48 protein-coding genes, 1 pseudogene and 1 riboswitch (2 of these 50 running past the window's edge) are annotated in these 57,671 nt (G+C 43.3%); of the genes and pseudogenes, 6 read left to right on the top strand and 43 right to left on the bottom strand.

Annotated elements, in window-relative coordinates; translation table 11 throughout:
* From glgA to AB3329_RS04260, 17 genes are all read right to left on the bottom strand, one after another.
* Positions 1 to 1,224, bottom strand: partial view of a glycogen synthase GlgA gene (glgA, locus tag AB3329_RS04340; RefSeq protein WP_368394515.1) — the 5' portion only. 204 nt of this gene lie to the left of the window's left edge; only the first 1,224 of its 1,428 coding nucleotides appear in the window; its start codon is at positions 1,222 to 1,224; its stop codon lies beyond the left edge, outside the window.
* On the bottom strand, positions 1,221 to 2,357 hold the full coding sequence (gene glgD, locus AB3329_RS04335) for a glucose-1-phosphate adenylyltransferase subunit GlgD (RefSeq protein ID WP_368394514.1): 1,137 nt from the start codon (positions 2,355 to 2,357) through the stop codon (positions 1,221 to 1,223). The genes glgA and glgD overlap by 4 nt, the downstream gene beginning before the upstream one ends.
* Positions 2,347 to 3,486: a glucose-1-phosphate adenylyltransferase gene (locus tag AB3329_RS04330; protein ID WP_067062890.1), complete on the bottom strand. Its 1,140-nt coding sequence runs from the start codon at positions 3,484 to 3,486 to the stop codon at positions 2,347 to 2,349. Before AB3329_RS04330 ends, glgD begins: the two co-directional genes overlap by 11 nt.
* A gap of 192 nt (positions 3,487 to 3,678) precedes the next feature.
* On the bottom strand, positions 3,679 to 5,571 hold the full coding sequence (glgB, locus tag AB3329_RS04325; protein WP_368394513.1) for a 1,4-alpha-glucan branching protein GlgB: 1,893 nt from the start codon (positions 5,569 to 5,571) through the stop codon (positions 3,679 to 3,681).
* Positions 5,572 to 5,659: 88 nt separating this feature from the next.
* Positions 5,660 to 7,960, bottom strand: coding sequence for a type I pullulanase (pulA, locus tag AB3329_RS04320; protein ID WP_368394512.1), 2,301 nt, complete (start codon positions 7,958 to 7,960; stop codon positions 5,660 to 5,662).
* Positions 7,961 to 7,966: 6 nt separating this feature from the next.
* Positions 7,967 to 8,989: a diacylglycerol kinase family lipid kinase gene (locus tag AB3329_RS04315; protein ID WP_368394511.1), complete on the bottom strand. Its 1,023-nt coding sequence runs from the start codon at positions 8,987 to 8,989 to the stop codon at positions 7,967 to 7,969.
* Between the two features lie 13 nt (positions 8,990 to 9,002).
* Positions 9,003 to 10,961 (bottom strand): NAD-dependent DNA ligase LigA, encoded by a 1,959-nt coding sequence (gene ligA / locus AB3329_RS04310; RefSeq protein ID WP_368394510.1) that lies wholly within the window; start codon positions 10,959 to 10,961, stop codon positions 9,003 to 9,005.
* A 50-nt stretch (positions 10,962 to 11,011) separates the two neighbouring features.
* Positions 11,012 to 11,812, bottom strand: a complete 801-nt coding sequence (locus AB3329_RS04305) for a Cof-type HAD-IIB family hydrolase (protein ID WP_368394509.1) — start codon at positions 11,810 to 11,812, stop codon at positions 11,012 to 11,014.
* A gap of 208 nt (positions 11,813 to 12,020) precedes the next feature.
* Positions 12,021 to 12,527 (bottom strand): QueT transporter family protein, encoded by a 507-nt coding sequence (locus AB3329_RS04300; protein ID WP_368394508.1) that lies wholly within the window; start codon positions 12,525 to 12,527, stop codon positions 12,021 to 12,023.
* Positions 12,525 to 12,754: riboswitch (PreQ1 riboswitch) on the bottom strand. (Overlaps the previous gene by 3 nt.)
* Positions 12,755 to 12,932: 178 nt before the next feature.
* Positions 12,933 to 15,482 carry an SA1320 family protein gene (locus AB3329_RS04295; RefSeq protein ID WP_368394507.1) on the bottom strand — a complete coding sequence of 850 codons (2,550 nt, stop codon included), beginning with the start codon at positions 15,480 to 15,482 and terminating at the stop codon, positions 12,933 to 12,935.
* A 9-nt stretch (positions 15,483 to 15,491) separates the two neighbouring features.
* Complete coding sequence (locus AB3329_RS04290; RefSeq protein ID WP_368394506.1) at positions 15,492 to 16,166, bottom strand: hypothetical protein; 675 nt, start codon at positions 16,164 to 16,166, stop codon at positions 15,492 to 15,494.
* Between the two features lie 205 nt (positions 16,167 to 16,371).
* On the bottom strand, positions 16,372 to 17,313 hold the full coding sequence (locus tag AB3329_RS04285) for a YihY/virulence factor BrkB family protein (RefSeq protein ID WP_368394505.1): 942 nt from the start codon (positions 17,311 to 17,313) through the stop codon (positions 16,372 to 16,374).
* A gap of 1 nt (position 17,314) precedes the next feature.
* Complete coding sequence (locus AB3329_RS04280) at positions 17,315 to 18,175, bottom strand: methionyl aminopeptidase (RefSeq protein ID WP_368394504.1); 861 nt, start codon at positions 18,173 to 18,175, stop codon at positions 17,315 to 17,317.
* A gap of 22 nt (positions 18,176 to 18,197) precedes the next feature.
* A complete protein-coding gene (gene spxR, locus AB3329_RS04275) occupies positions 18,198 to 19,484 on the bottom strand; it encodes a CBS-HotDog domain-containing transcription factor SpxR (protein ID WP_368394503.1) in 1,287 nt (428 codons plus the stop codon).
* Positions 19,477 to 20,031: a GNAT family N-acetyltransferase gene (locus AB3329_RS04270; RefSeq protein WP_368394502.1), complete on the bottom strand. Its 555-nt coding sequence runs from the start codon at positions 20,029 to 20,031 to the stop codon at positions 19,477 to 19,479. The genes spxR and AB3329_RS04270 overlap by 8 nt, the downstream gene beginning before the upstream one ends.
* Before the next feature lie 582 nt (positions 20,032 to 20,613).
* Positions 20,614 to 21,873: a UDP-N-acetylglucosamine 1-carboxyvinyltransferase gene (murA, locus tag AB3329_RS04265; protein WP_368394501.1), complete on the bottom strand. Its 1,260-nt coding sequence runs from the start codon at positions 21,871 to 21,873 to the stop codon at positions 20,614 to 20,616.
* A gap of 240 nt (positions 21,874 to 22,113) precedes the next feature.
* The gene (locus tag AB3329_RS04260) at positions 22,114 to 22,944 is read right to left on the bottom strand and encodes a PrsW family glutamic-type intramembrane protease (protein ID WP_368394500.1); all 831 of its coding nucleotides are present in this window, start codon (positions 22,942 to 22,944) and stop codon (positions 22,114 to 22,116) included.
* Between the two features lie 602 nt (positions 22,945 to 23,546).
* Between AB3329_RS04260 and AB3329_RS04255 the strand changes: the two genes are divergently transcribed.
* The gene (locus AB3329_RS04255) at positions 23,547 to 24,347 is read left to right on the top strand and encodes a CPBP family intramembrane glutamic endopeptidase (protein WP_368394499.1); all 801 of its coding nucleotides are present in this window, start codon (positions 23,547 to 23,549) and stop codon (positions 24,345 to 24,347) included.
* A 135-nt stretch (positions 24,348 to 24,482) separates the two neighbouring features.
* Here the strand turns inward: AB3329_RS04255 and metK are convergent, their stop codons facing one another.
* The gene (gene metK, locus AB3329_RS04250) at positions 24,483 to 25,673 is read right to left on the bottom strand and encodes a methionine adenosyltransferase (RefSeq protein WP_368394498.1); all 1,191 of its coding nucleotides are present in this window, start codon (positions 25,671 to 25,673) and stop codon (positions 24,483 to 24,485) included.
* Positions 25,674 to 26,144: 471 nt separating this feature from the next.
* Between metK and birA the strand changes: the two genes are divergently transcribed.
* On the top strand, positions 26,145 to 27,083 hold the full coding sequence (gene birA / locus AB3329_RS04245; protein WP_368394497.1) for a bifunctional biotin--[acetyl-CoA-carboxylase] ligase/biotin operon repressor BirA: 939 nt from the start codon (positions 26,145 to 26,147) through the stop codon (positions 27,081 to 27,083).
* Here birA and AB3329_RS04240 read toward each other — a convergent pair.
* From AB3329_RS04240 to AB3329_RS04230, 3 genes are all read right to left on the bottom strand, one after another.
* On the bottom strand, positions 27,064 to 27,258 hold the full coding sequence (locus tag AB3329_RS04240; RefSeq protein WP_368394496.1) for a DUF3272 family protein: 195 nt from the start codon (positions 27,256 to 27,258) through the stop codon (positions 27,064 to 27,066). The genes birA and AB3329_RS04240 overlap by 20 nt on opposite strands.
* Before the next feature lie 204 nt (positions 27,259 to 27,462).
* Positions 27,463 to 29,133: a DNA polymerase III subunit gamma/tau gene (gene dnaX / locus AB3329_RS04235; RefSeq protein WP_368394495.1), complete on the bottom strand. Its 1,671-nt coding sequence runs from the start codon at positions 29,131 to 29,133 to the stop codon at positions 27,463 to 27,465.
* Positions 29,133 to 29,633: a GAF domain-containing protein gene (locus AB3329_RS04230; RefSeq protein ID WP_368394536.1), complete on the bottom strand. Its 501-nt coding sequence runs from the start codon at positions 29,631 to 29,633 to the stop codon at positions 29,133 to 29,135. The genes dnaX and AB3329_RS04230 overlap by 1 nt, the downstream gene beginning before the upstream one ends.
* A 1,169-nt stretch (positions 29,634 to 30,802) precedes the next feature.
* On the opposite strand from AB3329_RS04230, the gene AB3329_RS04225 reads away from it, so the two are divergent.
* Positions 30,803 to 31,783 carry a hypothetical protein gene (locus AB3329_RS04225; RefSeq protein ID WP_368394494.1) on the top strand — a complete coding sequence of 327 codons (981 nt, stop codon included), beginning with the start codon at positions 30,803 to 30,805 and terminating at the stop codon, positions 31,781 to 31,783.
* Positions 31,784 to 31,957: 174 nt separating this feature from the next.
* On the opposite strand, the gene AB3329_RS04220 is transcribed toward AB3329_RS04225, so the two are convergent.
* The 8 genes and pseudogenes from AB3329_RS04220 to udk all read right to left on the bottom strand — a co-directional run bounded on the left by AB3329_RS04220 (position 31,958) and on the right by udk (position 40,175).
* The gene (locus tag AB3329_RS04220) at positions 31,958 to 32,575 is read right to left on the bottom strand and encodes a Type 1 glutamine amidotransferase-like domain-containing protein (protein WP_368394493.1); all 618 of its coding nucleotides are present in this window, start codon (positions 32,573 to 32,575) and stop codon (positions 31,958 to 31,960) included.
* A 101-nt stretch (positions 32,576 to 32,676) separates the two neighbouring features.
* A complete protein-coding gene (locus AB3329_RS04215) occupies positions 32,677 to 33,462 on the bottom strand; it encodes an L-threonylcarbamoyladenylate synthase (RefSeq protein WP_368394492.1) in 786 nt (261 codons plus the stop codon).
* A 166-nt stretch (positions 33,463 to 33,628) separates the two neighbouring features.
* Entirely contained in the window at positions 33,629 to 34,219 is a 591-nt protein-coding gene (gene leuD, locus AB3329_RS04210) for a 3-isopropylmalate dehydratase small subunit (RefSeq protein WP_368394491.1), read from the bottom strand.
* Positions 34,220 to 34,317: 98 nt separating this feature from the next.
* Positions 34,318 to 35,712 (bottom strand): 3-isopropylmalate dehydratase large subunit, encoded by a 1,395-nt coding sequence (gene leuC, locus AB3329_RS04205; RefSeq protein WP_368394490.1) that lies wholly within the window; start codon positions 35,710 to 35,712, stop codon positions 34,318 to 34,320.
* Positions 35,713 to 35,837: 125 nt separating this feature from the next.
* The gene (gene leuB / locus AB3329_RS04200; protein WP_368394489.1) at positions 35,838 to 36,878 is read right to left on the bottom strand and encodes a 3-isopropylmalate dehydrogenase; all 1,041 of its coding nucleotides are present in this window, start codon (positions 36,876 to 36,878) and stop codon (positions 35,838 to 35,840) included.
* Between the two features lie 262 nt (positions 36,879 to 37,140).
* Entirely contained in the window at positions 37,141 to 38,700 is a 1,560-nt protein-coding gene (locus AB3329_RS04195) for a 2-isopropylmalate synthase (RefSeq protein ID WP_368394488.1), read from the bottom strand.
* Positions 38,701 to 39,025: 325 nt separating this feature from the next.
* Positions 39,026 to 39,473 (bottom strand): annotated as a pseudogene (locus AB3329_RS04190) (GNAT family N-acetyltransferase).
* A gap of 75 nt (positions 39,474 to 39,548) precedes the next feature.
* Complete coding sequence (gene udk / locus AB3329_RS04185) at positions 39,549 to 40,175, bottom strand: uridine kinase (protein WP_368394487.1); 627 nt, start codon at positions 40,173 to 40,175, stop codon at positions 39,549 to 39,551.
* Positions 40,176 to 40,334: 159 nt separating this feature from the next.
* Between udk and AB3329_RS04180 the strand changes: the two genes are divergently transcribed.
* The gene (locus tag AB3329_RS04180) at positions 40,335 to 41,420 is read left to right on the top strand and encodes a DEAD/DEAH box helicase (RefSeq protein WP_368394486.1); all 1,086 of its coding nucleotides are present in this window, start codon (positions 40,335 to 40,337) and stop codon (positions 41,418 to 41,420) included.
* Positions 41,421 to 41,534: 114 nt separating this feature from the next.
* Here the strand turns inward: AB3329_RS04180 and AB3329_RS04175 are convergent, their stop codons facing one another.
* The 4 genes from AB3329_RS04175 to AB3329_RS04160 form a co-directional block, all read right to left on the bottom strand.
* Complete coding sequence (locus AB3329_RS04175; RefSeq protein ID WP_368394485.1) at positions 41,535 to 43,193, bottom strand: phosphoenolpyruvate carboxykinase (ATP); 1,659 nt, start codon at positions 43,191 to 43,193, stop codon at positions 41,535 to 41,537.
* Positions 43,194 to 43,588: 395 nt separating this feature from the next.
* Entirely contained in the window at positions 43,589 to 45,019 is a 1,431-nt protein-coding gene (locus AB3329_RS04170; RefSeq protein ID WP_368394484.1) for an NADP-dependent glyceraldehyde-3-phosphate dehydrogenase, read from the bottom strand.
* Between the two features lie 194 nt (positions 45,020 to 45,213).
* Positions 45,214 to 46,947, bottom strand: a complete 1,734-nt coding sequence (gene ptsP / locus AB3329_RS04165) for a phosphoenolpyruvate--protein phosphotransferase (RefSeq protein WP_368394483.1) — start codon at positions 46,945 to 46,947, stop codon at positions 45,214 to 45,216.
* A 2-nt stretch (positions 46,948 to 46,949) separates the two neighbouring features.
* Positions 46,950 to 47,213 carry a phosphocarrier protein HPr gene (locus tag AB3329_RS04160; RefSeq protein WP_003064009.1) on the bottom strand — a complete coding sequence of 88 codons (264 nt, stop codon included), beginning with the start codon at positions 47,211 to 47,213 and terminating at the stop codon, positions 46,950 to 46,952.
* Positions 47,214 to 47,535: 322 nt separating this feature from the next.
* On the opposite strand from AB3329_RS04160, the gene AB3329_RS04155 reads away from it, so the two are divergent.
* Together AB3329_RS04155 and citG are read left to right on the top strand one after the other, a co-directional pair.
* Positions 47,536 to 48,231: a GntR family transcriptional regulator gene (locus AB3329_RS04155; RefSeq protein ID WP_368394482.1), complete on the top strand. Its 696-nt coding sequence runs from the start codon at positions 47,536 to 47,538 to the stop codon at positions 48,229 to 48,231.
* Positions 48,224 to 49,090, top strand: a complete 867-nt coding sequence (citG, locus tag AB3329_RS04150) for a triphosphoribosyl-dephospho-CoA synthase CitG (RefSeq protein WP_368394481.1) — start codon at positions 48,224 to 48,226, stop codon at positions 49,088 to 49,090. The genes AB3329_RS04155 and citG overlap by 8 nt, the downstream gene beginning before the upstream one ends.
* A 124-nt stretch (positions 49,091 to 49,214) precedes the next feature.
* Here citG and citX read toward each other — a convergent pair whose 3' ends face one another.
* The 10 genes from citX to AB3329_RS04100 all read right to left on the bottom strand — a co-directional run.
* Positions 49,215 to 49,757, bottom strand: coding sequence for a citrate lyase holo-[acyl-carrier protein] synthase (gene citX, locus AB3329_RS04145; protein WP_368394480.1), 543 nt, complete (start codon positions 49,755 to 49,757; stop codon positions 49,215 to 49,217).
* A 492-nt stretch (positions 49,758 to 50,249) separates the two neighbouring features.
* Complete coding sequence (locus AB3329_RS04140) at positions 50,250 to 51,536, bottom strand: 2-hydroxycarboxylate transporter family protein (RefSeq protein WP_368394479.1); 1,287 nt, start codon at positions 51,534 to 51,536, stop codon at positions 50,250 to 50,252.
* Between the two features lie 20 nt (positions 51,537 to 51,556).
* A complete protein-coding gene (citF, locus tag AB3329_RS04135) occupies positions 51,557 to 53,098 on the bottom strand; it encodes a citrate lyase subunit alpha (RefSeq protein WP_368394478.1) in 1,542 nt (513 codons plus the stop codon).
* A gap of 2 nt (positions 53,099 to 53,100) precedes the next feature.
* On the bottom strand, positions 53,101 to 53,991 hold the full coding sequence (locus AB3329_RS04130; protein WP_368394477.1) for an aldolase/citrate lyase family protein: 891 nt from the start codon (positions 53,989 to 53,991) through the stop codon (positions 53,101 to 53,103).
* Positions 53,979 to 54,299 (bottom strand): citrate lyase acyl carrier protein, encoded by a 321-nt coding sequence (gene citD, locus AB3329_RS04125; RefSeq protein WP_368394476.1) that lies wholly within the window; start codon positions 54,297 to 54,299, stop codon positions 53,979 to 53,981. Before citD ends, AB3329_RS04130 begins: the two co-directional genes overlap by 13 nt.
* A 5-nt stretch (positions 54,300 to 54,304) precedes the next feature.
* Positions 54,305 to 55,309 carry a [citrate (pro-3S)-lyase] ligase gene (gene citC / locus AB3329_RS04120; protein WP_368394475.1) on the bottom strand — a complete coding sequence of 335 codons (1,005 nt, stop codon included), beginning with the start codon at positions 55,307 to 55,309 and terminating at the stop codon, positions 54,305 to 54,307.
* 37 nt (positions 55,310 to 55,346) lie between these two features.
* Positions 55,347 to 56,477 carry a sodium ion-translocating decarboxylase subunit beta gene (locus AB3329_RS04115; protein ID WP_368394474.1) on the bottom strand — a complete coding sequence of 377 codons (1,131 nt, stop codon included), beginning with the start codon at positions 56,475 to 56,477 and terminating at the stop codon, positions 55,347 to 55,349.
* Between the two features lie 16 nt (positions 56,478 to 56,493).
* Positions 56,494 to 56,847, bottom strand: a complete 354-nt coding sequence (locus AB3329_RS04110) for a biotin/lipoyl-containing protein (protein WP_368394473.1) — start codon at positions 56,845 to 56,847, stop codon at positions 56,494 to 56,496.
* Between the two features lie 123 nt (positions 56,848 to 56,970).
* Entirely contained in the window at positions 56,971 to 57,261 is a 291-nt protein-coding gene (locus AB3329_RS04105) for an OadG family transporter subunit (RefSeq protein ID WP_368394472.1), read from the bottom strand.
* A 147-nt stretch (positions 57,262 to 57,408) separates the two neighbouring features.
* Positions 57,409 to 57,671 carry the end of an oxaloacetate decarboxylase subunit alpha gene (locus AB3329_RS04100; protein WP_438272848.1) on the bottom strand. Its footprint extends 1,135 nt past the window's final position, so the window shows 263 of its 1,398 coding nt (coding positions 1,136-1,398); the start codon falls outside the window, past its right edge; the stop codon is at positions 57,409 to 57,411.

Here is a 57,671-nt window from a genome sequence, read left to right as displayed (position 1 = left end):
AGGAATAACCGTATCCCGCAGGCCGCCTACCTCATGCACAAGCGGAAGTGTGCCGTAGCGCATAGCCATCATCTGAGAAAGTCCGCACGGTTCGAAGGCACTTGGCATCAGGAAAAGATCGCAGGCTCCGTAAATCTGCTGAGCCAGTTCCAAATCAAAGGTGATATTTGCGGATACTTTATCAGGATAGTGCAGGCCAAACCATGAGAAGGCATTTTCAAAGTCTGCATAACCGGTTCCCAATACCACAAGCTGCAAGTCGTACTGCAAAATCGCATTCAGCTCGTTGACAACCAGATTAAAACCTTTCTGATCGGTCAGACGCGATACGATGCCAATCAGCGGCACATCATCACGAACAGGCAGCCCCACACGTTTTTGCAGAGCTTCCTTATTTTTTGCCTTTCCGGATAAATCATCAATCGAAAAATGCGCTTCTAAATAAGGATCCGTTTCCGGATTTAAAAGCTCGGTATCAATACCATTGACAATGCCAGATAATTTCCCGGCTTCCATCCGCATAATCTGGTCAAGTCCTTTCCCAAATTCAGGGGTTTGGATTTCTTCTGCATAAGACGGTGAAACGGTTGTTACACGGTCAGCGTAGAGCACGCCAGCCTTCATCCAGTTCAGGGCATCGTTCCAGCGCAACGTCCCGTCAGCATAACGCTCATCTCCTACGCCAAATAAATTCCCCAGCATTCCGGGATCAAATTGACCTTGAAATTCAATATTATGGATAGTAAAGACTGTTTTAATGCCTTGATAGGCCTTAATCCAATGATACTTTTCTTTAACCAGAAAAGGAATCATAGCCGTGTGGTAGTCATGGACATGAAGGACATCCGGGATGAACTCAATTTTCTCCATCATCTCTAAAGCAGCCAGCTGAAAGAAAGCGAAGCGTTCCCCGTCATCCCAATCTCCGTAAATATGCCCGCGGAAAAAGTAATCGTGATTGTCAACAAAATAGAAGGCAACCTGATCACGGACTATTTTTTTGACACCGACATACTGACGGCGCCAGCCCACATCGACATAAAAATACAGAACATCTTCAATTTCATCGCCGAATTTGGCATCAATACTATCATAATAAGGTAAAACAACAGCTACTTCATTTCCGTTTTTCACCAGTGATTTAGGCAATGCACCGATGACATCACCTAAACCGCCGGTTTTAGCAAAAGGTGCGCCTTCTGCTGCTACAAACATTATCTTCATTGAATAATATCCTCAACAATTTCAACTGACTTAGCTATAACGACTGGTTTTTCCTGCGTTCCCCGGATAGTGACACCGTCTGCAATTTGAACATTTTTACCGACAATGGCATTTTCAATAACTGTCCCTTGACCGATTTTCACTTTAGGGAAAAGAATACTGTTGACAATTTTCGAATTTTCAGCAAGATAGCAGTTGCGGGAAACGATAGAATGCTCGACATCCCCTTTTACAATACTGCCTGATGCAAACTGAGCATTTTTGACAACAGAATCTGCTGCATAATAAGTCGACTCTTCATTTTTAACTTTTGTATACACTCTTTGGTTAGAGTAAAGCAAAGAATAGAATTTTTGGCTGTCCAGCATATCCATGTTTGCATCGAAATATGACTTAACGGAAGAAATGTTAGCAAGGTAGCCTGTGTATTCAAAAGCTAAAGCCTGCTCACTGACCGTCAAATCTCTCAGCAAGAAACGCAGTTTTTGCGGCTTGTCTTTCTGAGCTTCTTTTTCCATTTGTTCGATCAGCCAAGGTGTATCAATGATGTAAATGCCAGCCGACATTTTTTCCGTCTTGCTGCCTTCCTCAAAGCCGTCACGGCGTCCGACAACAATATCAGATTCATCAATTTCCAAAATATCATTAGCCTGAGAAATGGACTCTCTCGGCAGTTTTTTATAAACAACTGTAATATTGCGTTTATTAGCATTGTGCAGATGAATAACCTGCTGCAAATCAATATTGCAAAGGATATCGCAGGACATGTAGACGGTTTGATCAGATCCTGAGCGTTTCAGATAAGTCAGTATTTGATCATAATAATCATGGTCAGCCACCGTTCCGTCCTCACTTGTATTGTAAAAACCAAGGAAATAATGGCTGAGAAGGGTATTTAGTCCCCACTCCCGGCCGCTGCGGATATGATCAAAAACCGAGCGAATATTTTGGCCGCGGAAAATACCGTAAACACTGCGAATACCGGCATTAGCTAAATTGGACAGCTGAAAATCAATTAGGCGGTACTTACCATCAAAGGGGAGACTGGCTAACGGACGCACAGCTGTCAGTCCTTCCATCTCCGGAAAGCCGATGGCATTTCCGAGAATTGCAGAATATTTATCAATCTTCATTTGGTACCCCCACTACTTCATTGTAACCAACAACTTGCACTTCCTCAGTGCCATCAATTTCTACACCTTCACCAATAATAGCGCCCTCACCGACAATAGCCCGTGTAATTTTTGCACCTTCACTGATAACAGCACCGCTCATGATAAAGGAGTCTTTAATTTCAGCGCCTTCTTTGACCTGAACATTTGTAGACAGGATGGAATGCTCAACTTTACCTGAAACAAAGCAGCCATCCACAACAAGTGAATCTTTGACGCTGGCTTCGTCTGTAATAAAGTTCGGCGGTGCGATCAGATTTTTGGAATAAATTTTCCAAGAGCGGTCACGGCTGTGCAGTTCATTATCTTCGCCGATGTATTCCATATTAGCTTCCCAAAGCGATTCGATAGTGCCGACATCCTTCCAGTAGCCTTGGAAATTATAGGTATACACCCGTTCACCGGATTCAAGATAAGCCGGAATAACATTTTGACCAAAATCGGACATTTCAACATTATTTTTTTCTGCATCAACCAGCATCTCGCGCAGACGCTTCCAGTCGAAAATATAAATCCCCATAGAAGCTTTGGTCGATTTAGGGTTTTTCGGTTTTTCTTCAAATTCAACAATCCGGTTATTGGAGTCAGTGTTCATAATACCAAAACGGCTGGCTTCTTTAAGCGGAACATCGATAACAGCAACTGTTAGACTGGCCAAATTATCTTTATGGGTTTGCAGCATGTCGTCATAGTCCATCTTATAAATATGGTCACCGGATAAAATCAAAACATATTCCGGATTGATGGAGTCGATATAGTCAATATTCTGATAAATCGCATGGCTGGTCCCTTGGAACCAGCGGTTTCCTTCAGTTGCCGAATAAGGCTGAAGGATTGTCGCCCCTGAGTTAATCCCATCAAGCCCCCAGCTTGAACCATTCCCGATGTGGCTGTTGAGAGCCAACGGCTGATACTGTGTAATCACACCAACATTATTAATTCCTGAATTGGCACAGTTTGACAGTGCAAAATCAATAATTCGGTAACGGCCGCCAAACTGTACTGCCGGTTTGGCAATACTTTGTGTCAATTTCCCAAGACGTGTCCCCTGTCCTCCAGCGAGAATAAGGGCTAACATTTCATTCTTCATTTAGTTTTCCTTTCGTAACTTGTTAAAAGCAACCGCCAATTGATTGCCAAGGCACATGTGCAGGCACCTTGGTGAATCAGCCAAAAACCTCACACAGACTGCGCAAGGAAAGACTGCGGGCCTTTCGTACTGAATAGCCGAATAAAATTATAAACAGTAAAATTCAAAACAAATTTTTGGTAAGCGATCCTCTTACTTCTTATTCTTTAAACGGCGTTTAATTTTCCAGATACTGGCACCTAAAGCCGGGAGAGTGAAGGTCAGAGTGTTTTGATAATCTTTCCATAAACCTGACTGCGTCCGTGTCTGCGGGTTATGCTCTTTCCAGACACCGCCATGCTCTTCCATTTCAGTATTGAGGATTTCTTCGTAAATACCTGCCAGAGGCACTCCGATTGTAAATTCTCTGCGTTCAACCGGGGTCATATTAAAGACACAGACCAGCATATCGCCTTTATCATTTTTGCGGATAAAGCTCAAAACACTTTGAGCTGTATTATCTGCATCAATGATTTCTAATCCTTCATAGGAATCGTCCATCAGCCAAAGAGCCTTATTGTCCTTGTAAAATTGGTTCAGATAGCTAGTGAAAGCCTGCATTTTCAGATTCAGGCCGTCAGCTTCATCCAAGTTCCCCCATTCCAGTTGGTGGTCATACTTCCACTCAAGAAACTGGCCGAACTCACTACCCATAAAGAGCAGCTTTTTGCCCGGATGGCAAATTTGATAGGTATAAAGATTGCGCAAACCGGCAAACTGGTTGTAGCGGTCTCCCCACATTTTATGCATCATGCTCTTTTTACCGTGAACCACTTCGTCATGAGAGAAAGGCAGAATGAAATTTTCATCAAAAGCATACATAAAACTGAAGGTGACCAGATTAAAGTCATACTGGCGGTAGACAGGATCTTCCTCATAAAATTTAAGGATATCATTCATCCAGCCCATATTCCACTTGTAATCAAAGCCTAGGCCATCCTGATCAATCGATCTGGTAATAGGCGTTGAAGCTGTAGATTCTTCAGCAACCATCATCACGTCCGGATGGCGGTACTTAATAATCCCATTTAGCCTGCGCAGAAAATCATAACCCTCGATATTGCGGTTGCCGCCAAACTGATTTGGAGACCATGGACCATCATCATAGTCCCGATAAAGCATGTTGCTGACCGCATCCACTCGAATTCCGTCAATATGGTACTGCTCAATCCAAAACAGGGCACTGGAAATCAAGAAAGACTGAACTTGCGTTTTTCCTAAATCAAAATTAAGAGCTCCCCAGCGGTAATTATGAGCGCGGTGGTGATCCTGATACTCATAAGTAGGCGTCCCGTCAAAATAGGCAAGCGCATCATCATTTTGTGTAAAATGCCCCGGTACCCAGTCGACAATAACCCCAATATTATTTAAGTGACAGGTTTCAACAAAATCCTGAAACTCCTCAGGAGTGCCGTAGGTATGTTCGAAGGCAAAGTAACCCATCAGCTGATAGCCCCAGCTCATGCCGAGCGGATGGGCCATAATCGGCATGAACTCCACATGTGTGTAGTTCATTTTCACCAGATAGGGAATCAACTCATCTTTAAGCTGAGCAAAAGTGTAAGGCTGACCTGAATCAGTCCGTTTCCAAGAACCTGCATGAACCTCGTAAATATTGACTGGACGCTGTTTGAAACCAAAACGTTTGCGGCGCCCCATCCACAGAGAATCTTTCCACTTCTTCTCTGCAAAAGTTTTAACATAGGCTCCGGTACCCGGCCTGTCTTCTAAATAAAGAGCAACAGGATCCATCTTTTCAACAACCTGTCCCCCCTGTCTTTTGACAAGGTACTTATAGAGCTGACCTTCTTTTGGAAGACTGGTAAAGACTTCCCAGACCCCTGCCTCATTTTTTGTCATTTTGACAGGAGCGTCTTTCCAGGAACTAAAGTCTCCTATAACATGCACCTCTTCGGCATTGGGAGCCCAAACACGAAAAATATAGCCTTCTTGACCGTCCTGCACCTCTTTGTGAAGGCCAAAGTAGTGCTGAATGTGAAAATTCTCTCCGGTTCCAAAGGTGTAAAGCGCTTCTTTTGTGTCCATAGCACCATCCTTTCCATCTTTTTCTGAAACACTGACAAAATAATAATCCGGCCGTAAAAAAACAAAAATAACCTGAGAAAATCTCAGGTTATTTCGTAATATCAAGGACCATCGCTGTCAAATTTTCAATGTCTAATTCATTTCGTTGATAGCTTTTATTTGTCTCTATCATTATATCATTCACATAAAGGTTTTGCAAGCGTTTTCCAGATAGAGAGAAAATCACTTTCAGAGTTGTTAAATCATCGATTTCAAAACTGATAAAACCGCTCCCGCTGTTTGCCTCAGTCACATAAACATGGCTGCGGATTTCCTCAAAGCTCTCATATGAAAAGAAACGTGTCTTAGTTTTTAAGGCAATAATTTTCTTTATAAAATCAACAGTCGGCTTATGGTAGGTCACATAGCGCCAGTTCACTTGGTTTACCTGATCAGGAGCATTGTAAGAATTCATAGCTCTTTCCTTATCAGACCAGGTCAATTCACCGTTTTTTCCGGTTGGATACAGTTTGGTCCGCAAAAATTCCTGACCGATCTGCATAAAGGTCATTCCCTGAGTCAGCAGTCCCATTGCCGTTGCTAATTCAACACGCTTGATATGGGTAATTTTATCGTCCTCGGGATGCAGTTCTAAAAGCAGGTCATTAAGATTATAATTATCGTGAGCCTCAACATAATTCAGCACTTGGCTGGGGGTGATGTAGCCGACAATTTCATCGCTCCCCAGAATCGTCTTAGCTACCTTGTTTTCCTCAGGCGCACCGGATACAAAGCCTTTTTCAAAAGAACCGTAAACTTCTGCACCCTTGATGGCATTGCGCCCGTCATCATTGAAAAAGCCGATGCGAGGCAGCTGATAGGCATTTTCTTTTTTAGCCTTCTGCTCCGGCTGCAGTCCTGTCCCCATATCCCAGCCTTCACCATACATCAGGATTCGGCGGTCAACTTTATCCAGTTCTGCCCGAATGAGGTTCATCGTATCAATATCATGGATGCCCATCAAATCAAAACGGAAGCCGTCAATATTGTACTCCTTGGTCCAATACAAGATAGAATCCACCATATATTTACGAAACATCTCCTTTTCACTGGCCGTTTCATTACCGACACCAGTCCCGTTCTGAAAGGACCCGTCTGCATTCATCCGGTAAAAATAATCCGGGACAGACAGCTGGAAAGCAGAATCCTGTGAAGAGTAGGTATGGTTGTACACCACATCCATAATGACATTGATTCCGGCATCGTGGTAGGTCTGAATCAACTCTTTCAGCTCTAAAATACGCGTAGCCGGCTCATGCGGGTTGCTGGTAAAACTGGCTTCGGGGACATTGTAATTTTCCGGATCGTATCCCCAGTTGTAGGCGTAATTGCCTTTATCATCAAAAGTTTGATGGTGGTCAAAAACCGGCTGCAGCTGAATATGGGTGATACCAAGCTCTTTAACATAGTCAAAACAGGTCTTGTCGCCAAACTGATTTTTCGTTCCCTTCTCGAACACTCCCTTAAACTTACCGCGGTTTTCCGGACGAACTCCCGATGTCTCAGAAACTGAAAAATCACGGACATGCATCTCATAAATAACAGCCTGGTTGGGATTGTCCAGACGCCAGGTTGCTTCCTGTCCCTGTTTGACCGAGAAGCCCTTAGGCTGCAAATAAGCAGGAGCGATAACAATAGAGCGTCTGCCATCTGCAGTTGTCGCCAAAGAATAAGGATCTCTTGTATCATTGAAGGTTCGGCGGCGATAATACACCCGATAGCGGTAAGCGCGGTAGTTCAAATCGCCTGGAACAGTGACAAACCAAACACCCTGCGTATTTTTCCGGTGATCTTCCGGGCAGCTTCTGTCCCCGCGTTCCATAGTAATAACTTCAGCAACACTGGCCTTTTCATCCGTTGAGCTGTAGAGAATCAGCTCCACAAGCTCAGCAGTCGGCGCCCATAAGCGAAAGGCGGTCTCCTGCTCTTGATACTGAAAGCCCAGCCAGCCGCTGAAGCCCCATTTTAAATCAAAGGCTTGACTGTTTGTGGCCATATCAAAAGCACGCGGCTGGCGGCGGCGGTAAGCGTGGCTGGCCACTGCGGCCTGTCTAGAATAATAAAGCGTGTCATCTCCGTCAACAATCCATACTTCCGTTTTAGGAAGGCCGCTGTTGCGGTTAATGCGAAAATCTGCTGTCTTATAAGACCAGTGTGGGCTTTTAACACTTACGTAAACATGGCTGAGAAAGTAGGGAGCCGAGTATTTCAGATGAGCAACAGCGCCAAAACTGTCAAAACGTGAAAAATACGCATCCTCTCCCCATTGTCCATCCCGCCACTTCCATAGACTCAGTTCAAAATAATTTCCGCGTTGGCTATGATAATGCACAATGACAGTATTATTCATTTCCAATTACTCCTCTGCCTTCTTTTTTAAATCTTCTACTTCGTGTCTGAATTTTTGGGCAATGGCTTCCAGAGCCAATTTTTCCTGATCTAAAACAAGAGCATCGTCAGCAATTTCATCGGTATCTGCATAGAAAGTGATATGATTATTCAGATTTTGCAAAGCAATGGGGGCATCTCCGCCATATTCTCCGTCTAAATTAATCATCATACGTTTGTCAGATAAAGGCTGAATTTCCAGATAACTTGTCTTAATATAGTCTACACGTTTATCATAAATATGTTTGCCGCCGTCCAGGATCTTACGGATCAGCTGCAGTATTTCAATCAGATTAGCTGTTTTAACTAAAATCAGTGTGAAATTCCCGTCATCCAGCTTGGCATCTGGAGCAATTGTCTCAAAACCACCGACCGAATTAGTCAAAGCGACAAAAATCATGGACACATCGCCTTCAAACACACCTTTATCATGGGTGATACGGACAGGGACCGTCCGAACTCCTGGCAGCAGTTCTACCCCTTTTGCCAAATAGGCCAGATAGCCAAAGGTCGTTTTTAATTGACTGGGAACACTGTAAGTTAATTCAGTGAATGAACCGGCAGCGGCAATATTGATAAAATAATAGCTGTCATAAGCCTTGCCAATATCCATCTGGATTGTCTGGTTTTTACCAATAAGCTGAGCGGCCTTTATAGGATTGCCGCGCGGAATTTTCAGAGCACGCGCAAAATCATTGGTTGTTCCGGTCGGAATAACAGCCACTTGCGGACGCTTCACCAGAGGGGCGATCCCATTAACAACCTCATTGATTGTCCCGTCACCCCCGGCAGCAACAATAAGATCAAATCCTGCTTCTGCTGCCCGCCTGGCTTCTTTTTTAGCCGAGTCTTTGCCGGGGGTCGTCCGAAAAGCCGAAGCCTCGTAGCCAAAGCCTTCTAAAATATGCAAGACTTCGGCAACGTTTTTTTTCATAATTTCCTGACCGGATGTTGGGTTATAAATCAGCCGGGCCTTTTTTTGTTTCGTCATTTCTATTCCTCGCTTACAAACTCAGCAGCCATTTTTCATCTTTAACGGCAATTCCTAAGTTTTGTGCCTTTGTTAATTTGGAACCGGCATCGCTTCCCGCAACAACAATATCCGTTTTTTTAGAGACACTGCCTGTCACTTGGGCACCCAAATGCTGCAGTTTCTCAGTCGCCTGACTGCGTGTCATCTCTGCCAGCTTCCCTGTTAAAACAACCGTCATTCCTGACAAGGGAGCATCCTGCACCCTTTTAGGGCCCAAATAAGTGAGATTCAAGCCTCTCTCTTTTAATTCAGCAAGCAGTTTTTTAGCCTCATCTTTAGCAAAATAACTGCTTAAAGAAGCAGCGATAACTTCTCCCAGACCTTCAATGGCAGCAACAGCAGCAAAATCAGCCTGTGCCAGTGTCTCAATATCGCCAAAATGCTCCAGCAGCTGACGGCTGGCCTTAGAGCCGACATGCCGTATACCTAATCCAAAAAGGAGCCTTTCCGCCGAGTTCGCCTTTGAAGCTTGAATCGCCTGAAAAATTTTGGCTGCCGATTTTTCCTTAAAACCTTCTAAAGTCAAAAACTGTTCCGTTTTAAGTCTGTATATATCTGCGACATCACTAACCAGCTGGGCCTGAAAAAGTTTTTCAACCAAGGCTGGGCCTAAACCGTTGATATTCATTGCATTTCTGCTGGCGAAATGGACTAATTTTTCCTTAATCTGGCTTGGACACAGCGGATTGATACAGCGCAGGGCAACCTCATCCTCAAAATGGAGCAGCTCACTTCCGCAAGAAGGGCAGTTTGTCGGAATAGGCAGCGACTCCTGTCTGTCTGCTTGGCTGTCGGCAACCCGTAAAACTGCGGGAATAATATCACCTGCTTTATAAACAATAACGGTATCGCCTATACGGATATCTTTTTCAGCAATATAATCCACATTATGCAGCGTTGCCCGGCTCACTCTGGTTCCCGCCAGCTGAACAGGTGTCAGATTGGCTGTCGGTGTGACAACTCCCGTACGCCCCACTGTCCAATCTACAGACAGCAGCTCTGCTGGCTTCTCTTCAGCCGGAAATTTATAAGCAATTGCCCAGCGCGGAGCCTTGACCGTAAAGCCCAGTTCTTCCTGCATCGCTAAGCTGTTAACCTTAATGACAACCCCGTCAATATCATAGGGAAGACTGTCGCGCTCTTTGGCAATGTCTTGGATAAAATCCCAAATCTCATCCATTGATGCGCTTAGCAAATAGCGGGAATTAACCGAAAAACCAAGCTCAGCCAAGCCTTTCAGCACAGCATCCTGACTGGGTTCATCAGTTGGACTGGCCTGCTGATAAAGAAAAGTCGCTAAACGGCGTCTGGCCACTACAGCTGTGTCCAATTGCCGCAAGGTTCCTGCAGCGGCATTTCTGGGATTGGCAAATTCTGTCTCACCGTTTTCCTGACGCTCCTTGTTGATTTTAGCAAAAGAAGATTTAGGCAGGTAGCATTCACCGCGGACAGTGATATCCATGTCTCTCTTAAGCTTCAAAGGAATGTCCTTAACTCTTTTTAAATTTTCCGTAATATTTTCACCGATACGCCCGTCTCCGCGAGTTGCACCTGCCTGCAGGCGGCCGTCAGAATAAGTTAAAGAAATAGACAGACCATCGATTTTTAATTCAGCAAAATAACTGGCAGCAGGGAACTCTGATTTTATACGGCGGTCAAATTCTAACAATTCGGCGCGCGAAAAAGCATCCTGCAGAGAAAAGAGCGGATACTCATGTTCATATTTTTCAAATCCATCTAAGACAACCCCTCCCACTCGGTGTGTGGGGCTGTCCGGCTGGATGAGCTCAGGATATTGTTTTTCCAAATCCAGCAATTCATGATAAAGCTTATCATAATCGCTGTCTGATACGCTGGGACTATCCTTAGTGTAATATTCTTCAGCATATTGATTGAGCTGCTCAACCAGTTTTTTCATTCGATTTTTCATAGGTCTATTTTACCATAATTAACTTCGAAGGAAAGAGGGAAAACTCATTTTTATATTTTTTCCATATAAGAAAGCACTGAACGTTTGCTATGATCGGCAATAACTTGGTCAGCCAGCTCTTTGATTTCTTTTCTGGCATTTTGAGGAGCAACTGCAAGACCAGCATAATCCAGCATTTCATAGTCATTGAGATTGTCGCCGAAAGCCAGCACTTGATGAGGCTGAATACTGAGTTTTTTGCACAATTGCTCAATAGCAGTTCCCTTATTAATATTTTTAGCAATAATATCGATTGCCCCAAAGCCGGTTGTCACTGCTGCAAGCTGTGTCAGCCTTTGATTAATGCGCTTTTCACTAATATCAGTATATTCTAAAGGAAATTTTGTATCTATTTTTAGGACGGAGTCAGTGATTTCTGTAAAATCACTGACTCTTTTAAGATCCCCATAATAATAAGACATCCGACTGAAAAAAGACCGGTCGGCCTGAGTCAGAATATAAGCGCCCTCTCGACCCGATAAAATGACATTTTTAGGATTAAAATGAGGAATTTGCTGCAAATCCTCTAAAGCCTTTAAGTACACTTCCCTCGGAATCGCTGCTTCAAAAACAATATCAGCCGCATAGCTGACTAAGGTCCCGTTTTCAGCAATGAAAGCCATATCATTTTGTACTTCTGAAAAAAGCGCTTTTAAATTATTTAAACTTCTGCCGGAAGCAGCTGCAAAAAGGATGCCTCTGCCTTTGTAGCCTGCTATGACCTTTTTCAGCCGTTCCATACTGAACTCTCCCTGATGATCCAAAAAAGTGCCGTCCATATCCGCCGCAACTAATTTAAATGCTTCCTTCATCCTTGCTTCTCCTTCTTTTTCTTTTATTATAAAACAAAAAAAGAACAATGAAAATAAAAAGCTAAATGCCAATTTACATAAGAAAATTTGCCAACCGGATAAGAGCCCTGAACTATGTAAAAGACGGTATATAAAAAAGCGGAGCAAGCAGTCCGCCTTCTTAAATTATTGACAAAGATATTTTTGTTTGGTTAATCAATTTTCTGGTTTACTTGCTCAAATCGAAACGCTGTCCAATTTTATCCATAATAACAGCCCCCACCAAGAGCGATATCAGCTCACCGACAGCTGTGGTAAACCAAGTCAGCCAAAACGGAGCGCCTAAAAAGGCTAATTCAGCGGCTATAGTAACCATTGAGGCTGCAAAAAAGAAAGAAAAATAGAAAAAGGCTTTATTAAACAATCCCCCAAAAAGATAGTCTTTTTTGTAGCGAGAAAAAAGCAGGACACCTAAGGTCACAAAAACAAGGGTCGAACCGCCGCCCACGGCAACGTCAATAAGTTCAAAACTGTACAGATTCGCAAGCATACAGCCCAAAGTCAAAGCAATAATATACTTAGGATGATAAAAGGCAAGAAAATTCAGCATTTCCGATACACGAAGCTGATACATGCCGTAAGAAATCGCATTGAGGGGCGGAGTAACAGTTAAAACAATATAGGCAGCTGCAATAAGAGCGATATGAGCATAGTCACGGACAGATAATTTTTTCATTCAATTCTCCTTTAGCGTCAAAATAAAAGAGTCTTAGTATTCTCTGTCAGACAAGCATGTTCATAGATTGCCGTTTCGGCTGTCATAGAAAACAAACCTCTCAGCAAAACAATGAAGTCCTGCACTGTCTAAATAGAATGCCGCCATTTTATTTCACGCTTCTAATATGCTTGGTGAAAGAAGCTAAGCACCAAGGGTTGCATAAACAACTCGCTTATTGTACCATACTTTAAGCTTTTAGCCAACCCTTTGCTTGCTTTTAACTAAGATAAAGACCTGAACAGCTCCTAAATTTTACAGATAATAAACTCCCAAAAACTTTTGTTTAGGGGAGTTTATTATCTATTATTCGTGCGTTTCAGTACTCAAAATCAGCTTAATTCTGCAACTGACTGTTTTGCTTGACTAATCTCCAAAACAATCTTCAATAAGGGCAGCGGCATAGCCCATCAGCTGGGTGCTGTCCTGCATTTTGCTGCCCAAAGCCCGAACCGCTTCTCCTTCATTAATCGTCGACAATTCCAGACCCAGCTCTTCAAAACGAGCTTTTACAGCTGCCAAAACTTGACCCACCGCCTTCTGGCTGCGGACAATGGCCTCTAAACCTGCTGCCCCGTAAAAGGCATCTTCCATCCCGGAGCGAAAGACCGGTGTGAAGCCGCCCAGCATCCCTGAAACGGTATTAATCGTTGTTAAGGCTGTCGTCAGCTGTGTATCAATCGCTGTCAGACTGGTGTTGACTGTTTTCATCGTTCCCAAAACCGATATGGCTTTCCCAACGGTCCCAAAAGGCTTTTTAGGAGGCTTTTGACCATCCGGTTTTAAATCCAGTTTGTCCTTGTAGCTAACGGTTTGCTTCGCCTCTTCCAGTAAATCCTCTAAGCTGTAGGAAAGATTGGTCATCTTGACATTGACTTCTGTCAGAGAATCTTCGGCACCACGCAGATAGGTGGAAAACTGTCCGGACATGTCCTCGGCTAAATCGCCAGACCGTACATCCACCTGGTCATCAAAGGCCGATAGCACCGCCCGGTCATCAAAAACCCCGCTGCTCTCCAGATAACCCTCATAACTCTCAGGCACACTAACCGTCACATCCGGAATCTGACTGGCATCAAAAGTGCTGATGGCATTGGCCAGACCGATATCTGCTGTCTCCATCGTCGTTTTGATGGTTTGCGCCACACTTGAGGTATAAGCGACTGCCTGCAAAAGGCTGGCCAGATTCTGAGCCACAACTCCAAGCAGCTCATGGACAGCCTGAGGCAGACCATCCGCAAACTGGCTGCGGTTGCCTAAGCCTTGCAGTGACGCCTCAATGGCCCCTTCGAACTGATTAACCAGATTTTCGCCTTTTTTAGCTAAGGCGCTGGCGCTGGTATTTTCAAGCAGTCCGCCGTCAAGTGCTCCCGTAAGCCAATCATTCAAACTGCCGCCTGTAATCTGGGAAACCTGCGAGAGAATTTCACTGTCAATCATGCTTTTTAAGCTGCTGGCAGAAGTCGACATGGTCTCTAACTCATTGGCAGTCGTCTTGGGGTTCCAGGCTTTCTCTCCCTTAAACCAATCCTTTGTCCAAGTATCAAACTGGCCGGAAAAGGCAGAGCTTTTATAGTTGGAAAGAGTGGGCAGCTCATCAAACAGCTCTTCTAAATCCCGGCAGGCACTGTCAATCTCTTCGATTGCCTTGACCAGACTGATACTGTGCAGGTGCTCGACGATGACGGTTTTCAAATTCTGCTGCCGACCGCTCATATTCTCCATAACGGCCTGATTTTCGGCAGATGCCCGATCCGTCAGGTCAATCAGGTCCTGGAGCTGACTCTGTACGGTTCCAAGATTGCCTATCAGACCTTCTAAAGCTGCTGTATCCAGTTTTACCGTCCCGCCGGAAGAGGCAAATGACGGCAGCAGGGGCTGAGTGGTCAGGTAATCCGGTGTGACGGCAAATTCTAAACGGCCGTCTCTCCCAAAATCGACACCGTAAGCTTCTTCCAGAACAATCTGTTTACTGTAAGCCATGGCCTCAGCATTTTGGCGGTAATCCCGCATGCTGTGGAAGACAGGAACATCCACCGCCTGAACCCGCCCCAAATACAAGGGATTGCTTTGGGTTCCAAGAGCTATTTCCAAAGCGGTCATGAGGCCGCTGGCAGCCTGATCGCCATTATGCTTAAACAAATCGATGTGACCGTCAAAGGAAATTTCTCCTTTAGGCTGATCCCAGAGGGCATTGGTCAGAATATCCCGAGTGGTGGAAAAAGTGACCGCATAGCCCTGATAATCTGCAACTAGCTTTTTGGCCCGGTCGGCGGCTTTGCGGGAGGCTTCTGCTGCAGTGAAGAGATCCGAAGGCGCATAGCCGTTGTTAGTGGTTAGAGCCTGCTGCAGTGCAGTTTCCTGCAGAGTGAGAAGACTGACAGCCTGAGGAGCTCCCTGAAAACCAAACTTGTAGGGAATCTGCTTGAGCGCTGCCACCCGGCTGGAGAGAAAATCGCCGTAGGAATGGCCGGTAGAAACCGTGATATTGGCTCCTTGGCGCTCCACTTTTTCATAGAAGGCAGCGGCTTTCTTTTCCAGTTCTTCCAGATAGAGGGCATCATTGGTGCCGATAGCCATATCAGAGGTCACATCAGTCATACCGTCAGCCTTCATATTGGTGCCGGCATAGGCAATATAGGTCTCCCCTGTCTGACTGTCCTCCACAGCCAGCGCAGCCATCCCCGTTTCCTCATCATACATAGCGTCAGTGATGCTGGTGTCGGAAGGTAAATCTTTTACAATAGATTCTTTAGCATGATTATTTATAGTAATAAGGTCAGCATTAGATAAATCTTCCCCATCATAGTCCCTTAAACGCTCAGTATATTCATTCTCATAATTATAGACGATATCTGAAATATCTGCTGATATATCAACACGTCTTTCCATTTTTTCAATACCATTTAAACTCATTTCTGTCTCCTAGTCCTTAAAACTGATTCTGTTGGTCATTTCAAAACTCTGTTTATCATCATGGATTACTAGCGTTAAAGTATAGATTAAATTATTATCACTGTCATAATGTTGTTTAAGCCTTAAAGATGTCTTTGATATTTCAGAAAAATGGTAGTTTTCTTTGATTTTCTCGAATTGGTTTTGTTTGTTAACATCATAGCGAATAGATTTTATAAAAGTTTCCGGATGTTCCGCTGTATAATCTGAAATTGGGAGCTTTTCAAAAAAAGATTTTTTTAAATGAAGATTGAAAAATTCCTCATTATATTCTGTCGGTACGGAATCAGAATAGGATAATTCACTGCTTTCAGTAATGGATACAGGGTATTCTGTCCCCTCACCGTCTTCTGTAATAGTATACGTCCCGTCTCTGCTATTAGATAATTTATCAAAACCAACGCTATATTTTTTATCTTCACTCGTCTTACGATCTGTTTCAATAATAGTACTTTCATATTTTCTTACATTCGAAAAATCCTTTTTTTCCTCTGCCAGAAAATCAAAGAGGGGCTGGAATTCCTGTTCCAGCTCATACTGTTCTTTGGTGCGGTTATCAGGGATAGGTTCTTTAGTGCAGGCTGCAGCTGTCATTAATATCACTCCTCCTAAAATCAGGAGACCTCGTTTCCATAAGCTTTTCATCGCTGGCTCCTTTTTTGTTTTTTACTATTCTAACATGATTTGCTTTAATGTGAAAGTTATGAGAATCCGGGAACCTTTTAAACTGGCAGCAAGAATACATCAGTCATGCCCCTTAGCGTCGATAATAGATACTCCAGAAGACTTTCACTGCAACGATTCGTTATACTAAAAAAGCAGGACAAACCGATTTTTGTCCCACTCTTTTTTAATTTTTATCGCTTTGCTGGCTCTCTCTTTCAGAATGTCCTTGAATCAGTGCAGCAAGTGTTCCCCGCCGTCCTTCAAGTGCCCCGTAACGGAGCTCTTGAAAAGTCGCGTTAAAAACCGCACCTAAAATCAAAATACGGGCCAGAAAAATAAACCAGAGCATCAAAATAAAGATAACGACTGAACCGAATGTTTTTAAATCCACCATTCGCTCAAAAGTATTTAGAATATAATGACTAACCATGCTGCTTAAAAATCCCATAACAAAGGTTGTAAAAACAGTTCCCGGCAAGATATAGCGGAGCTTTTTGATGCGGACATTGGGAAGCAGGAAATACAGCAGCATCAGTCCGATAAAAATTGTCACAACAGTCACCGGCTGAGATAAATTCAGAACCACACTGTAGAAGGTATCATTCAAATCATAGCGATTATCTATGGCTTGAAGAACCCCTTTACTGAAAGTTGAAAAAATCAAAACAAAGGTCAGCAGGAAAAGTATCAGAAGACTGGCTAAAATACCGACAAGGTGACCGATAACAAAGTCCCGGTGAGGCGAGACGCCGTAGGCCTTATTAATGGCTTTCTGCAGCGAAGTCAGACTGCGTGACATCGTCCACAGTCCTGTCAGCGTTGCAACCCCCAAGATACTTCCGGACGGTTTTGAAAAGATGTTAACAGTAATTGCCGATGCCGATCTGTAAATATCGTTCGGCAAATTGTCTTTCATCAGTTTCAGCAAGTCGGAAATATCAATGTTGAAATAAGGAAAAATATTAGCAGCAATAACGATAAGAGGAAAGGCTGTCAGCAGCAGGTAGTAAGCGACCGCAATTGAAGACAAGTCCACTTCAGCACTCCGATAGTGGCGCAAGAAGGCCTGAAAAGGTTCATATTCAAGCTTTGAAAGAAGGCTGTCTATCAAATTTTTTTTCTTCATTCTAGTAGGTTCTCTCTTTTCCCTGACTGGTTAAAATCTGCGGTCCGTCTTTGGTGATGACAAATTGATGTTCATACTGGCAGGATAAACCGCCATCAAGTGTCTTATGCGCCCAGCCAGTTTCGGGATCTGTATCAATCTCCCAAGTTCCGGTATTAATCATGGGTTCAATTGTTAAGACCATGCCCTCACGCAAACGGAGACCGCGACCGGCAGTCCCGTAGTGGGGCACCATCGGTTCCTCATGCATTGTCGGGCCGACACCATGCCCGACCAAATCACGGACCACACCGTAGCCATGACTCTCTGCATAGGATTGAATGGCGGCACCAATATCACCGATACGGTTGCCGATAACAGCCTGTTCAATTCCTAAATACAGGGCTTCTTTAGTGACAGCCATCAGCTTTGCTGTCTCTTCTGAAACAGTTCCGACAGCATAGGCCCAGCAAGAATCCGCTAAACCACCCGTATAATTTTCAGTATACTGCTTCATCTCAGCAACATTATCAAAATTAAGTTTGGACACATCGACAGCAGACTTATCCAGAGGCTCACTTAAAACCATATCTACCTTTAAGAGATCCCCCTCTTTTAATCTATAATGTCTGGGAAAGGCGTGAGCCACCTCATCATTTAAGCCGCAGCAAGTCGCATAAGGATAATCCATAATGGAGCCGGAGACCCCAATTTGCAAAGGCAGAACATTTTCTTCTTTGCAGCGCCTGCGGACATACTCTTCTACTTCCCACATATCTGCACCGGGCTTTATCAGCTCACGCAAGCCCTTGTGAATGCTGGCTAAAACCGCCCCGGCCTTGTCCATCGCTTCAATTTCACGTGCTGATTTCAATGTAATCATTAACTATTCTACTCCTTGATTATTAATTAATTTTTGTTGTGACAATGGCCTTAGCAACCATTTGGCTGTTAAGATAAACAGCAATATCTAAAAGCAGACTGCGTCTGTTTTCGCTGATGATTTGCGGACGTACGGTAAGTTTATCATCAATCTGTACAGCTTGTAAAAAGTATAGCATCATTTGTTCAATAATGATATTTTTCTGTTTCTTTTGTGTTAAAACACGGACAGTAATCTCTTTAAAGAGTTCTGCCAGCACCCCTTGCGCCAAATTTCCAGTGTAATCAATCATAGCTGGCTCAACAACAAACTGATAATCCCCCTGAACCATAGAAAGGTTCGCAATAATCTGGTCACTGTAGGTATAAAGATTATTTTGGCGGAGATTGTCAGGAAGGTTTTCCATGACCTGACGGCGGGTAATCACTCCCAGCAGACTGTGATAATCAGAGACGACAGGCAGCATATTGAGATCTTCAAAAATCATCTTCTGGCTGATACTGGCCAAACTCGTCCCTGGTTTAGCAACAATAGGGTTTTCGGTCATCACTTCCGTCAAACTGAGATGCTCATCTTTTCCTAAAACATCCCGCATACTGATAACACCAAGAACTTGATTATCTGCACTGACAACTGGAAAGCGGACATGCTTGGTTTGCCTGATGAGACTGTGGTAGGCCTTAACATCCTCTGTTTCTGTCAAATAGCCATAATCTACTGCCGACTGATAGACTTGACCGACTGTTTTTAAATCTGTTTTGATACGCACATTAGATAAGGCATGGTTAATCATCGTAGCCACCGTGAAGGTATCGTAATGCGTAACCATTACGGGAATTCCCTGACTGTCAGCCAGTGAAATAACCCGCTTAGAGACTGAAAAACCGCCGGTTACCAAAATGGCATTGTGATTTTCCAAAGCCAGCAGCTGAATATTTTCCCGATCACCAACGATGAGGAGGCCTCCTTTAACTAAATAACGGCCGATATTCTGCTGTGTCATGGCACCGATAGAAAATTTACTGAATTCATGGCCAAGGCCGGCTTCTCCGGCCAAAACTTCTGAATCACTGATTCGGGCAATTTCAGCGTAGGTCAGACGCTCAATACGAACACTGGGTTTTTGCTCCACTCGGACTGTGCCGCTTCGCGGCCGAGTCTCCACTAAACCGCGGCGCTCACCCTCTTTAATCGCCCTGTAAGCCGTACCTTCACTGACCTGCAGATGATTGGCAATACTGCGGACGCTCACTCTTTTACCAATCGCTAAATGCTCTAAGTACTCTAAAATTTCCTGATGCTTACTCATAATCATAATCACCTTTAAGAATCTGATATTCAGTATAATTCCGCATCTTATGCGTATAACGGTCGCTCCCTTTAAATTCCCTCATTAAGCGAAAACCGCTTTTCTGAGCCACCCGCCGGCTGGCAGTATTTTCCTTATGCACAATGATTTTTAAAGCACGCAGATCCATAGCCGTAAAACTCAAATCAACCAAGGTCTGCAGACATTCGGTCATATAGCCCCGGCCCCAAAAATCTCTGTGCAGAAAATAACCTATTTCCGTCGTTTTAGCCGTCGGATTTAGCTTTTCAAAACGGATAGCCCCGATCATTTTGCCAGTCTCCTGATCTTCAACAGCCCAAATACCTAAAGGAGACTTCATGAAATAATGCACCAGCAGATAATCGCTTTCCTGCCTGCTGGCCTGGGTGGGAAAAATAAAATGCAGATTTTGCGGATTGGAACAGATGGCCCAAAAATCATCTCTGTCCAAAAAATTAAAGGGGCGCATCCTTAACCGCTCTGTTGTCCAAAAAGCAAAGCGCCCCAACTCTGTCCAAATATCCATAGCTATATTATACCATAACAGGCTTGAATGTTAGCAGTATAAAGGAGAAAAACGCCGGCCATGAACTGACAAGAAATAGAGAATGCCCTAAAATTCCGGTGCTAAACATAGTACGCTATGCTTAAGCCCAAGCTATTAGTTTGGAAGCCGTGAACGTCTGAAGGTTTTGTCGTCCTGCGGCCGACCGCACCCTTCTAGTCGTTCTGGCAGGGGTGCGTCTACGAAATCAGAGATTTCGGACTTACCGCCTATTTTCCTTTTGCGTTTTTAACGGGCTTTGTATCTTAATGAATTGAACACGGCCTAAGATCCTAGTGAAAAAGATGCCTGCCATCGTGATGCCAGCATCACTTGTCAGTCCCTATTTTCATACGGATTTTTATACGGCCTTTGTATCTTGTTGAATTGAACACGGCCTAAGAGCTGTGCAAAAAAGATAGACTGTCCTAGAGCTTAGTGGCTCTTCGTCCAGTCTCCTATTTTTGCTTTGCTCTTTTAACGGCCTTTGTATCTTAATAAAAAGCCCGGAACATAAGTCCCAGACTTTCTTTGTTCTATGCCGGCAGCGATGAGTCCTTTGCTTCAGTCTGTAACAAGGTGAATGTCAGCACCGAGAGCAGACAGCTTTTCGATAATATTAGAATAGCCGCGAAGGATAAATTCAACATTGCTGATCTGCGTTTGTCCATCAGCCATAAGCCCTGCAATAACAAGAGCAGCTCCTGCACGTAAATCGGTCGCTTTAACAGCTTGACCATGTAAACGGTTTGGCCCTTGATAGGCAATTCTGTTTTTATCTGCTGAAATCGCAGCACCCATTTTTGCCAGTTCAGGTACATGGTTAATCCGCTTTTCATAAATTGTATCGACAATAGTCCCCTGTCCCTCAGCACTTAACAAAAGCGGTGTAAGCGGCTGCTGAAGGTCTGTGGCAAAACCGGGGTAAGGTGATGTTTTAACAGAAACCGCCCGAAGCCTGCTCTGTTTTTCAACATAAATAGCATCTTCTTCAATCGTCATCCGAACACCCATCTCCTCCAGCTTAGCAATATAGCTCTCAAGGTGCTCATAAAGAACATTTTTAATATGGATTCCTTCTCCTGCGGCCGCAGCCAAGGCAATATAGGTGCCAGCCTCAATCCGGTCAGGAATAACCTGATGGCGTGTTCCATGCAGCTTTTCAACGCCGTCAACAGTAATGACATCTGTCCCGGCACCGCGAATACGGGCTCCCATATTATTCAGCAAAGTGGCGACATCAATAATTTCAGGTTCACGCGCTGCATTTTCAATCACTGTCCGTCCCTGTGCTTTGACTGCAGCAATCATGGTGTTGATTGTTGCACCGACACTGACTGTATCCATATAGATATGAGCGCCGTAAACTGTCTGATGAGGGGTCGTTAAATGCATGGATTCCCCTTCATAAGAAACATCCGCCCCCATGGCCTCAAAGGCTTTCAGATGCAAATCAATCGGCCGAGGGCCTAAGTCACAGCCCCCTGGTAAACCGACAACAGCCTGGCCAAAACGTCCCAATAGACTGCCGTAAAAATAATAGGAAGCACGCAGTCGACTGATTTTGTCATAAGGCACGGGAATATTCTGAACACTGCGGGGATCGATTTCAAGCGTTTCCCCAGTGTGCACTACCTTTGCTCCCATTGTTTCCATTATATCAACCAGACTGTCAACATCGGAAATATTAGGAACCCCATCCAATATCACCACATCATCTGCCAAAATAACAGCTGGTATCAGCGCCACAACACTGTTTTTCGCACCTGACACAGAGACTTCGCCTTTGAGCGGTTTGCCGCCATTAATAATTATCTTTTTCATACTTCCAAAACTTTCTTAGCTAGAACTTAACCTCTGCATTTTACCATATTTTGCCTCTTTTGACAAACTCATCCAAAAGCACAGATTCGCTTGTCCACCCGATATTCAGCAGACAGTAAAGGTTGGCAAAACAGTAAAAAAACTTTTGAAAGGCATCAGATACAGCCTCTCAAAAGCTCTATGTTTTATAATATTTTTTCTCTTCCGAACTGATTGAGTAGCAACCACAGCCATATTGGCCTAGCTGCCTTTCGTTAAAGCGTCAGTTGTCAGATTCTCACGAGACTTGCTGAAAAAGACATAGCGGCATAGTGTCCCAAATACAAGCCAGCTTGCAATGGTTAATGACACTTTCATCACTGTGTTGTTATCAATCCAAGGACTGTTCCATAAAACATGCAGAATAAGAGGATAAACCAGCCACAAGTATGATAGACGAGGTTTCAGTTTACTCTTTTGAACAAATAGGATACAGCAGGCTCCGCATAGCATAGCTGTCATTAACCAATGAGAAGCAAAAGCTGTTTCTAAGCGCAGAAAGGCCTGCAGCAAAGGATTTTCTGCCTTATCAATAAACGCTCCGATAACGTAAGTATAGTCTTCCGACAGCTGAAAACCAAGTCCTACTCCAAGGCCGATTAAAATATAGGCGGACAGCTTTTTAGCTCTGACCAAATAAGCAATAACCAATGCAATAAGAAGCTTTAAGCCTTCCTCTACAAATGGCGGCACAATACTGCCACCCCAGCTGCTGACAAAGGACTGATTGCTGATAACTGCCTTTAAAACATTTGTCAGCCAATGATTTAAAATCCCTGACAAAGAGGAAATCCCGGCGGCCCCTGCAAAGACAGACAGCCAAAAATGGGAGAGTTTCAGCTTTTCTTTTTTCGAAAAATAAGAAACTAAAACAACTAAAGGCACAAAATAAGCCAGCATAAAAATCAGTATAGCTACAGCTAAAGTCTGCCATTGTTTAGCAGACAGATTTAAACTGAAAAAAATAAAACTCTCCCACATAAAGCCCCCGAAACAAAGGAGCCCCAATAAAAAAATCAATAACTTACGCATACTCCACCTCCAACAACAACAAGATGCAAAGGCCGTATAAAAATCCGTATGAAAATAGGGACTGACAAGTGATGCTGGCATCACGATGGCAGGCATCTTTTTCACTAGGATTTTAGGCCGTGTTCAATTCAACAAGATACAAAGGCCGTTAAAAGAGCAAAGCAAAAATAGGAGAATGGACGAAGAGCCACTAAGCTCTAGGACAGGCTATCTTTTTTGCACAGCTCTTAGGCCGTGTTCAATTCAACAAGATACAAAGGCCGTTAAGAGAGCAAAGCAAAAATAGGAGAATGGACGAAGAGCCACTAAGCTCTAGGACAGGCTATCTTTTTTGCACAGCTCTTAGGCCGTGTTCAGTTTATCAAGATAGAAAGGACGAGGCCCCTTTTGACAGGGAACTGTCCCTGCTTTTAAGAGTAAACTCATTTTAAGAATGCTATCTTTCTTAACTGTATGTTTATTCTACCACAAAGAGAAAAAGCTTATCTAAAGCCTGTCTAACAAGTATCTCATTTTTATCTGTTTTTTATTTTTCACTTATTGACAGCTTGATAAAATTTATGAAAAATGAAGGTGAAAATAAAATAAATAAGGAGTTTTTCATGATTAACAAGACGACTAGAGAAGCGAAGGGCAGAAAATTATTGCTGCAAGGCTTAGTCATTTCTCTGCTTTTTTTCCTATTTTCCACCTTACTTAAGAATCTGCCAAGCAGTAAAGACAGTTCAGCTTTTTTCCCAAATGTTTTAAATTTTATCCTCAGTATCGGTTTAGCTGGTTTCTGCTATTATCTCATTAAAAGTGAAAAAATTTTTGATAAGCCACTCCAGTATTCCAAAAGCAGCAGACGTTTATTCACAATTTTAATTTGTATCTTCACAATAATGTTTTTACTTGTCTTTCGTGTGCCCTTTAATATCCTGACTATTCTGACTAAAGGGCTAACTTTAACGGTATCCACACTTTTAGCTGCGGTGGCTGCCGGAGTTTTCGAGGAACTTTTAGTCAGAGGGCTGATGTTTTCCGGCCTTTTGCAGCTCCTGTATAAGAAAAACAGCAGGTGGCCGTTTTTAGGTGCTTCATGTCTTTCTGCTCTCATATTTGGCGTCCTGCACTTCATTAATTTGACAGCAAGTCCTTTACCGGCTGTTGTTCAGCAAGTTTTTTATGCTGCTGTTTTTGGATTAGTTTTTGCTGCTCTGCGCATAAAATACAACAATTTGTGGCTTCCGGTCATTATCCACTGTCTCATTGATTTCCAGCCTGCTGTAACATCAGGCCAGGTTCCTGCCGGCAATTCATGGATTGGCCTGCTTATTGTTTTCTTACCTTTATTAATCCTTTGCCTCTTAGTGTTATCCCGCTTCGATCAGGATTACCGGCAAAGGGCCGAAGACTTTTAAAATCATTAAAAATTTATTTCAGACAGCCTATTTGTACAGCAGAGAATAGAAGCAAAAAACCTGCAACCAGTAGATTGCAGGTTTTCCTTTATCTTTTTTAAACAGATAGGAACAGCAGCTAAAACTTTAGAATTCTCACTGCAAAGCGGCTTTTAATGCCTCGGTTTTATCTGTTTTTTCCCACGGAAGATCTATATCTGTCCGCCCCATATGCCCATAAGCAGCAGTTTGACGGTAAATAGGACGTTTAAGATTCAGCATATTAATAATACCAGCAGGGCGCAAATCAAAAACTTGACGTACTGCATTTTCAAGTTTGCTTTCAGCAGCCCGGCCTGTACCAAAAGTATCGATACGGACTGACACAGGCTGAGCAACACCGATAGCATAAGCCAGCTGCACCTCAGCTTTGGCAGCCAGGCCAGCCGCAACAATGTTTTTGGCGATATAACGCGCTGCATAAGAAGCTGACCGATCCACCTTTGTAGCATCTTTACCTGAAAAAGCACCGCCGCCGTGGCGTGCATAGCCACCATAAGTATCAACAATGATTTTGCGTCCCGTTAAGCCGGAGTCTCCCTGAGGACCTCCAATAACGAATCGGCCGGTCGGGTTAATGACTATTTTCGTCTGTTCATCTAAGTACTCAGAAGGTATGACAGCCTTGATGACTTGGTCAGTCACATCCTTATGGATTTGCTGGTTGGAGACATCAGGGTCATGCTGAGTCGAAATGACTACCGTATCTACTCGAACAGGTTTATCATGAGAATCATATTCTACTGTCACCTGAGATTTGGCATCGGGCCTGAGATAGCTAATTTTACCAGACTTTCTCAAGTCAGCCAGTTTTTTAACCAGTTGATGTGAAAGTGAAATTGGCAGAGGCATCAGCTCCGGTGTTTCATCAACTGCAAAACCAAACATCATCCCTTGGTCGCCTGCGCCGATTAAATCCAAAGGATCGCTCCCGCTTTTACCACGAACTTCCAGTGCTTCATTGACTCCCTGAGCAATATCGGCCGACTGTTCGACCAGAGAAGGATGTACACCGACTGCTTCTGCAGTAAAACCGTAATCCGGATGGCTGTAACCAATTTCTGCAATTGTCTTTCGCACCAATTGGTTAATATCTATATAAGCTGTTGTCGACATTTCCCCAAAAACATGGACTGTACCTGTATACACGGCAGTTTCTACAGCCACATGCGCTTCCGGATCCTGTTCCAAAACAGCATCTAAAATAGCGTCTGAAATTTGATCGGCAATTTTATCCGGATGTCCTTCAGATACCGATTCAGACGTAAAAAGTTTGCGTTCTGACATAAAATGTCCCCCTTTTAATAATGTTTATCTGACTAAACCAGCCTGCTTTTACCAAGCAGCCAAATCTTACAGAAAAACTGTTAAGAGTAAGGCCTGCTGTAAAACAGAAAAAAGCAGACAAGAAACTGTCATTCTAGCCTGTTAAAAAGTTACAAAGCACTGACTAAAAATACCTATCCTCAAGACGGAAAAACAGCGCTAATTGGCCTATGAGGCAGTTGTCAGCGTAAAAAAGCTCTTTTTTTAGCGTCGCTTCTTAAGTTTGTCGAATTTGCCAAACGGCTTTTTTGCATCTGTCTTTTCCAGAAAACAGGTCATTTGCAGTCACCTTTTCGGGACTTATTAACCCTTTTATTGTATCATGTTTTTCATTCTTTTGTTATATGGATTTTTTATAAAAGATGACAGTCAGTCATCTTGAAAAACAGCCCTGTCACACTAAAATACGGCCAATTATGCTATAATTTGGTTATGAAAACCTACGAAAACGTTTATCAGCTATTAGAAAAAAGCGACACCTTTATCACCGGTGAGTATTTAGCTGAACAGCTCAGCCTTTCACGGACAGCCATTTGGAAAGCCATTAAAAAGTTAGAAAAACAAGGCATTGTTATTGAAGCCGTAAAAAATAAGGGCTACCGGCTGTGCAGCGGTGATCTTCTGCTGCCGGAAAAAATTGCTGAGGAACTGCAGATCGCCGTATCCATGAATGACAGCAGCCTCTCTACCCAGCTGGATGCTAAAAAAGGGATCGAGACAGCCAACCAAACACCTCACCTTTATCTGGCTACACAGCAGGGTAAAGCCAAGGGACGCTTTGAACGCCCTTTTTTTACAGCAGAGCAGGGAGGGATTTACATGTCCCTTCATTTCAAACCTCAACTGTCTTTCAACCAGACTAAGCCCTATACTCTGATGGTCGCCGCATGCATTGTCAAGGCCATTTCCAGACTGACCGGCATTGAGACTGAAATCAAATGGGTCAATGACATTTATTTAGACGGCAAAAAAGTAAGCGGGATTCTCACTGAAGCTATTGCTTCCGTTGAAACAGGCTCCATTACAGATATTATTATCGGAGTCGGACTTAATTTTTTTATCAGGGACTTTCCTGAATCTCTGGCTAATAAAGCAAGGTCGCTTTTCAGCACAGAACAGCCGACGATTAGCCGCAATCAGCTGATTACTGAAATTTGGAAGCTCTTTTTTACGATCCCTGAAAAAGACTTGCTTAAAGTTTACAAAGAAAAGTCACTCGTATTGGATAAAACGATTACTTTTGCAGAAAACGACAGAACCTATCGGGGGACTGCTTACGATATTACCGATCGGGGAGAACTGCTGGTCAGACTTGACAACGGTCAAAAAAAGACACTGACCAGCGGGGAAATCAGTCTTTCCTCTTGGTAGTGTCGAAGACATTTTTAGTAAACTGTGAAATCAGATAGGCTCGCTGTAAGTTACGCAGCAGTAAAATGCCCCAAAAACCAGCAATAAGGTAGTCTTGGCTAAAAATAGCATCGTTTAAAAAATAAGTTTCAAAGGCACATACTACCGCCATTAATAAAAATTGTCCTTTAGTCATGCTTTTATTATAGCATATCTTCATCAATTCTTAAAAAAGAAACATCCGCTCCGCTCTTGCTGCTGCAGGCCAAGCTGACTGACCGTCCCGCCTTTTCTCTTTGCCTCACTGCTGATGAGAAGCATACTTCAGATCACAGCACCCTAAGGTATAGAAGCACAGCGATTTTCCCTCTTCATTAACTTACCAGCTGACCATCTCAAGCTAATCGGCTACCGTCTCAATCTTATCGGATAGAAACGCAAAGGCTTCCGGAATCAGATCATCTTTACCGCCTTCCTGCACAGTTTCCTCCTGTTTTTGACTCTTAAAGGTTTCTGCGAATTCTGCACGAATTTGATCAAAATCAGAGCGCGGAACAGCAAGAATATTTGGAGAAAAGCCTGCCGCCTGACTCATAATATTACCAAAAACTGCGTTAAGGTCGCTTCGTTTCATGGCTTGTTCTGCATTAAAAGCGGCCTTAAAAGCCAGAATAGCCGTTTCACTATTTGCCAGGACGGGCTCAGCCCCCAATAAAAGCGCGCGGTCCTGCGCCTTAATACTGTCTAAAATTTCATTCCATGCTCCCTTTAAAGCATCTAGGTAAGCGCGCGACTGCTCACTGTCAGCGACAGTCTCCTGCATAATTTTCAGTATTTTTTCTTTATCAACCTTATACTTAAAGGCTGTTTTGGCCTTAACTTCCGGTGGCTGTTTGTCTGATACCGGCTGACCTGAACGCAAGGCTGCTATTTCTTTTTTGAGCTGGCTCACCTCTTTTTGCAGCTCCTCAATTTCAGCTGCAGACGGGCTCGTCTGCTCAGATTCCAGAGGCATTTCTGCCAGCTGAATGGTCATCATTTCAGCATATACCTTTGGATGAGTCCCCTGTTTAATAGACTGGAGGCTTGCAGTTATTAGATCAATCATTTTAAAGACTGTTTCCTGCTTAAAAGCGAGATTATCTTGAAAAACAGCGCTTCTTTGAGAAGCATCCCCTCCCGACTGAACAACCAGCACGTCACGCAGATAGGTGAGCAGGTCAGTCGCAAAACGGCTCATACTTTTGCCGCTGTCAAAGATAAGACTCAAACGGTTCAGGGCAGATAAGGTGTCATGATGCAGCAAATCGTTAACATAATCATCCAGTGCAGTCAATGAAATACTGCCGGTAATTTCTTCGGCAACCGCTAAGGAAACTTCCTTATCCGTTGTTAAACTGAGGGCCTGATCTAAGATAGATAAGGCATCACGCATGCCGCCTTCTGCCCTCCTTGCAATCAATGAAAGTGCTTCAGGTTCATAGCTGACAGTTTCCTGATCCAAAATAGCAGCCAGATGCGTTTCAATTGCTGCCGACTTAATTGTTTTAAATTCGAAACGCTGCACACGCGAAAGAATAGTGGCCGGAATTTTGTGAAGTTCTGTTGTTGCTAAAATAAAAACAACATTTTCTGTCGGTTCTTCCAGAGTTTTTAAGAGCGCATTAAATGCCCCTGTTGAGAGCATGTGAACCTCATCGATGATATAAACCTTGTAGGTTGCCCGGCTGGGAGCATAGGTGGATTTATCACGAATTTCTCTTATCTCATCAACACCGTTGTTTGAGGCAGCATCAATTTCCATCACATCCTCTAAGCTTCCCTTAGTGATGTCACGGCAGATATCACATTGATTGCAGGGCTCGCCATCAACTTGATGCGGACAGTTCATCGCCTTAGCAAAAATTTTAGCCGCACTGGTTTTTCCGGTACCTCGCGGTCCCGAGAAAAGGTAAGCATGGCTGATTTTACCGCTGGCTACAGCCTGTTTTAACGTTGTTGAAACAACTGTCTGGCCGACCATTTCCGAAAAAGTCTGGCTGCGGTACTTACGATAAAGCGCTTGATACATTATTTGTTAACTCCGAACATTTCAAAATTCCAGCAGGTTTCGTCCAGTAGCAGTGAAACAAATGCTTCCAAATAGCTTTGATCAACAGCATCGTAATCACCAATCAAAGCTGAATCTAAATCCAGAACCCCAACTAATTGACCGTCTTTAACCATCGGCAGCACAATTTCACTTTTTGCTGCTGAATCACAGGCAATATAATTCGCGTAAGTTCCTACATCGTCAACAATGACAGTCTGCTGCCTTTGAGCAGCTTCACCGCACACACCCTTACCCATAGCAATACGTACACAGGAAACATTTCCTTGAAAAGGACCGAGTATTAGCTGCTGTCCATCAAAAAGATAGAAACCTGCAAACACAGAATGAGGCAGTGCTGTCTTTAAGAGAGCACTGGCATTGGCTAAATTCGCCAGTACATTAGATTCATCGGCGAAAAGTGATTTCGCCTGAGCCAATAAAAGCTGATAATTGTCTGTTTTCTTTTTTTTCTTATCCATATACCTATTATTATAACAAAAAACACTTATATTAAAAGCAGAAACAAACTGAATAAAAGCTGTTTTAGCTATCAGTTCCAAAGGCTGTGCCTGTATGCTGGCTTTATTTCGGCGAAACCTGCTTAAATGCTGATAAAAATTTAACAGCCAAGCAAAAGAAAATGCTGTTTTAATGACAGATGTCATAAAAACTTAATATCCATCTTATTTACTTAGTGCTATACTGGGTTTGTTATTACTAAATGAGGCTGGTCTTCTGTGGAAAAATGCCCGCATCACTTTCTGATAGGGCAGCGGTAGATTATGGAAATTATATGGACCCACGATTTTTCTAAAGCAGAATCAGGCTCTTATGATATTAATAAAGTCCGTCCTAAAATACAAGTGAAAAAGATGGCCTGTGTGCTTTGTACTAACAATTAATAGAGAAGCCGTAGACGTCTGGTAGTGGGACAGAACTTTTGTCAAGGATAAAAAGTTTGTTGCCTCACCCCCGCAAGGCCTAGTAGGTATAGGTATTTTAAAGCTTTGAAAAAGCGACTAAAATGTCACTAGACGACTAGCGTCTTGAAAAAGGCTAGAATCGATTTAAAAGTTAAAATTTTTACCGCACCCTTCTAGTCGTTCTGGCAGAGGGGCGTCTGCGAAATCAAAGATTTCGGACTTACCGTCAGCCGTAAACGTCTGAAGGCTTTATCGGCTTAACAGCCGACCGCACCCTTCTAGTCGTTCTGGCAGAGGGGCGTCTGCGAAATCAGAGATTTCGGACTTACCGTCAGCCGTAAACGTCTGAAGGCTTTATCGGCTTAACAGCCGACCGCACCCTTCTAGTCGTTCTGGCAGAGGGGCGTCTGCGAAATCAAAGATTTCGGACTTACCGTCATTTTCATACGGATTTTTTAACGGGCTTTGTATCTTGGTGTAATTGAACACGCCCTAAGAGCTGTGCAAAAAAGATAGCACTCCCTTGAGTCTTTAGGACTCATCGATCAGGCTCCTATTTTTGCTTTGCTCTTTTAACGGGCTTTATATCTTGTTAATTGAACACGCCCTAAACGCTGCGGGAAAAAGATGTCCTGACTTAGAATCTGGCGATTCGTCAGTCAGTCCCCTATTTTCCTTTTGCGTTCTTAACGGGTTTTGTATCTTGTTGTGAGGAGAGAGGGGTTATGATAAAAGAAAAACGCAACAAAGGTTTTGTGGCGAATTTAGTTATTGGTATTATTTTTTTGCTGATTGCTGTAGCTTATCTGGTTTTTACTTATTACAATACCGACATTAGCAGGATTAAAAGCAATAATATCCTTTATAATGGTCAGGCGACTGCAGCTGAAAACGGCAGCAATCTTGTTATTGATATCTATGGTATCGACTATGAGCCAATTGCAGATATTGACGGACACAATACCGTCCTTTGGCTTGTTGCATTTCGGGACGGCTATGTGGCTTTAGAGGCAAAGGAAGATGATAAAGCAATTGCGCAGCTGATTAAAAAAGGAGACAGTCTGGCCGACAACCCTGAACAATTGGCTGTTACTTACTATAATGCCAACTACAGCAGTAAAGAGCAGATTCAAAATTATTCCGCTTCCCTTAAAGGAATTATGGAAGAGATTGCAGGCCCTACATCAGATTTGAGCCAGAACTTTATTTACGACAACTATGTATCGCTTTCCCATCTGCAAAATGATCGGCAAACATCTTATATTGTTGGTGCTATTTTTGGCGGCCTCGGTCTTTTCTTCATTGTGACCGCATTCTTTACAAAACGCCGTGTCAATCGTGCTTACGATGAGCTTTATCAGCAATACCCTGAACTAAATGGCAACATTGCCTCTCTTGCTGCTGAGTCGTCATTCCACGATGACAGTTTGCAGATTGTTATTTACAAACACCATCTCATCAGCTATTACCAAGGACTGAGTTTAATGAATCTTGATGAAATTGTCCAGCTCTACCATCATATTTTAACGGTGAGGCGGTCGTTTATCGCAGTCAGCCGTCGGTCTACTTTGATTGGTTTGAAAGATAACGATAAAAAACAATACCGTGTCCCAATTAAAAACATCGGCAAAAAAACGGATGACCAGCTGCAAGCTACTTTTAATTACCTGCATGAGCATTTCCCTCATATCCAGTTAGGAAAGTAGAAGCACTGAGGCCAGACTTCACATAATTCTTGGCTACTTTATAAAAGCCTGCTGCAAGAGATTCATACTCTTGCAGCAGGCTTTTTAGCATTGGCTGGTCAGCAAAACAGGGCTGGAAACCAAAAAGGATAGAGATGCGAACGTTTTTACCTACTCTATTTAGAGTTTGCTGCCTTATTCTCCCAGCACTCTATAGCCCTTTTCGGTGACTAAAACAGCTTGATGATTGTTAATAGGAAGGAGCTGGACTTTATCCCGATACTCTTCTATGGTCTGCTGACAGGCGGTTACAAACGGCTCTTCACCAAAATGAGGTAAAATCGAAAAATCAACCAAGGCAAGAGCTGTCGTATCGGTCAGTTCGGGTGCCAAATCAGAACTGTCCATTATCCCGGCATAGGAGATATCAGGTGCCGTAATAATCGCTCCTGCTGATTCTCCGGCATAAAGCATCCCTTCCGACAAACGCCTGCAAATAAGAGACAGTAAGTTTTTCTTCTTTAACTCCTGCAAAAGATAAAAGGTATTGCCTCCTGAAACAGCTAAAACCGAGCATGTTTCTATCTTTCTTGCTGCGTCTTTTTCTGACATTTCTGCAATATCTGCTGCAGTGACCGTTAACCCGATCTCTTCAAAACCCTTATAGACCTGATCGATAAAGTGCCTGTACTCTTCAACTTGTGCTGCTGTTGTGATAAACAGCATGTCCTTTCCTATTTTATCCTTATTCAGTACAGTTAAGAGAAGATCCTTTGTCTCTGCAAAGGAGGAAGTCAAAAATAAAGTCATCAATAAAACTCCTTTCTTGATTTAATGACAGGCTAGCTGCACTTATATTACAGGTAAAAATAGTAAACAAAAATATCATTGGGGACAATGATATTTTCATTTTCTTAATAGTATTCCCCTTGGCGATAGTCCCATGAATTGAAGTGGTCGGACAAATGCATCATTATTTTATCAATGTCAAGACCTTTGCGGATAACCACCGGACAAGGTGTAACAGAACGGCTCCCCTTTCCTTGTTCAGGAATTAAAGTTCCGTCTGCATCAACCATTGAAACCATAACACCTTGTTCATAGCGAGTCTCTACCGTCTTATCTGGCTGGATTGATGCCACGTAATCATCGGCTTCAATAACAAGATCAACATACGATTCGATACGCTGACCAATACCTTCCACTTTCCCGCGGTTGCCTTTTCCTGACGGGTTAGCAGACGAAGCATAGACCATGCGTCCCTCTTTTTCCCACATTTCCTTGGCGATCTGTTCGCCTGCTACACCAAATTTGATAACAAAACAAGATGTGCCGCGACTATCCGTCATCAACTCCTCACGACCGTCACCGTATGCCTGCAATTGCTCATAAGCCTCTTTCCGCCATGGCAGAATACAGCCAAGAAGAATGTCTTCATCCCAGTGTTTTTGATAAAAAGCGTCAATTTCAGGCGTTAGCTGAGCAAGAGTGCGCAGTTCCTCCATACTGCCGCAAAGTACCACACCTGGTTTGTTGCGCTTGCGCTCTTTAGCTGCAAATTTACGTTCCAGTCCTTCTTTATCAGCAGTCATAATGATATAGCCTACCTTAGTCGGACAGACAATAACACCGCCCTGACTCTTAACAATATCAAGACCTTCTTGTGACAGCTCGCCGTTCCAGTGGATATGTTTCGTCATAACAGATTGTTCTCCATCTAAATTTTAATCATACCTTATTAGTTTATCATGCTCACTTGCAAAAAGCAATAAATTTTCTGAATTTTCCAAACTGGCAGTTCAACTTCAGCAGCTTCTATGTGAAGCTGCTGCAAAAAGCAGAAACCTTTATACTGCTGATTGGGACTTACTGCCAGTATTTAGGCCGATTCTTTTCATAATCTGCAATAAGCTTTTCATACTGCAAAGTGATGCCAATATCATCTAAACCGTTTAGCAGCTTATTCTTCCATTCCCTGTCAATATCGAAATGAAACCTTCCTACAGGGGAGATGATGGTCTGTTCAGCCAGATCTACTGTCAGCTCATCATCAGGCTTTAAAGCCGATAATTTTTGGCGTACGTCCAAAGGCTGAACAATTGGCAAAACGCCGTTGTTGAGATCATTATTATAATGGATATCGCCAAAAGAGCCGGCAATAATGACTTTGAAACCATAATCCGCCAAGGCCCAGGCCGCATGCTCACGCGATGACCCTGCACCGAAATTATCACCTGTAATCAGAATTGTCGCCTGACGGTAAGCTGGCTGATTAAAAATAAAATCAGGATCTTCTGTATAGTTATCGTCAAGGTAGCGCCATTCGTACATCAAATATTTCCCAAAGCCTTTTTTGTCGATCAGTTTCAAAAATTGTTTAGGCAGTATTTGGTCGGTATCAATATTATCATTCATCAAAGGGACAGTTGTTCCCGTATATACTGTAAATTTATCCATTATTTTCTCCCAGCGGCTAACACTTAAACTTTTCGTTCGATTTTTTAACCAAAACTCAGCTGCTCTGCAAAATTCTTCGGGTCTGCTGCTTTAGCTGTCTAAACTGATCTCAATCGGCTTTCCGGGAGCTGTCTAACATCAATAAAGTGCCCTGCTATAGCTGCTGCTGCTGCCATGGCCGGACTGCACAAATGAGTTTTGGCCCCTACGCCCTGCCGATCTTCAAAATTGCGGTTGCTGGTGGAAGCACAGTGCAGTCCGTTTGGTACCTTGTCCGGATTCATCCCCAGACACATGGAGCAGCCAGGTTCACGCCATTCAAAACCAGCATCTGTGAAAATTTTATCCAAACCAATTCGCTCAGCTGCCCGCTTAACCGGACGGCTCCCCGGAACCACAATAGCTGTTAAATGAGGAGCAATACGCTTACCTTTGACAAATTTTGCCGCTTCCTTTAGATCACTTAAACGCGCATTAGTGCAAGAGCCTAAAAAGACATAGCCCAATTTAATGTCTTTGGCTGTCTGTCCGGGTTCAAGCTCCATATAATGATAGGCTCTTTCATCGTTCATATCGCTGATTTCCGGAAATGGCCGGCCAAATTCCACACCCATAGAAGGATTAGTCCCCCATGTGACCATCGGTGCTAAGTCGGACACATCTAATTCAATGACTTTATCGTATTCAGCATCTTGATCAGACACCAGAGTTTGCCAATCGGCTACTGCTGCATCAAAATCTTTTGGAGCATGCTCCTTGTCTTTAAGATAGTCAAATGTTTTTTGGTCAGGATTCATAATCCCCATTTTAGAACCAAACTCAATAGACATATTGCAGATTGTCATCCGCTCTTCCATACTTAGGTCATCAATAGCTTCACCAACATATTCGACCACATGACCAACCCCGACAGCCACTCCGTAACGGGCAATCAGAGCCAAGACATAATCTTTAGAATAGACCCCTTTTTGCGGCTTGCCGATAAACCGAACCAGCAGTTTTTTAGGCTTAACCTGCCAAATGGTTTGAGTCGCAAAAACATGTTCAACCTCTGTTGTCCCGATACCAAAACCGATAGCGCCAAAAGCACCATGGGTAGCCGTATGGCTGTCACCGCAGACGATAAACTTGCCGGGCTGAGTACGTCCGGTTTCCGGCCCGACCATATGCACAATACCCTGATGCTCAGATCCGTGACTGGCATGAGGAATACCAAATTCCACGACATTACGGGCTAAGGCATCCATCTGTGCTTTAGAAATCACATCACGGATATCGTAAATATTAACAGTAGGGACATTGTGATCAAAAGTGCCGAATGTCAAATCCGGCCGGCGCACCTTCCGACCGGCCTCCCTCAGGCCGTCAAATGCCTGAGGACTGGTCACTTCATGGATATAGTGCTGATCTACATACATGAGCTGGGGTTCCCCCTCTTTGCCGGTTATGGTATGCCTTTCCCATAATTTATCAAAAATCGATTTTCCGCTCATCCTTCTTCCCCCAAAAATTCACATCAGGCCTAAAACAAACAGCTGCCAGCTCCAGCAAAAACTTGGCTGGCAGGACAGACAAGGTCATAAACACTGACGGTTACTGCTAAATATGACAAATCAGCTCAATCCAAATGACTGATAACAGCTTCAGTCACCTCAGCCGTATCTGCGCTGCCGCCTAAATCTCTTGTCATTATCCCTTGTTTCAGCGTCTCAGATACAGCTCTTTCAATCATTTCTGCGCCAGCAGCTTCTGCAAAAGATTCCCGCAGCATCATAGCAACCGATAAAACCATTGAAATCGGATTAGCAATTCCTTGGCCGGCGATATCAGGAGCAGAACCGTGGATAGGCTCGTAAAGGCTTGGTCCGTCTTCTGAATGGCTGGCTGACGGCATTACTCCCAAAGTTCCGGGCAGAACAGAAGCCTCATCTGACAAAATATCGCCAAAAAGATTTTCTGTCACTATCACATCAAAACGTGACGGATCTGTAATCATCAGCATTGCTGCACTGTCAACCAGCTGATGTTCAAGTGTTACATCTGGAAATTCTGCTGCCACTTCATCAGCAAGCCGATGCCACAATTTAGAAGTGGCCAGCACATTTTCCTTATCAATACTGGTGACTTTCCTGCGGCGCCTCTGAGCAATGGTAAACGCTTTATACAGAATACGGCGAATTTCTTCAGCCGAGTAAGTATTAATATCATGCGCCTTATCCGCCTCAAGCTGATGCTCGCCAAAGTAAATGCCGCCTGTCAGTTCACGCACAAGAACAAAGTCCACATCTCTAATAAGCTGCTCCTTAAGAGGTGATAAATGCTTAAGAGCAGGAAAAATCTGAACCGGACGGATATTAGCAAATAAATGGAGCTCTTTGCGTAAAGTCAGCAACCCCTGTTCCGGCCGCACAGGAGCTTGATTGTATTCAGGACTGCCAATAGCTGCCAGCAAAACAGCATCCGCTTTTTTGGCAGCTGTCAGCGTACTGTCCGGCAGCGGATGGCCGCAGGCAGCAATGGCCGCCCCGCCAAAAAGCCTTTCACTAACCTCATAGCTAAACCCGATTTTACGAGCTGCCGCAGCTAATACCTCCAGCCCTGCGGCCATAATCTCCGGCCCAATACCATCACCAGCCAGACTTACAATATGTTTTACCATCTCATCTCCTCATAACAAGATACAAAAGGCGTTCAAGCTCACAGCAAAAATAGGAAATTGACGATGTTTCTTTAGAAACAAGGAAATTTATCTTTTTTGCACAGCTCTTAGGGCTTGTTCAGTTCAAACAAGATACAAAGCCCGTTTAAGCTTACAGATAGTAAGCCGGAAATTTTTTCCTTTCTGACTCACTTTTGATAGCTTATTTGAGCCGATAGCCAGTCTTTGTCATTTTCTCAAATGTTCTTTTTTATATTTTTGCTTAATTTGGATAGTCATGTTCTGATACTTTATGTCCGATTTCACCGGCATTCTCTTTCTGTACCAGAGTATTGGCATTGATGTAAGCAATGGCGCTGGCTTTTAAGACATCAAAATCAAGACCTGAGGCATTAAAGATAGTATCAGTATCAATATTTTCAACAGAAACCAGCACACGCGCCTGCGCATCAATACCGTCTGTAACAGCTTCAATATTGTAGCTGTCCAATCTGACAGTTTGATTAAAGAATTTGTCAATTGCGTTAAAAATAGCCTCAACTGAGCCCTGGCCATTAGCTAGAACTTCAACAATTTCATTATCAGCATTAATCATAGAAACAGCAGCTGTCAACGTTTCATCAGCATTCGATGTCACTTTAAGATTATTAAAGCGGAAACCTTCCGGATTTTCAACATCTCTTCCAATAACCAAGGCTTGGATATCTGCATCAGTAATATCGTGTTTTTTATCTGCCAACTGTTTAAATTTGGCGAAGAAATCAGCTATCTCAGATTCTGAAAAATCAAAACCAAGAGCTTTTAATTTTTCAACAAAAGCGTGACGGCCTGACAGTTTGCCTAAAGGCAGCGAATTCTGTTTCACTCCCACAAGTTCGGGGGTAATAATCTCATAGGTCAGAGGGTTTTTTAGAACCCCATCCTGATGGATACCCGATTCATGTGAGAAGGCATTGCCGCCGACAACTGCCTTATTTTTAGGAACCGGAATGCCTGAATAGCGCGATACCATATCCGATGTATGAACTGTTTCATTGAGCACAATAGCAGACTCTGCTTGAAAATAGTCCTGACGAATATTAAGCGCAACAGCTACTTCCTCAAGGGCGACATTGCCGGCACGTTCACCAATTCCGTTAACCGTTCCTTCAACACGGCCGGCACCGTTTTTTATAGCGGCCAGCGTATTAGCAGTGGCCATTCCAAGGTCATCGTGACAGTGCGGACTAAATATAACAGTGCGGCTTGTTTTTACATTTTTTATCAAATAATCAAAGATGGCACCATATTCTTCCGGCGTTGTAAAACCAACTGTATCAGGAATATTGATATAGGAAGCACCGGCATCTACTGCCGTCTGCACCACCTGAAGAAGATAGTCCAGTTCGGTACGCGTAGCATCTTCGGGAGAAAATTCCACTACATCAAATTTCGTCCGCGCATAACGGACATGCTCCTTGATAATATCAAGGATTTCTTCTTTTGATTTTTTTAGTTTAAACTCTCTGTGAATAGGACTGGTTGCGATAAAAACATGGCACTGTGGGTACTTAGCCTCTTTAATAGCTTCATAGCAGGCATCAATATCTGACTTTACAGAACGAGCTAAAGCAGAAACAGCAGTCTTTGTCATGGCCGCAGCAATTTGTCTGGCTGCTTCAAAAGAGTCCGGGCTGGCAGCCGGAAAACCGGCTTCAATCGAAGAAATGCCCCATTTTTCCAGCTGTTTGGCGATAGCAACCTTTTCCTTAACCGAAAAATTCACACCCGGTGTCTGCTCGCCATCACGAAGCGTTGTATCAAGAAATTCAATGTTACGCATATCAAACCACCTTCTAAAAATCCTGACAGCTGCTAATCTTGTGCAAATGCTAAAGCCTGGACACACAGCAGCAAAATCATTAACAAAAAAAACATCCCGCAAGGTTAATTCCAAGCGAGATGTTTTTTTACTCCCGCTTGGTAAGCCAAACAGGACTAATGCTTTTGCATTAGCCCTCATCCCGCAATAGTAAAACTGTTTTTGCTGCGAATGTCATTTGACTGATTCCCTTCCTTTATAACTTGTTAACATGATATAATTTTCTGATTATTTTGTCAATAGGCAAAATTTAAAAACTGAAAAGTTTAGTAAACAAGTCCCTTATTTATGTGTCTATACGGCATAAGCTGCTGAGAGCCTTATTACGGTAGGTGATATCCTCTCGTTTTGTAAAGCCGACACTTGCCCAAAAGGCATTTGCTGTCTGATTTTTGGTAAAGACCAGCAGGGCAACTTTATGAATCCCTTCTTCTTTCAGGGCTTCTAAACTATGTTTGACCAAACTGCTTGCTATTTTCTGCCGGCGGCAGTCCGGGTGAACAGCCGTGTGATAAATATAGCCCCGACGTCCGTCATGCCCTGCCATAATGGCTCCAATAACCAATAAGATTTTTGCCAGCTTCTGCAACAAAACAGGTTTTAGGATTGCGCCTTAAAAAAACAGCCACTCCTTCTTGTGAATCATCCAGATGGTTTAAGCCCATCCCTTGGCAGGATAACCAAAGCTGATAAAGTTTATCATAATCTTCGAGCTGCATTGTCCGGATAATCATTAGGCTCCCTCCTTTTTCTTTACAAAATATAAAATGTAATGGCCGTAAAGACTGACTTTTGTTTTTCTATCTCAGTTATTTTTGATTTAAAATGCTGGCTACCTTTGTATTGATTAAATCAATTGCTACAGTATTTGAAACCCCTTCAGGAATAACGATATCGGCATAGCGCTTTGTCGGCTCAATAAATTGATGATACATTGGCTTAACAACTGTCATATACTGCTCAATAATGCTGTCCAGACTGCGGCCTCTCTCCTGCATATCCCTCTTGATACGGCGGATGAGACGAATATCATCATCTGTGTCCACAAAAAGTTTTATATCCATCAAATCCCGTAAACGCCGGTCTTCCAGCACTAAAATTCCTTCAACAATAAAAACATCCTGCGGTTCCTGACGGTAGCTTTGGCTGCTGCGCGTATGGCGGGTATAATCATAAATAGGAATATCGACCGGACGGCCGGCAATTAATTCATTGAGATGTTCAATCATAAAAGCCGTGTCAAAAGCTAAAGGATGATCATAATTTGTCGTTACACGCTCTTCAAAGGTGAGGTGGCTTTGATCTTTGTAATAAGAATCATGTTCAATCATAGCAATTCTGGCATCGGGAAAATTGGACAGAATAGCGCGTGATACACTTGTCTTGCCGCTCCCCGAACCGCCTGTTACCCCAATAATAATCGGTTTTTTAGCCATCTTTTACTCCAAATCTAATATACAATAAAAACAAGCCTGTCCGGCTGCAGCTGCACTGGATTGTCCTGATTTTCAGCCGGTGTAAGCTCAATTCTTTCTCTTTATTTTACCTTAATTCGTGCTATAATAAAAGCAGTAATTTTTTAGATAGGGACTATTATGATTTCTGCATTTCCGCAAATATGGCAACAAAAGTTAAGGGAAAACCGTTTTACAGAACTGACTCCTATTCAAAAGGAAATATTTGACATTATTTCTCAAGGGGATAATATTCTTGGAATCAGTCCGACAGGCACTGGAAAAACATTGGCTTATCTGTTTCCCAGCCTGCTCAAGTTAAAAAAAGGTTCAGCCCAGCAGCTGCTTATTCTGGCACCCAATACAGAGTTAGCCGGACAGATTTTTAAAGTCACCAAAGAATGGGCAGAACCGCTCGGTTTGACAGCCCAGCTCTTCATCTCCGGCTCCAGTCAAAAACGTCAGATTGAACGGCTCAAAAAAGGGCCAGAAATTCTTATCGGGACACCTGGCCGCGTTTTTGAGCTGGTCAAACTCAAAAAAATAAAAATGATGAAAGTAGACAGCATTATTCTCGATGAATTTGATGAACTTTTGAGCAGCTCTCAGCATTCCTTTACGGACAATATCATAAAACGTGCTGCCCGTAAGCAGCAGCTGATCTATATAGGAGCAAGTCGGCAAACAGATAAAAGTCTGTTGGCAGCTGATACTAGAATCATTGATTTATCCGCTCAAAAACACAGTCATATTGCCCACTACTACATACAAACAGACAAGCGCAATAGGTCAGAGCTCCTGCGTAAGTTTGCTAATATTCCAGAGTTTCATGCCCTTGTTTTTTTCAATACGCTTTCTGATTTAGGGGCCTGTGAAGAGAGACTCCAGTACAGAGGGGCTGCAGCAGCGTCTCTCGCCAGCGATATTAATATCAAGGAACGAAAGGCGGTACTGGAGCAATTTAAAAACAGGGAACTGTCTTTGTTGCTGGCCACAGATTTAGCGGCCAGAGGGATCGATATCAATGGTTTGGAATATGTTATTAACTTTGAAACCGCACATGACAAAGATGTCTACACACACCGAGCCGGCAGAACTGGCAGAATGGGACATTCAGGCGCTGTTATCACTTTTATCACCCATAATGAAGATTTAGAAAGACTGCAAAGGTTTGCTGATGTTTCGGAAGTTTACCTCAAAAACCAACAGCTCTATTTAAAGGAATAGCTTTGCTAAAAAACAGTCTGGGACTCTTTAAAGAAAAAGTCCCAGACTGTTTTTTTGATTATCAGCAGATAGTGGCAACAAAACCGCTCCCTTAGTTTCCTAAAGGGCTGGGCTCTATGCCTTAGACAAACTTTCAATAACATCCTCTAAGCGTGAAATAGAACTTACAGGCAGAGCAGTTTTAGGATTGTCTTGATTAAAGGACAGTAAAAAGTTCAAACGAACCTGCATTCTTTCCCGAATCAGCTGTTTATAATTCTCATCAAAGCGTGAAACTGGATAAGCATCCAGATCTAAGTACTCAAAATGCTCCAGAGGTCCAAAAGGCTTAAATGTCCCCTTGTTTTCGACAATTTGCTCAATAATATTCAGACTTATATTTTTAGGGATGCTTCTGCCCATATACTGTCCGGTATTAATGATATAGCAGTCAACTCCGGCTTTAAATAAAGCTAAAAATTTACGATAGTCCTCAACTAGAGGGTAAACTCTGAATGGATTGGCAAAAGGCTCAATGACAAGGCTTTGACGGGCTCCAGAAATATTTTCTGCATTGGAACGTTTGGTCATTAAAGTACAGCCCATGGTTGTTGCCACCACTGGATCATTGATTTTTATCAAAGGCGGCAGTGAATCATCCTTCATAATCCAAAAAATCGCATTAATCGCTTCATTAATCCGGTCTACCCGATTAGGAGTTGCAAAACGTGATTTAACGGTTCGGCCGTTGCCATTGCGGATATCCTCGGTAACAAGTTTTTTACGGCGGTTTTCATCCATAGTCACACCGCAGTTCTGGACAGTAACAAAATAATCCTGCTCCGGATGGCCGGTCGGATAATCATTGGTTTTATCGAAATAAGCAGGTTCTAGCGCAACAGAGGAACCATCTTTAACGGAAATAATAAAGGCGTCATCATGCAGAACTTTGATATCGTACTTATTGCCGTGCTTAGCGTGTGTTAAGGTCGATTTACCTGAACCTGACAGGCCGAAAAAGGAAGCGACATAATTTTTGCTATCTTTTTTACCCTGCTTCTGCTTAAAAATCTTAAGGCCGCCATGGCAGGCCACGTAACCATTCCGCGCCGCAGTACCCCAAGCCAAGGTCAATGTTGCTTTCTTCAATTCTCCGAAATAATTTAAACCAAGAATGATGACACAATTATGTCTGGTATCAAAATAAGCTAAACCGTCCGGATAGTCAGGGTGGGACCATTTAGGATCAAAGAAAACAAAAATATCATCCTCTTCATACTGTTTAGACACTTTTAGACGGTTCTTAAATTCCTCATCCAAAATCTGAAAGTTCAGCAGCCAAGAGTAAAGATTATTAATTTCTTCTTCCGGCACCATCAGGTGGGCTCTGGCCATAAAAGTTTCATCAAGTCCGACAATGGCATCGGCTTTATAAAATTTTCTTTTATGAGATTGGTAAACGGCACTTCTGGCAATTGTTAACAAACGTTCATCTTCTTCACTGTCTCTGCCGTAAATTCTTCTGGCCTTAGCTGTTCTGCCTACAATTGCTCCTGAGTTGGTCAGCAATACCCTGGCATAAGAAGGCAGCCCCAGTTCTTTTGTATGAATAACCGGCATGTCCAGTACAACAGTTCCTGCAGCAACCGAAGCCAGCTGATAAGCTTCTTCCAAGGTCTTAATAGAAATAACCTGATTTTCATAAAAAGCTGTCTCAACAATCGTTTTTAAGGGTGAAAAAAATGAACTGTCTTTGCTCATCTCTTCCGTTGAAAATTGTTTCCGTGTAACCATCCATTCCTCCTCTATTAAGATACAAAGGCCTTAAAAACGCAGAGAGAAAATAAAAAGCTAGACAAAGAGCTAAAAAGTTCCAAGGCAGGCTGTTATCTCTCACAGCGTTTAGGCCATATTCAGCTACAACAATATTCATCTTATCCTATTATACCACAAATAAAAGAAAGCGCTGCCATTTTTTTGTCTCTCCCGCATTCTTTTTAAAGACAAGCCTTACCTGCCAAAACTGGAAAAAGTCAGGATCTTAGGAGCTGATCCAAGCTTAAACAAGCAAACATAAGTCTTACAGCACTCTTTGCTGTTATTATAACAAAAAAACCGGGACAAGAGTCCCGGCCCTACTGCTCATAAAAAACAGATAAACCATAAATTTCCCTATAAAACCAACTGTCTTACGATTTGATATCAAAGACAACAGACTTAATTCTGGTCATAGCTTCAATTGAGTATTTAACTCCCTGTGTATTCACACCGGATTTCTTAGCTCCCAAGAATGGGAAATTATCTGTTCCGCGCTGTGTTTTGTTATTAATATGAACAGTACCGACTTCAAGCTGTTCAGCAATCTTAAAGGCCAGCGGATAATCATTCGTGAAGACCGCACTTTGCAGACCGAATTCAGATTGATTAGCAATATGAATGGCTTCCTCAACAGACTGAACACGGATAATCGGCAGAACCGGACCAAACGGTTCCTCCCAAGCCAAACGCATATCAGTCGTCACATTATCAAAGACTGCCGGATAAATGGTGTTTCCTTCACGCTTAAGTTCAGTAAGAGCTGTTGCACCTTGTTCTTTTGCATCAAGGATAAGACCTTCAACATAGTCAGCAGCTTTAGTATCAATCAGCGGTGTAATATCCGTATTGTCTTCAGGCATACCAACCGTTAAGTTAGCCACCCGCTCAACAATAAGCTCAGACAGCTTATCAGCTATACTGTCCATTACCAGCACACGCTTAACAGCTGTACAGCGTTGACCGGAGTAACCAAAAGCACCGTCAACAATCTGTTTAGCTGTCAGTTCAAGATCTGCATCCTCAAGAACAATAGCGGCATCCTTACCGCCTAATTCCAGCATAATCGGGCGCATACCAGCCAAACGGCCGATATTTTCACCAACAGGTGTTGAACCAGTAAAGTTGATAAAGTCAACCGCTTTGTGCTCAACAATATAATCACCGATGACAGAACCCCGTCCGGTAATCGTATTGAAAACACCAACAGGCAGTCCGGCTTCAGCAAAAGCTTCTGCCAAAAGAAGCCCGGAGATAGACCCTTGCGTCGGCGGTTTAAAAGCCACTACATTCCCTGTAATAAGAGCCGGTGCAATTTTCGAACCGGCTAGGTTGACCGGATAGTTAAAAGGCGAAATGGCTAAAACAAGCCCCACCGGTTCACGGCGAACAACCGAAATCTTTCTCTTGCTGGCTGCTTCAAAACTGCCGCCTTCAAGCACTTCACCTTGCGTCCGAACACCTTCGGCAGCTGCAAACTCCATAATTTCTACGGTACGTGTTACTTCACCGACAGACGATTTAAGCCCCTTAGCTATTTCTTTAGAAAGAACAGAACCAATGGCCTCAGCTTTGCTCTGCAAGATTTCAGCGGCCTTGCGGATATAATTTGCCCGCTCTACATAAGAAAGCGCACGCCAAGCCGGAAAAGCTGCTTTTGCAGAAGCATAGACATAATCTACTTCATCTGTGCTCATAGCAGGGACAGAACCGATCTCTTCACCAGAAGCAGGAGCATAAATTTTAATTGCATCCTGTGAGAGTTTCCACTCCCCATTGACATAGTTTTTATACTGTTTAGTCAATCTAAGTCTCCTTACTAATATGATAGTTCCATTTTATCATTTTTTTAATTTTTTTCAATCATTTGCTACAGAAAAATTCAGAAAATTTCGACATAATAACAAAAATATAGCTTTAATTAGATTTTAAACTCTTGCCATTGACATTTTATTTTCAAAAAAAGCCTTGAAAACGCGAGGTTCTCAAGGCTTGTTGATTAGTCAAAATCAACGTATTCTTTTTCAAGTTCCAAAACTTCATCCAGTGTTGCACATTCAGTCAGTGCACGCTGAGCCAGCTCTTTCATTTTAGCTGTGTCCAATTTTTTCATTAAACTGCGTGTGCGAAGGACTGAAGTTGCCGACATGGAGAATTCATCCAATCCCATACCGACAAGAAGCGGTACAGCTGTCTGATCACCGGCCATTTCACCGCACATACCGGCCCATTTGCCTTCTGCATGTGCAGCTTTGATGACATTATTAATCAAACGGAGAATAGATGGGTTATATGGCTGGTAAAGATAGGATACCTGTTCATTCATACGGTCAGCAGCCATAGTATACTGAATCAGGTCATTCGTTCCGATTGAGAAGAAGTCCACTTCCTTGGCAAATTGATCAGCCAGCATTGCTGCAGCCGGGATTTCAATCATGATACCGACTTGAATATCATCTGAAACAGCAATCCCTTCAGCTTTCAGATTGGCTTTTTCTTCATCAAATACGGCCTTAGCAGCACGGAATTCTTTCAGAAGGGCAACCATAGGGAACATGATACGGAGCTGTCCGTGAACCGAGGCTCTAAGAAGCGCACGGATCTGCGTGCGGAACATTTGGTCCCCGGTCTCAGAAATAGAAATACGCAAAGCACGGAAACCAAGGAAAGGGTTCATTTCTTTTGGAAGATCGAAGTAAGGGAGCTCTTTATCTCCGCCAATATCCATTGTCCGGACAACAACAGGTTTCCCGTTCATTCCTTCAAGAACAGCCTTATAAGCTTCGTACTGTTCATCTTCGGTTGGGAAGTCCTGAGAGTCCATATAAAGAAACTCAGTACGGTAAAGTCCCACCGCTTCTGCTCCGTTGTCATTAACCCCGTCAACATCTTTTGGCGTGCCGATATTAGCTGCCAATTCAAAATGTTTACCGTCAGCTGTAACAGTTTTAGCATCTTTGAGCAGAGCCCACTCAGCTTTTTGTTTAGCATAAGCTTCGCCGGCCGCCTTGAATTCAGCAATTTGCTCATCAGTCGGGTTAATGATGACCTCTCCTGTTATACCATTGGCAGCAATAATATCACCGTCTTTAACACGGCTAGTGATATCATTGGTTCCAAGAACAGCAGCAATCTCAAGCGTACGGGCCATAATAGCAGAATGGCTGGTCCGCCCGCCGATATTGGTAACAAAAGCCTTAACAAATTGTTTATTTAACTGTGCCGTATCCGATGGTGTCAAATCATGAGCAATGACCACCGATTCTTCAGCAATAGCTGCAGGATTTGGAAGTTTGACACCGAGCAAGTGGGCCAGAACACGTTTAGAAACATCGCGGATATCTGCGGCACGTTCCTGCATGTACGGATTATCTTCCATGCCTTCAAAGATAGTGATAAACATATCGGTCACTTCCTTGAGGCTGCTTTCTGCATTAGTCTGCTTAGTCCGAATGGTCTCTTTGATTTGTGTAATCATTTCCGGGTCAGCAAGGACCATTAAATGAGCATCAAAAACAGCAGCTGCTTCTTCACCAAGCGTCTCTACAGCCTGTTCACGGATAACAGAAAGCTCGTTCTGTGATGCCTCCAGCGCTGCATCTAAACGAGCCTCTTCTGCGTTTGTATCTTCGACTGTTACAGTCTCAAACGACAAATCCGGTTGAACGAGCAGATATGCTTTGGCAACAGCAACACCATCAGATGCGGCAATTCCTTTAAGCATTTCTGTCATAATTATGCCAATCCTTCTTTAGTCATTGTTTCTTCGATTGCTGCAAGAGCATCATCAGCATCAGCACCTTCTGCAGAGATAGTGACATCGGCACCTTGACCAACACCAAGGCTCATAACTCCCATAATTGACTTAAGGTTTACTGCTTTGCCTTTGTAATCCAAAGTAATATCTGAGGCAAATTTACTAGCTGTTTGTACCAGTAATGTAGCCGGACGTGCATGAATTCCTGTTTCTGCAACAATGTGAAAATCTTTTGAAGCCATAGTATGGTTCTCCTTCTTATTTTAGTGTATTTTTGAATTATCCTCATGATAACCCTTACAATTTAGTATTATACCAAATTTTATTTTTTTTTCAATTGCTAGACTGCTTTTTTTCTGAAAAGTGGCTGTGAAAGTTTAAATGAAAGTTTAAAGTGAATTTTATCCATTTAAGGAGCATGAAAAAGGGTAACTAAAAATTGAAATCCAGCCGCTATATTAATTAGACACGCCTTGACTTTATTCTAAAGCTAAAATCAAGTATAATAGTAATAAAGAATATCTGTCACATTTTACCCCATTATCCAAATAAAAGGGTGTTACTATGAATCCATATATTGAAGTTGTTAAGAAAAACTTTCAGCAGAGTTCTCGAAAAACTTTAAAAGAATCTCTATACGATGCTTTTCGCAAGACGATTATCCTCAGAGAGATTCCTGCTGGTGAACGTATCAATGAAAAAGAATATGCTGAGAGACTCAATATCAGCCGTACCCCCATTCGCTATGCGCTTCAGGAACTGACCAAAGAAGAGCTGGTAGAGCATATCCCTAAAATTGGGACTGTTGTCAAGGGAATCAGCATTTCTGATGCTTACGAGATTTTCGATATTCGTACAGCACTTGATACTTTAGCCACAATCAAAGCCGCACAATTGATGACAGCTGAAGATTTTAATGATTTAAAAGAACTCTTGGAGTACGGCAATTATCTTGACCGCACTGATCAAGTTGATCTTCTGCTCAAAAATTTCTCTGATTTCAACGCTTTTATCTACGACAAAAGTCAAATGCCCCGTATGAAGAATATCGCTGAAACATTAAGGGAATACCTTTTATATTTTAGAGATGTTTCAATCCGGGCAGCTGAGCGCCGCCATATTGCTTTAGAGGAGCACTGGCAGCTCTACGAGGCTATGAAAAAACGAGATGAAGAAACCATCAGAAGGGTAACCTCAAGGCATCTTGACCACTCCTTAACATTTATTATCCAAGAAATGGAGAAACGTCAAATTGACTGATCAATTCCCCCAAAAACTGGCTGCCTTCGCAGCTTCTGCTCTCCTCTATGAGCTTAGTCTGACTCCTAAACCCGGTTTAGTGGACCGCTCCAATAACGGTGCCCATCAGGACATGGATTTCCCGCTTTTTATTAAAAGTAGTATGAGCCTGCTTCCATTCTTCGAGGATTATGCAAAGGCTGGACTGAACCACACCGGTCCTTTACAAGCCTTATTTGATCAATCACGGTCAATCGGAATACGAGCCGAGCAGGCTATGTTCAGTGCCACAAAAGGCGTCAATACCCATAAAGGGGCAAATTTTTCCTTTGCTCTTATTCTTAGTGCGACGGGGTATTTTTTAAAACATCATTCCAAAACTCTTCCCCTGTCACCTGCGGACAGCCATGCGATTCTGCAGCTTATCCCAGCCATCTGCAGTTCTTCTCTGGAGAAGGATTTTCAGCATATTGACAGACAAAATCTTTCCTACGGAGAAAAACTTTATTTAGAGCACGGACTGAAAGGAATCAGGGGGGAAGCAGCCAGCGGCTATCCAACCCTTCAGAACCTCCTGCTCCCAGCATTAAGGCAAAGTATAGTGCACAGCTCAGCCGATGAAGCTTTTCACAAAGCTACTTTGCTTCTCATGGCCAACATTGAGGATGGGAATCTCATCCACAGAGGAGGAATTGCAGCCTGGCAGGAGGTCAAGAGGCAGGCTCGAGAGGTTCTCAGTCAAAATTTATCAGCAGCGCTGATCCGTCAGTGGCTCTTCGACTATGACCTCTCCCTTATCCAAAAAAATCTCAGTCCTGGAGGAACGGCTGATTTTCTGGCACTTGGTTATTTCTTTATGCAGGCAGAGGGACTTATCTAGATGCAATCCCTTTAAAATTTACAAAAACGAGCGAACCGGCTGTTGTATGCACATAAAACCGATTCGCTCGTTTTTTCAGATGATTAAAACAATTGTAAAACAGTGTTACACAAGCAGAGCCCTATTATGGCATATAAGCTTGGTACAGTCTTTCTATAGCAGCCTGCATCTCCTCAACAGAATGCTGCCTGCTGCGCCCACACTCTTTAGCAGGTCTGTCACAAATCAAACACGTTCTCTGAGGATAGCCTAATTCTTGGCGGGATAAACTCATGGGCTCCAAATAATGAGGATCCCGATACAAAACATCACTGTCGTATAATCTGGCAAGTGGTGAAGATTCCTCAAAAGCAATCATCAAACCTTTCAAAGCTTCAGGTGTCGAATCAACTATTAAAAAAGCCTCCGGCCCTACCTTAGCATTCTTCACTTGTTGGTGAAGAATCAAAATCTTATGCCCGTTTAATAATTGGATAATCGCTTCTAAGCCATGCAGGAATAAACGCTCAATAGAAGCATTATTCTTAATCGGGCCTGGGATATTACATTTAAAATCAAGAAGAACCTTGTCCCTATAAAGCCCCAGCAGCTGCTTCTGGCGTTCTAACCGCCATTCCCTGCCTGCTAAAACCTCCTGCAATGACACTGACGAACCAGATGAAAACATACTTACTCCTCAATAAGATACAAAGGCCGTTTAAAAATCCGTATGAAAATGGCGGTAAGTCCGAAATCTCTGATTTCGTAGACGCCCCCCTGCCAGAACGACTAGAAGGGTGCGGTCGGCCGCAGGACGACAAAGCCTTCAGACGTTTACGGCTTTTCTGATCAATTATTATTACAAAGCATGGTGTATACCATCTTTTTCACTAGGATTTTAGGCCGTGTTCAATTACATAAGATACAAAGGCCGTTTAAAAATCCGTATGAAAATGGCGGTAAGTCCGAAATCTCTGATTTCGTAGACGCCCCCCTGCCAGAACGACTAGAAGGGTGCGGTCGACCGCAGGACGACAAAGCCTTCAGACGTTTACGGCTTTTCTGATCAATTATTATTACAAAGCATGGTGTATACCATCTTTTTCACTAGGATTTTAGGCCGTGTTCAATTCACAAAGAAGGGGCTGTTCTAGCAACAGCTCCTTTTTTGCTTGTCAAATTACAAGAACATTCCAAAGACGATACTTCCGATAACCAATACTATGCCGCCGCCCAGACGTGAAGACAGCTGTGCATAGGAAATCAAATCCATCCGCTCAGAAGCACCGAGAACCGCCAAATCTCCGGAACCGCCACGATTTGCCATACACAAGCCGGCGGTGACAGCAGAATCGATTGGATAGAAACCTACTAAGTAACCGATAATGGCTGACCCTAAAATCGCCCCTATAATAATCATCAAAGCCATCACGACATTTGAAAAGGTGATAGCTGAGGCCAGCTCTCCGAGATCCGTATCAATTCCTACCCCGACCATGATAATCAATATCATATTTTTCGTAAAGAAACTCTGAAGAACAGTAGCAGCCTTACGAACATAAGCAGGAATAATGCCTAAGGCATTTGCTATTACCACAAAGATAATCATGTAAGCAAAGGTATGGATTTGAACGCCAAAGATTGTTGGCAGCAGGGCTTCGCTAAAAAGACAGCCTAAAGCATAGAAGGTTAAGGCCAGCAGGAAAGCACCTCCGTAGTCAACCATAGAGAGTTTGACATCATCTTTTTCTGCAGCAATCTCCTCTGAATTTCTCATCAAGGTTTTGCCGTCGCCGGTTAAGGTAGTGGCTCTTTTGCCGATACCGTTAAGAAGACCGGCAGCAATAATAGCAAAAATATTTGCAATGGTCAAAATCGTTATCGCAAAACTATAGTAGCTGGCTGCCGGCTGGCCAGTCGTTTTTTCATAAATTTGGCTGAGCGGCACTGCACCGGCACCATTACCGCCGCCCATAACCGGAAGGACATATCTGATGACCACATCAGCCGGATTTATACCGAATAAAAGTCCTGTGATAATCCCCAGCAAAGCTGCACCGACAACACCTCCTAAGATTGCCGGAATGTAACCTGCCATTGATCTGAGCAAAAGTTTCCGCTCAAGTCCCAAGATAGAGCCTGTGATTAAGATGACGATGAACAGTGTCAAGAAATCAGCATCTTCAGTAGCCCAATTCATGGCTTCAACATAGGTTTTCGGGATAACATTAAAATAAACCAAAGCCGAACTTCCGAGAAAGGCCAGTACCAAACCGCCGCCGATATAGGTGTTCCAAATAGGAATACGTTTCCCAATTTCATTGAAGACGACACCGATTGAAAGCATTATAGCAAAGGCTCCGCCCAAGTCAGTCGGTAAGGCCCCCATGTACATGGCTGTCACACAGATGACAATCAATACCGCCGCCAGATAAGGCGGCAAACCTAGAAATTTCACGTTTTTCATGAAATATTCCTCCCCATATATTAATGTAAAATATTTTTAACCGTATCAATCAGAGTCCCGTCCCGATATTCGATGAGGGCCACAACCTTATCGCCGTATTGGATCGGATCCGGATGTCCAACAACCTCATAAGCTTTTTCCTGCAATTCTTTGATAGTGAACTGAGGAACTTTCAGTTCTTTGAAATGTTCTGCCAAATCCGGCCGATTTGGATTGATGGCAATTCCGATTTCGGTAACGACAACATCTACACTGGTTCCCGGCGTAATAACCGTATTGACTTGTTCTACAAAGGTTGGAATCCGTCCCCGAACCAGCGGTGAGATAACCAAGCTCATCTTAGATGCAAAGGCTGTATCACAATGGCCGCCGGAGGCACCGCGAATAACACCGTCTGACCCTGTCATAACATTAACATTAAAGTTCGTATCGACTTCTAAGGCTGAAAGAATGCAGACGTCCAGCTGATTAATCACAGAACCTTTACTCAAAGGCGAGGCATACATATTGGCATCAATTTCATAGTGTTTATCGGCATTGCGGCCCAAAGAAAGAGCTGATGGATGGTCAAAATCCTGAACATCAATAATTTTGTCGACCAATCCTTCTTCCAATAATTCCACCATGGCGTTTGTGATACCGCCAAGGGCAAAATTTGCCTTAATGCCGTCTTTTATCATTTGTTCACGGATAAAGCGCGTCACTGCCAGCGAAGCACCACCAGTTCCTGTTTGGAAAGAGAAACCTTCCTTGTAATAAGGAGAATTGGTAATCACCTTAGCAGCATACTCTGCAATCAGCAGTTCTTTAGGATTCTTAGTGAAACGCGTTGCGCCTTTAGCGATACCATTGGGATCGCCAATAGCATCAACCGCAACAACATAATCAACATCAGTCTGAGGAATGCTGATAGGGGTATTAGGATAAGGCACTAAAGTATCCGTAATAATGACAACCTGATCCGCATATTTGGCATCAACCATAGCATAACCCAGAGAGCCGCAAGTTGCTTTCCCTTTAGTCCCATTAGCATTCCCATAGGCGTCAGAACTAGGGGCTCCTAAGAAAGCCACATCAATATGAATATCTCCTCTGGCAATGGCACGGGCTCTTCCCCCATGGGAACGAATAACAACAGGATTTTCCATAATTCCTTCAGAAATAGCTGCACCCAATTTATCACGCAAGCCGCTGGAAGTAATGTTGGTAATCACTCCATTTTTGATATGTTCGATCAAAGGCGCATGAACATTGGCGATAGAACTTGGAGCGATGCTCAGATTTTTGATGCCCATCTTAGCAATTTCGTCCATAACCAAATTCATAACATAATCACCTTCACGGAAATGATGGTGAAAGGAAATCGTCATACCGTCTTTAAGTCCTGTTTTTTCAATTGCTTCCCGAATAGATGAAAGTAATTTATTATCACGAGGCTTTACTGGCTTGATGTGACGGCTGGATTCTTGATAGTTCTTAACGGCAGCAAGTTCCCCCGAAAACACACCGTACTCTTCAGCATACTTTGCTGGAATATCTCGTCCTAATGTATTTAAAACCATATTCACTCTGCCTCCTCTATAACTCCTGCAGCCTGTGCCAAAGCTAAGGCTCGCTGGGCACGTTCTACAATCGGTTTGTCAATCATTTTACCATTTAAAGAAATGACACCCGATCCTTTAGCTTCAGCCTCTGCTATTGCCGCCATGACTTGCTGGGCATGGCTGATTTCTTTTTCCGTAGGGGTAAAGACATCGTTGACCACCGGTATTTGACGGGGATTGATAACTGATTTACCGTCAAAACCAAGCTGCTTAATCCTTTCCACTTCACGTCTGAAATTATCCATATCATTGACATCTGAGAAAACAGTATCAACTGCAGCAATACCTGCAGCACGTGCTGCATGAACGATCATAGACCGGGCAAAGAGAAGCTCCTCTCCGTCCTTTTCCGGGTAGCGTTTCGTTTTCATAGCTGTGACATAGTCTTCTGCACCTAAAGCAATTCCGACCACACGCTCATTGGCTGTCGCTATAGCCAGAGCGTTAAAGACACCGACTGGCCCTTCAATGGCACAAAAAATCTTGGTCGAACCGACTGGACGGCCAATACGCTCTTCAACTTCGGTTATAGCATCAGCAACATCAATAACATCTTGAGCTGTTTCAGTCTTGGGCAGTCGGATACAGTCAATACCCGCACGCACCATAGCCTCAATGTCATCACGTCCGCCCGCAGCTAAATCGTTAATACGAACAATCGTTTCAGTGTCTCCGAAATCAAATGTTTTGACTGCCTGATAAAGCAGGAAGCGGGCACTATCTTTTTCTTTAAGCGATACGGAGTCCTCAAGGTCAAACATGATAGAATCCGCACCGTAAAGATTAGCATCTCTCAGCATAGCCGGATTGCTAGCTGGAACAAACATCATGGTTCTTCTTAATCGTTCCATTGTTCAATCTCCTCCCAATTGATGGATTCTGCCTGACCGCTGGCACGATGGACTGCTGCAATCAAACGCGCTCTGATGGTACAGTCCAGAGCTCCTTGATCTTTTACAACTAGCTTAGCATCCTGAACACCCATAGAAGACAGAGTCTCTTGAATGACTTGCCGAATTTGGGCTCCAAACTGCTTTTCAACTGAACTGCTTAACTCCAATTCAATCCCTCCGCCAGAGTTTTGATCAATTAAAATCTGGACATCTGATGACTCCAAGGTGCCGGCGGCACCCTGCTGTCTTAGTTCAAAATAGCTCATAAGCTTCAAGTCCTTTCTATATTTTGCTTAATATACTGGTAGGTTGAGGGGGGAACCAAAGGTTTAATCTGAGCAAGTTTGCCTTTCTGCCACAATTCACGGACACGAGAAGCACTGATGACTTCACCGGACTGCTCTATCCTTTCAACAACAATAAGCTCAATGGCAGGCGATAAAACCCTGCGTAACTCCTGATTATAAATAGCTGTAACCGGTGACTTAGGTTCTGTTCCTAAGAAGCGGTGTGTTAAACCCAGAGCCGGAACGATATGCCGTTTAAACAGCTGGGCATCCAAATTAGCCTGTATCCTTGCCACATTCTCTTCTTCTGACAAAAAATAAGACGGAAAGGTAGCTGTTGAGACCATATAAGGACCGGTCTCAACAACCTTTACCTGCTCCAAATGTGCCACACCGGCCTTAACTAAAGCAAAGCGATCCTTAAAAGAAACAGCAGAGCGATCTTGAGAAACTACAAAGAGATAAAGGCTGTCCACCACTTTCACAGCCTGCTCTACCAAATAGAGATGGCCTTTAGTAAAAGGATTGGCATTCATGACAATTGCACCCTTTGTATGCCCCTGCATCCTGTTTGTCTTTAAAACAGCAAGGTAGCTGTCCAACCCCCTGACGGCTTTTTCCATGAAGACCAACTTATCCGGCACTCGAGCCAGTTCTCGAAATCCCAAATGTTCAAAAGAAAGACTGGCATCCGGTTTCGTATAAAGATAGCAGCTCTCAAATGTTTCAAAAATCAGAGATTCTAAATGGGAGATTAAGCTGCTGATAACCGTGCCTCCCGTATGATAACTGTCAACTGCTACACACTTAATGACATTATCAAAAATGCTGCCTGTGGCTATCAGCTTTTCCCCATCGTAGATGCCGTATACGGCATCTATAGTGTCTTCCTCACGAATTCCATTTGCTTTTAAGAGATTTAACCAAGCTTTTTTTACATTAGGCTGCTGCTGTACCCACAAGCGCTCGACAAGCATTTCATTCCCCATTCTAATCATCTAAACTTAAGCAGGCTTTTTGCTCCTATCAGCCGAAATACTGCAGCAGAACACCTGCTGCAACTGCTGAGCCGATAACTCCTGCTACATTAGGCCCCATAGCATGCATCAGTAAGAAATTTGAAGGATCTTCTTCAACCCCCACTCCCTGGACAACACGTGCTGCCATAGGAACAGCAGATATTCCTGCTGCACCAATCATTGGATTAATTTTTCCTTTGGTTAAATGATACATCAGCCTACCCATAAGAACACCTGCTGCTGTACCGGCTGCAAAGGCAATTAAACCAAGTATAATAATCTTTATCGTGTCCGGCGACAGCAGGACCTCAGCTTCCGCTTTGGCACCTACACTGACCCCCAGCAAGATAGTAATAATATACATCAGCGAATTAGAGAGAGTTTCTGTAATTTTGGGAACCTGTCCGGATTCTTTAATCAGATTGCCCAGCATCAGCATCCCGATAAGCGGAGCTGAAGACGGTAAAATCAAGACCGTAAAAATGGTCACAATAATCGGGAAAAGAATTTTTTCCTTTTTAGAAACAGGACGCAGCTGCTGCATTTTGACCTTGCGCTGCTCTTTAGTCGTTAATGCCTTGATAATAGGCGGCTGAATAATCGGAACCAAGGCCATATAAGAATAAGCGGCCAAAGCAATCGTTGACAGCAGATGGGGGGCCAACTGACTGGTTGTATAAATAGCTGTCGGACCGTCTGCACCGCCGATAATACCAACGGAAGCAGCCTCAGGACCCGTCATATCGAGCATAATTGAGCCCATCAGAGCCACAAAAATACCAACTTGGGCTGCACCTCCCAGCAATAGAGTCTTAGGATTTGAAATTAAAGGCCCAAAATCTGTTGTCGCACCCAAACAAAGGAAAATAAGCGGTGGGTAAATTCCCTTATCCACTCCCTGATAGAGATAATAGATCAGTCCTCCGCTTACCCCGTCAGCAGGGGGATCCATCAAGCCTCCCAGAGGCAGGTTGACCAGCAGCATACCAAAAGCAATCGGAATTAAAAGATAAGGTTCGTACCCTTTGGCAATCGCTAAATAAAGAAACAGACAGGCAATTCCAAGCACAATAATTGTCTTAAAGTCAAGAGCCATTAATCCCGAGGAATCCAACATTTCAATTAGAGCGTCTAACATAAACCCCTCTCCCTCTCTATAATGTCATCAGGACTGTCCCTGCTTCAACTTGTGTTCCTTTATCAACAAAAATCTGATTGACAACACCATCTGCCGAAGCAACTACAGCACTTTCCATCTTCATCGCTTCCAAGATACAAAGGGTATCTCCTGCTTTAACACTGTCTCCTGCTTGAACATTGAGAGAAATAATCGTCCCCGGCATAGGGGCAGTAACCTCTAGTCCACCTTCGTTACTGCTTGAGGCGGATGCTTGATTGTCCGATGAAGCCGACCCAGACTGACGAGCCTGATTCAGCTCTTTCTCCGAAATCTCTTCTAAAGTCACATCATAAGTCTGACCATTGACCGTAATCTGATATTTTTTCATACAAAACTCCCTTAATTAAGATGCAAAGGCCGTTTAAAAATCCGTATGAAAATAGGGGATGGCAAGTGATGCTGGATCACGACGACAGCCATCTTTTTCACTAGGATTTTAGGCCGTGTTCAATTATTTAATCCGTTTAATTGCGGTAATACGATACTTTTTGTCTTGCTTGTTGTCACTAGCAACAGCTAAAGCTGTAAGAGCTGCTACTAATTTTAATTCTTCGTTATCAGCTAAAGTCTGTCCCTTTTCTTGAGAAGCCGGCTGTGCCGGCGAAACACTGTCAGCGCTCTGTGAATTTTCAATGAATCTAAACCCTTCGATTATAAACATCAGACCGACTAATACAACCATAACGACGGTTATCGCAACAACCGAGAGGCTTAATGCCTCCATGATACTGATATGTTCCATTGCTCCTCCTGTTAAATCAATAAATGAGAGTGCCCGTCACCCAAGAAATACAGCTCTGACTTCTGTCATCCTATTAAAAACTGGCGCTTTTTCCCCATTTTATACCTGACAGAGTCTGGTATGATGGCTCAGCTTGTCTGCAGTAGCCTACATGACAGCCTGAATCCTAATAATCTCATCATCAGCCGGTTCCTGATTATCTTGGGGCAGATATTTTTGCTTCAAAAAGTCTTTTCCCAATTGCGGGAACATCGCATAGATCAGCACATCTTCTTCAGAGCGTGCCAACCCTTTCAACTCCTGCTTCATTTGGTCTAACTCCGGTTCCAGCAAGTCTGCAGGACGAATGGTAATCACAGGTTCATCCTCAACAATCTTTTGCTTGACACTGTCTTTAATCGGAGCAGGGG

The organism is Streptococcus huangxiaojuni (assembly GCF_040930515.1).
In the GTDB taxonomy this organism is placed as follows: Bacteria; Bacillota; Bacilli; order Lactobacillales; family Streptococcaceae; genus Streptococcus; species Streptococcus huangxiaojuni.
This window is presented reverse-complemented; position numbering and strand designations above follow the sequence as displayed.

Coding starts and splice junctions, on each gene's coding strand:
- leuB (WP_368394489.1), bottom strand. CDS start 36,878: ATGGTAAAACATATTGTAAGTCTGGCTGGTGATGGTATTGGGCCGGAG.
- AB3329_RS04130 (WP_368394477.1), bottom strand. CDS start 53,991: ATGGAACGATTAAGAAGAACCATGATGTTTGTTCCAGCTAGCAATCCG.
- dnaX (WP_368394495.1), bottom strand. CDS start 29,133: ATGTATCAAGCGCTTTATCGTAAGTACCGCAGCCAGACTTTTTCGGAA.
- AB3329_RS04315 (WP_368394511.1), bottom strand. CDS start 8,989: ATGACGAAACAAAAAAAGGCCCGGCTGATTTATAACCCAACATCCGGT.
- leuD (WP_368394491.1), bottom strand. CDS start 34,219: ATGGATAAATTTACAGTATATACGGGAACAACTGTCCCTTTGATGAAT.
- citX (WP_368394480.1), bottom strand. CDS start 49,757: ATGTTTTCATCTGGTTCGTCAGTGTCATTGCAGGAGGTTTTAGCAGGC.
- AB3329_RS04215 (WP_368394492.1), bottom strand. CDS start 33,462: ATGACGAAACATATCCACTGGAACGGCGAGCTGTCACAAGAAGGTCTT.
- udk (WP_368394487.1), bottom strand. CDS start 40,175: ATGGCTAAAAAACCGATTATTATTGGGGTAACAGGCGGTTCGGGGAGC.
- citD (WP_368394476.1), bottom strand. CDS start 54,299: ATGAGCTATTTTGAACTAAGACAGCAGGGTGCCGCCGGCACCTTGGAG.
- AB3329_RS04155 (WP_368394482.1), top strand. CDS start 47,536: ATGAATCCATATATTGAAGTTGTTAAGAAAAACTTTCAGCAGAGTTCT.
- birA (WP_368394497.1), top strand. CDS start 26,145: ATGAAAACCTACGAAAACGTTTATCAGCTATTAGAAAAAAGCGACACC.
- AB3329_RS04115 (WP_368394474.1), bottom strand. CDS start 56,477: ATGTTAGACGCTCTAATTGAAATGTTGGATTCCTCGGGATTAATGGCT.
- AB3329_RS04290 (WP_368394506.1), bottom strand. CDS start 16,166: ATGAAAAGCTTATGGAAACGAGGTCTCCTGATTTTAGGAGGAGTGATA.
- AB3329_RS04140 (WP_368394479.1), bottom strand. CDS start 51,536: ATGAAAAACGTGAAATTTCTAGGTTTGCCGCCTTATCTGGCGGCGGTA.
- AB3329_RS04295 (WP_368394507.1), bottom strand. CDS start 15,482: ATGAGTTTAAATGGTATTGAAAAAATGGAAAGACGTGTTGATATATCA.
- AB3329_RS04180 (WP_368394486.1), top strand. CDS start 40,335: ATGATTTCTGCATTTCCGCAAATATGGCAACAAAAGTTAAGGGAAAAC.
- AB3329_RS04270 (WP_368394502.1), bottom strand. CDS start 20,031: ATGGATATTTGGACAGAGTTGGGGCGCTTTGCTTTTTGGACAACAGAG.
- AB3329_RS04105 (WP_368394472.1), bottom strand. CDS start 57,261: ATGGAACATATCAGTATCATGGAGGCATTAAGCCTCTCGGTTGTTGCG.
- murA (WP_368394501.1), bottom strand. CDS start 21,873: ATGAAAAAGATAATTATTAATGGCGGCAAACCGCTCAAAGGCGAAGTC.
- citF (WP_368394478.1), bottom strand. CDS start 53,098: ATGGTTTTAAATACATTAGGACGAGATATTCCAGCAAAGTATGCTGAA.
- AB3329_RS04225 (WP_368394494.1), top strand. CDS start 30,803: ATGATAAAAGAAAAACGCAACAAAGGTTTTGTGGCGAATTTAGTTATT.
- glgB (WP_368394513.1), bottom strand. CDS start 5,571: ATGGACACAAAAGAAGCGCTTTACACCTTTGGAACCGGAGAGAATTTT.
- spxR (WP_368394503.1), bottom strand. CDS start 19,484: ATGAGTAAGCATCAGGAAATTTTAGAGTACTTAGAGCATTTAGCGATT.
- AB3329_RS04260 (WP_368394500.1), bottom strand. CDS start 22,944: ATGCGTAAGTTATTGATTTTTTTATTGGGGCTCCTTTGTTTCGGGGGC.
- ligA (WP_368394510.1), bottom strand. CDS start 10,961: ATGAAAAATCGAATGAAAAAACTGGTTGAGCAGCTCAATCAATATGCT.
- AB3329_RS04175 (WP_368394485.1), bottom strand. CDS start 43,193: ATGGTTACACGGAAACAATTTTCAACGGAAGAGATGAGCAAAGACAGT.
- AB3329_RS04285 (WP_368394505.1), bottom strand. CDS start 17,313: ATGAAGAAAAAAAATTTGATAGACAGCCTTCTTTCAAAGCTTGAATAT.
- leuC (WP_368394490.1), bottom strand. CDS start 35,712: ATGAGCGGAAAATCGATTTTTGATAAATTATGGGAAAGGCATACCATA.
- metK (WP_368394498.1), bottom strand. CDS start 25,673: ATGTCAGAACGCAAACTTTTTACGTCTGAATCGGTATCTGAAGGACAT.
- citC (WP_368394475.1), bottom strand. CDS start 55,309: ATGGGGAATGAAATGCTTGTCGAGCGCTTGTGGGTACAGCAGCAGCCT.
- AB3329_RS04160 (WP_003064009.1), bottom strand. CDS start 47,213: ATGGCTTCAAAAGATTTTCACATTGTTGCAGAAACAGGAATTCATGCA.
- AB3329_RS04305 (WP_368394509.1), bottom strand. CDS start 11,812: ATGAAGGAAGCATTTAAATTAGTTGCGGCGGATATGGACGGCACTTTT.
- glgD (WP_368394514.1), bottom strand. CDS start 2,357: ATGAAGATTGATAAATATTCTGCAATTCTCGGAAATGCCATCGGCTTT.
- AB3329_RS04240 (WP_368394496.1), bottom strand. CDS start 27,258: ATGACTAAAGGACAATTTTTATTAATGGCGGTAGTATGTGCCTTTGAA.
- AB3329_RS04195 (WP_368394488.1), bottom strand. CDS start 38,700: ATGCGTAACATTGAATTTCTTGATACAACGCTTCGTGATGGCGAGCAG.
- AB3329_RS04280 (WP_368394504.1), bottom strand. CDS start 18,175: ATGATTACATTGAAATCAGCACGTGAAATTGAAGCGATGGACAAGGCC.
- AB3329_RS04255 (WP_368394499.1), top strand. CDS start 23,547: ATGATTAACAAGACGACTAGAGAAGCGAAGGGCAGAAAATTATTGCTG.
- pulA (WP_368394512.1), bottom strand. CDS start 7,960: ATGAATAATACTGTCATTGTGCATTATCATAGCCAACGCGGAAATTAT.
- AB3329_RS04330 (WP_067062890.1), bottom strand. CDS start 3,486: ATGAAGAATGAAATGTTAGCCCTTATTCTCGCTGGAGGACAGGGGACA.
- AB3329_RS04230 (WP_368394536.1), bottom strand. CDS start 29,633: ATGGATAAGAAAAAAAAGAAAACAGACAATTATCAGCTTTTATTGGCT.
- AB3329_RS04300 (WP_368394508.1), bottom strand. CDS start 12,527: ATGAAAAAATTATCTGTCCGTGACTATGCTCATATCGCTCTTATTGCA.
- AB3329_RS04110 (WP_368394473.1), bottom strand. CDS start 56,847: ATGAAAAAATATCAGATTACGGTCAATGGTCAGACTTATGATGTGACT.
- ptsP (WP_368394483.1), bottom strand. CDS start 46,947: ATGACAGAAATGCTTAAAGGAATTGCCGCATCTGATGGTGTTGCTGTT.